The 57,671-nt window shown below is 61.0% G+C and carries 45 protein-coding genes and 1 other RNA gene (1 of these 46 running past the window's edge); 30 read left to right on the top strand and 16 right to left on the bottom strand.

Going from position 1 to position 57,671, the window contains the following annotated elements; genetic code table 11:
• The 3 genes from HMPREF9237_RS06820 to HMPREF9237_RS06810 all read left to right on the top strand — a co-directional run.
• A protein-coding gene (locus HMPREF9237_RS06820; protein WP_016443008.1) for an acyl-CoA carboxylase subunit beta crosses the window boundary here: on the top strand, positions 1 to 211 show its end. It extends 1,394 nt beyond the left edge of the window; the window shows 211 of its 1,605 coding nt (coding positions 1,395–1,605); its start codon lies off the left edge, out of view; it ends in the stop codon at positions 209 to 211.
• 159 nt (positions 212 to 370) lie between these two features.
• The gene (locus HMPREF9237_RS06815) at positions 371 to 9,421 is read left to right on the top strand and encodes a type I polyketide synthase (RefSeq protein ID WP_016443007.1); all 9,051 of its coding nucleotides are present in this window, start codon (positions 371 to 373) and stop codon (positions 9,419 to 9,421) included.
• A gap of 145 nt (positions 9,422 to 9,566) precedes the next feature.
• Complete coding sequence (locus HMPREF9237_RS06810) at positions 9,567 to 10,670, top strand: DNA glycosylase AlkZ-like family protein (RefSeq protein ID WP_016443006.1); 1,104 nt, start codon at positions 9,567 to 9,569, stop codon at positions 10,668 to 10,670.
• Between the two features lie 288 nt (positions 10,671 to 10,958).
• Here HMPREF9237_RS06810 and HMPREF9237_RS06805 read toward each other — a convergent pair whose 3' ends face one another.
• Positions 10,959 to 12,590, bottom strand: coding sequence for a hypothetical protein (locus HMPREF9237_RS06805; protein WP_016443005.1), 1,632 nt, complete (start codon positions 12,588 to 12,590; stop codon positions 10,959 to 10,961).
• Between the two features lie 234 nt (positions 12,591 to 12,824).
• Here HMPREF9237_RS06805 and HMPREF9237_RS06800 point away from each other — a divergent pair, with 234 nt between their 5' ends.
• The gene (locus HMPREF9237_RS06800) at positions 12,825 to 13,772 is read left to right on the top strand and encodes a hypothetical protein (RefSeq protein WP_039898890.1); all 948 of its coding nucleotides are present in this window, start codon (positions 12,825 to 12,827) and stop codon (positions 13,770 to 13,772) included.
• Positions 13,773 to 13,957: 185 nt separating this feature from the next.
• Here the strand turns inward: HMPREF9237_RS06800 and HMPREF9237_RS09510 are convergent, their stop codons facing one another.
• Both HMPREF9237_RS09510 and HMPREF9237_RS06795 read right to left on the bottom strand, forming a co-directional pair.
• Entirely contained in the window at positions 13,958 to 14,611 is a 654-nt protein-coding gene (locus HMPREF9237_RS09510; protein ID WP_155875957.1) for a hypothetical protein, read from the bottom strand.
• A gap of 92 nt (positions 14,612 to 14,703) precedes the next feature.
• Complete coding sequence (locus HMPREF9237_RS06795; RefSeq protein ID WP_016443002.1) at positions 14,704 to 16,137, bottom strand: purine-cytosine permease family protein; 1,434 nt, start codon at positions 16,135 to 16,137, stop codon at positions 14,704 to 14,706.
• Positions 16,138 to 16,328: 191 nt separating this feature from the next.
• Here HMPREF9237_RS06795 and HMPREF9237_RS06790 point away from each other — a divergent pair, with 191 nt between their 5' ends.
• The 9 genes from HMPREF9237_RS06790 (at position 16,329) to HMPREF9237_RS09330 (ending at position 25,512) form a co-directional block, all read left to right on the top strand.
• Positions 16,329 to 16,850 carry a holo-ACP synthase gene (locus HMPREF9237_RS06790; protein ID WP_016443001.1) on the top strand — a complete coding sequence of 174 codons (522 nt, stop codon included), beginning with the start codon at positions 16,329 to 16,331 and terminating at the stop codon, positions 16,848 to 16,850.
• A gap of 343 nt (positions 16,851 to 17,193) precedes the next feature.
• A complete protein-coding gene (locus tag HMPREF9237_RS06785) occupies positions 17,194 to 18,585 on the top strand; it encodes an amino acid permease (protein ID WP_081637335.1) in 1,392 nt (463 codons plus the stop codon).
• Between the two features lie 184 nt (positions 18,586 to 18,769).
• The gene (glyA, locus tag HMPREF9237_RS06780; protein ID WP_016442999.1) at positions 18,770 to 20,080 is read left to right on the top strand and encodes a serine hydroxymethyltransferase; all 1,311 of its coding nucleotides are present in this window, start codon (positions 18,770 to 18,772) and stop codon (positions 20,078 to 20,080) included.
• Positions 20,080 to 21,084, top strand: coding sequence for a bifunctional methylenetetrahydrofolate dehydrogenase/methenyltetrahydrofolate cyclohydrolase (locus HMPREF9237_RS06775; protein ID WP_016442998.1), 1,005 nt, complete (start codon positions 20,080 to 20,082; stop codon positions 21,082 to 21,084). The genes glyA and HMPREF9237_RS06775 overlap by 1 nt, the downstream gene beginning before the upstream one ends.
• 1 nt (position 21,085) lies before the next feature.
• On the top strand, positions 21,086 to 21,916 hold the full coding sequence (locus HMPREF9237_RS06770) for an exodeoxyribonuclease III (RefSeq protein ID WP_016442997.1): 831 nt from the start codon (positions 21,086 to 21,088) through the stop codon (positions 21,914 to 21,916).
• 70 nt (positions 21,917 to 21,986) lie between these two features.
• Positions 21,987 to 23,285, top strand: a complete 1,299-nt coding sequence (locus tag HMPREF9237_RS06765; RefSeq protein ID WP_231366714.1) for a YihY/virulence factor BrkB family protein — start codon at positions 21,987 to 21,989, stop codon at positions 23,283 to 23,285.
• 2 nt (positions 23,286 to 23,287) lie between these two features.
• Complete coding sequence (locus HMPREF9237_RS06760) at positions 23,288 to 24,448, top strand: mannose-1-phosphate guanylyltransferase (protein ID WP_016442995.1); 1,161 nt, start codon at positions 23,288 to 23,290, stop codon at positions 24,446 to 24,448.
• Between the two features lie 58 nt (positions 24,449 to 24,506).
• The gene (locus tag HMPREF9237_RS06755) at positions 24,507 to 25,289 is read left to right on the top strand and encodes a TIGR00730 family Rossman fold protein (RefSeq protein WP_016442994.1); all 783 of its coding nucleotides are present in this window, start codon (positions 24,507 to 24,509) and stop codon (positions 25,287 to 25,289) included.
• Positions 25,290 to 25,344: 55 nt separating this feature from the next.
• The gene (locus tag HMPREF9237_RS09330; RefSeq protein ID WP_016442993.1) at positions 25,345 to 25,512 is read left to right on the top strand and encodes a DUF3117 domain-containing protein; all 168 of its coding nucleotides are present in this window, start codon (positions 25,345 to 25,347) and stop codon (positions 25,510 to 25,512) included.
• A gap of 167 nt (positions 25,513 to 25,679) precedes the next feature.
• On the opposite strand, the gene HMPREF9237_RS06750 is transcribed toward HMPREF9237_RS09330, so the two are convergent.
• Genes HMPREF9237_RS06750 through HMPREF9237_RS06730 form a run of 5 tightly spaced genes read right to left on the bottom strand, consistent with a single transcriptional unit; the run spans position 25,680 to position 30,975 of the window.
• Entirely contained in the window at positions 25,680 to 26,303 is a 624-nt protein-coding gene (locus tag HMPREF9237_RS06750) for an O-methyltransferase (protein WP_016442992.1), read from the bottom strand.
• A 57-nt stretch (positions 26,304 to 26,360) separates the two neighbouring features.
• The gene (locus HMPREF9237_RS06745; RefSeq protein WP_016442991.1) at positions 26,361 to 27,518 is read right to left on the bottom strand and encodes an Mrp/NBP35 family ATP-binding protein; all 1,158 of its coding nucleotides are present in this window, start codon (positions 27,516 to 27,518) and stop codon (positions 26,361 to 26,363) included.
• Positions 27,505 to 28,152, bottom strand: a complete 648-nt coding sequence (locus HMPREF9237_RS06740; RefSeq protein WP_016442990.1) for a DUF1003 domain-containing protein — start codon at positions 28,150 to 28,152, stop codon at positions 27,505 to 27,507. Before HMPREF9237_RS06740 ends, HMPREF9237_RS06745 begins: the two co-directional genes overlap by 14 nt.
• Positions 28,145 to 29,449: a magnesium transporter MgtE N-terminal domain-containing protein gene (locus tag HMPREF9237_RS06735; protein WP_016442989.1), complete on the bottom strand. Its 1,305-nt coding sequence runs from the start codon at positions 29,447 to 29,449 to the stop codon at positions 28,145 to 28,147. Before HMPREF9237_RS06735 ends, HMPREF9237_RS06740 begins: the two co-directional genes overlap by 8 nt.
• Positions 29,449 to 30,975: an aminopeptidase P family protein gene (locus HMPREF9237_RS06730; protein ID WP_016442988.1), complete on the bottom strand. Its 1,527-nt coding sequence runs from the start codon at positions 30,973 to 30,975 to the stop codon at positions 29,449 to 29,451. The genes HMPREF9237_RS06735 and HMPREF9237_RS06730 overlap by 1 nt, the downstream gene beginning before the upstream one ends.
• Before the next feature lie 58 nt (positions 30,976 to 31,033).
• Between HMPREF9237_RS06730 and HMPREF9237_RS06725 the strand changes: the two genes are divergently transcribed.
• Positions 31,034 to 31,873: a PHP domain-containing protein gene (locus HMPREF9237_RS06725; protein ID WP_016442987.1), complete on the top strand. Its 840-nt coding sequence runs from the start codon at positions 31,034 to 31,036 to the stop codon at positions 31,871 to 31,873.
• A 216-nt stretch (positions 31,874 to 32,089) separates the two neighbouring features.
• On the top strand, positions 32,090 to 32,716 hold the full coding sequence (locus tag HMPREF9237_RS06720) for a MarC family protein (RefSeq protein ID WP_016442986.1): 627 nt from the start codon (positions 32,090 to 32,092) through the stop codon (positions 32,714 to 32,716).
• A 96-nt stretch (positions 32,717 to 32,812) separates the two neighbouring features.
• Here the strand turns inward: HMPREF9237_RS06720 and HMPREF9237_RS06715 are convergent, their stop codons facing one another.
• Entirely contained in the window at positions 32,813 to 34,489 is a 1,677-nt protein-coding gene (locus HMPREF9237_RS06715) for a DEAD/DEAH box helicase (protein WP_016442985.1), read from the bottom strand.
• 419 nt (positions 34,490 to 34,908) lie between these two features.
• Complete coding sequence (locus HMPREF9237_RS06710) at positions 34,909 to 35,133, bottom strand: DUF3107 domain-containing protein (protein ID WP_016442984.1); 225 nt, start codon at positions 35,131 to 35,133, stop codon at positions 34,909 to 34,911.
• Positions 35,134 to 35,304: 171 nt separating this feature from the next.
• Between HMPREF9237_RS06710 and HMPREF9237_RS06705 the strand changes: the two genes are divergently transcribed.
• Together HMPREF9237_RS06705 and HMPREF9237_RS06700 are read left to right on the top strand one after the other, a co-directional pair.
• The gene (locus HMPREF9237_RS06705) at positions 35,305 to 38,754 is read left to right on the top strand and encodes an ATP-dependent DNA helicase (RefSeq protein ID WP_016442983.1); all 3,450 of its coding nucleotides are present in this window, start codon (positions 35,305 to 35,307) and stop codon (positions 38,752 to 38,754) included.
• Positions 38,751 to 42,617 carry an ATP-dependent helicase gene (locus tag HMPREF9237_RS06700; RefSeq protein WP_016442982.1) on the top strand — a complete coding sequence of 1,289 codons (3,867 nt, stop codon included), beginning with the start codon at positions 38,751 to 38,753 and terminating at the stop codon, positions 42,615 to 42,617. Before HMPREF9237_RS06705 ends, HMPREF9237_RS06700 begins: the two co-directional genes overlap by 4 nt.
• On the opposite strand, the gene HMPREF9237_RS06695 is transcribed toward HMPREF9237_RS06700, so the two are convergent.
• Positions 42,565 to 43,623 carry a phosphotransferase gene (locus HMPREF9237_RS06695; RefSeq protein WP_016442981.1) on the bottom strand — a complete coding sequence of 353 codons (1,059 nt, stop codon included), beginning with the start codon at positions 43,621 to 43,623 and terminating at the stop codon, positions 42,565 to 42,567. The two genes, HMPREF9237_RS06700 and HMPREF9237_RS06695, sit on opposite strands and share 53 nt — an antisense overlap.
• Before the next feature lie 207 nt (positions 43,624 to 43,830).
• Between HMPREF9237_RS06695 and HMPREF9237_RS06690 the strand changes: the two genes are divergently transcribed.
• The 13 genes from HMPREF9237_RS06690 to smpB all read left to right on the top strand — a co-directional run bounded on the left by HMPREF9237_RS06690 (position 43,831) and on the right by smpB (position 54,339).
• On the top strand, positions 43,831 to 45,048 hold the full coding sequence (locus tag HMPREF9237_RS06690) for a CpaF family protein (RefSeq protein ID WP_016442980.1): 1,218 nt from the start codon (positions 43,831 to 43,833) through the stop codon (positions 45,046 to 45,048).
• Positions 45,039 to 46,145: a type II secretion system F family protein gene (locus HMPREF9237_RS09325; RefSeq protein WP_016442979.1), complete on the top strand. Its 1,107-nt coding sequence runs from the start codon at positions 45,039 to 45,041 to the stop codon at positions 46,143 to 46,145. Before HMPREF9237_RS06690 ends, HMPREF9237_RS09325 begins: the two co-directional genes overlap by 10 nt.
• A 14-nt stretch (positions 46,146 to 46,159) precedes the next feature.
• A complete protein-coding gene (locus tag HMPREF9237_RS06685) occupies positions 46,160 to 47,041 on the top strand; it encodes a type II secretion system F family protein (protein WP_016442978.1) in 882 nt (293 codons plus the stop codon).
• A 34-nt stretch (positions 47,042 to 47,075) separates the two neighbouring features.
• A complete protein-coding gene (locus HMPREF9237_RS06680) occupies positions 47,076 to 47,288 on the top strand; it encodes a hypothetical protein (protein ID WP_016442977.1) in 213 nt (70 codons plus the stop codon).
• Positions 47,285 to 47,704: a hypothetical protein gene (locus HMPREF9237_RS06675; protein ID WP_016442976.1), complete on the top strand. Its 420-nt coding sequence runs from the start codon at positions 47,285 to 47,287 to the stop codon at positions 47,702 to 47,704. The genes HMPREF9237_RS06680 and HMPREF9237_RS06675 overlap by 4 nt, the downstream gene beginning before the upstream one ends.
• A 94-nt stretch (positions 47,705 to 47,798) precedes the next feature.
• Complete coding sequence (locus HMPREF9237_RS06670) at positions 47,799 to 48,245, top strand: hypothetical protein (RefSeq protein ID WP_016442975.1); 447 nt, start codon at positions 47,799 to 47,801, stop codon at positions 48,243 to 48,245.
• Positions 48,242 to 48,655: a hypothetical protein gene (locus tag HMPREF9237_RS06665; RefSeq protein WP_016442974.1), complete on the top strand. Its 414-nt coding sequence runs from the start codon at positions 48,242 to 48,244 to the stop codon at positions 48,653 to 48,655. The genes HMPREF9237_RS06670 and HMPREF9237_RS06665 overlap by 4 nt, the downstream gene beginning before the upstream one ends.
• 9 nt (positions 48,656 to 48,664) lie before the next feature.
• Positions 48,665 to 49,816 (top strand): peptide chain release factor 2, encoded by a 1,152-nt coding sequence (gene prfB / locus HMPREF9237_RS06660; protein ID WP_016442973.1) that lies wholly within the window; start codon positions 48,665 to 48,667, stop codon positions 49,814 to 49,816.
• A gap of 97 nt (positions 49,817 to 49,913) precedes the next feature.
• On the top strand, positions 49,914 to 50,606 hold the full coding sequence (ftsE, locus tag HMPREF9237_RS06655) for a cell division ATP-binding protein FtsE (RefSeq protein ID WP_016442972.1): 693 nt from the start codon (positions 49,914 to 49,916) through the stop codon (positions 50,604 to 50,606).
• Positions 50,606 to 51,520 carry a permease-like cell division protein FtsX gene (ftsX, locus tag HMPREF9237_RS06650; RefSeq protein WP_016442971.1) on the top strand — a complete coding sequence of 305 codons (915 nt, stop codon included), beginning with the start codon at positions 50,606 to 50,608 and terminating at the stop codon, positions 51,518 to 51,520. Before ftsE ends, ftsX begins: the two co-directional genes overlap by 1 nt.
• 86 nt (positions 51,521 to 51,606) lie before the next feature.
• Complete coding sequence (locus HMPREF9237_RS06645) at positions 51,607 to 52,920, top strand: M23 family metallopeptidase (RefSeq protein WP_155875951.1); 1,314 nt, start codon at positions 51,607 to 51,609, stop codon at positions 52,918 to 52,920.
• A 126-nt stretch (positions 52,921 to 53,046) separates the two neighbouring features.
• Positions 53,047 to 53,793 carry a TIGR04086 family membrane protein gene (locus tag HMPREF9237_RS06640; protein WP_016442969.1) on the top strand — a complete coding sequence of 249 codons (747 nt, stop codon included), beginning with the start codon at positions 53,047 to 53,049 and terminating at the stop codon, positions 53,791 to 53,793.
• 15 nt (positions 53,794 to 53,808) lie between these two features.
• Entirely contained in the window at positions 53,809 to 54,339 is a 531-nt protein-coding gene (smpB, locus tag HMPREF9237_RS06635; RefSeq protein WP_016442968.1) for an SsrA-binding protein SmpB, read from the top strand.
• Between the two features lie 84 nt (positions 54,340 to 54,423).
• Here the strand turns inward: smpB and HMPREF9237_RS06630 are convergent, their stop codons facing one another.
• The 5 genes from HMPREF9237_RS06630 to ssrA all read right to left on the bottom strand — a co-directional run bounded on the left by HMPREF9237_RS06630 (position 54,424) and on the right by ssrA (position 57,389).
• On the bottom strand, positions 54,424 to 54,906 hold the full coding sequence (locus HMPREF9237_RS06630) for a hypothetical protein (RefSeq protein WP_039898885.1): 483 nt from the start codon (positions 54,904 to 54,906) through the stop codon (positions 54,424 to 54,426).
• 162 nt (positions 54,907 to 55,068) lie between these two features.
• Entirely contained in the window at positions 55,069 to 55,716 is a 648-nt protein-coding gene (locus HMPREF9237_RS06625) for a PIN domain-containing protein (RefSeq protein WP_016442966.1), read from the bottom strand.
• 5 nt (positions 55,717 to 55,721) lie between these two features.
• On the bottom strand, positions 55,722 to 56,585 hold the full coding sequence (locus HMPREF9237_RS06620) for an ImmA/IrrE family metallo-endopeptidase (protein ID WP_016442965.1): 864 nt from the start codon (positions 56,583 to 56,585) through the stop codon (positions 55,722 to 55,724).
• Positions 56,582 to 56,923: a helix-turn-helix domain-containing protein gene (locus HMPREF9237_RS06615; RefSeq protein WP_016442964.1), complete on the bottom strand. Its 342-nt coding sequence runs from the start codon at positions 56,921 to 56,923 to the stop codon at positions 56,582 to 56,584. Before HMPREF9237_RS06615 ends, HMPREF9237_RS06620 begins: the two co-directional genes overlap by 4 nt.
• Positions 56,924 to 57,014: 91 nt before the next feature.
• Positions 57,015 to 57,389: a transfer-messenger RNA gene (gene ssrA, locus HMPREF9237_RS09320) on the bottom strand.
• Positions 57,390 to 57,671: the final 282 nt, after the last annotated feature.

Below are 57,671 nucleotides of genomic sequence, written 5' to 3'. Positions count from 1 at the left end.
CGGTGAGGATGTGGCCGCGGTGCGCCAGCAGCTCATCGAAGAGTACACCCGCGATAACGTCAATCCTTTTCTCTCCGTGGAACGCGGGGAACTGGACGGCATTATCGCCCCCGAAGATACCCGGCGGGTGCTCATTGAGTCCCTGCGTATCCTCGCCACCAAAGACTGCTCGCATCCGGGCGAGCGCCGGCACGGGAATATTCCCATGTAGCGGCCCGCCCCGGCGCACGAGCGTTCATCCGGAACGTTCCGGCGCCCAGAGACCGGGCTCAAAGACCGGGCCCACAGTCTGGGCCCAAGCCACCTTCGATCTTTCCTTTTTCTCAAGAATTGCCTCGCGGGCCCTCCCGCACTTAGCAGAAAGAACACTATGACCAGCGTGTATGAATCCCTGACGGCCACCCCGCCCGCCAGTCCCTGGATCCTCCAATTCGCCGGCCAGGGAACTCCCTGGCGGAGCGAATTAGATGAGCTGCTCACCTCCGCGCAACTGCGCGCGGACCTGACCGCGGTGGATGCGGCGGCCGAGGAAATCCTCGCCCCGGTACTTCCCGAACTCACCGTGATTTCCGCCGGGCGCCTCGACCTGCTGGGCTTGCGCGGCCCGGCCAGCGCCGGGCGCGCCCCCCACACCTCGGTTCCCGGCATCCTGCTCAGCCAGTACGGGGCCTACCGTGATCTAGCGGTGCGCCCCACCGCCACCATCGGGCACTCCCAGGGCGTGCTGGCCGCCGCCATGGTGGAATCCAGCGAACCGGCCAGTATTTTCGCCCTCGCCCGCCTCATCGGGGCGGCTGCCTCCAAGATCAGCGGGGAACTCGGAATTACCGCGAGCAAGGACGCCAGCCCCATGCTCTCGGTGCGGGGCGTGGGAGCCCCGCTGCTGCGCCGCCTGGCCGCGAAGGTCCCGGATGCAGATGTTGCCATTATTAATTCGCGGGAAGCCTGCGTGGTCTCCGGGCGCCCGGCCGCCCTCACCGCGCTGGTGGCCCTCATCGAACGCGAAGCCGAACGGGAGGCACGCGCCCGCGCCGATAAACTCACCGGCGGGGAAGCCCTCCACCCGGTGTGCGAATTCCTCAACGTGGGAGCCCCCTTCCACTCCCCGCTCCTCGAACCGGCCGTGGCCCTGGTGGATTCCTGGGCGGCTCGCTGCTCCCTCAGCGTGGAACGCAGCGATGAACTGGCCCGCGCCGTGCTAACCGCCAGCCTGGACTGGACCGCGGAATTCGCCGCCGCCCTGAAAGAAGCAGGACAGGGCGGCAGCCCGGCCGGTTTCGTGGTCGACCTGGGCCCGGGCCCGAACCTCAAGACCATCGCCCTGGAAAACCTGGCCGGCACCGGAGTGAGCTACGTGGATGCCTCCACCGCCGCGGCCCGCGATGACCTGGTCACCGGGGTGGCGCGCGTGACCCGCACCCGCGACTGGTCCGAATACGCACCCCAGCTGCGCCAGATCAAGGGCCATACCTACCTGGATACCGCTTTCTCGCGGCTGACCGGGCGCAGCCCGATTATGCTCGGCGGGATGACCCCGACCACCGTGGACGGGGAAATCGTGGCGGCCGCCGCCAACGCCGGCTACTGGACCGAACTCGCCGGGGGCGGGCAGGTCTCCGAAGAAGTCCTGGCTGAGAACCTTTCCACCCTGCGTGAGCACCTGGAACCGGGCCGGGTGGCCCAGTTCAACACCATGTTCCTGGACCGCTACCTCTGGGATCTCCAATTCGGCTCGCGCCGCCTCGTTTCCCGCCAGCGCGCTGCCGGGGCACCCCTGGACGGCGTGGTTATTAGCGCCGGTATTCCCGAAAAGGACGAAGCCCTCGAACTCATCGCGCGCCTGCGCGCCGAAGGTTTCCCCTATATCGCTTTCAAGCCCGGCACCGTGGCCCAGATCCGCCAGCTGGTAGAGATCGCCAAGGCCTGCCCGGGCGCCCCGCTTATCGCGCAGGTGGAAGACGGTCACGCCGGTGGGCACCACTCCTGGGAGAACCTGGAAGACCTGCTCATCGCGACGTACGGTCAGATGCGTGAGGCCGGCCTCATTATTACCGTGGGTGGCGGCTTGGGCATTCCCGAGCGGGCGTCGTCGTTCCTTACCGGAACCTGGGCGCAGGCTTACGGTATGCGGCCCATGCCCGTGGACGGCGTGTTCATCGGGACCGCGGCGATGGCCGCGAAGGAAGCGAAAACGAATCCGGACGTCAAGCAGCTTCTCGTTGATACGCCCGGTGTGAGCCCGGACGATAACGGTGGTTGGGTCGCGGCTGGCTCCACCCGCGGTGGCATTTGCTCCACCCAGTCCTCCCTGCACGCCGATATTTACAACGTGGAAAACGCGGCCGCCCGTGCCGCGCGCCTCCTCGTGGAAGTGGACGGGGACGCCGAAGCGATTGCCGCGCGCCGCGATGAGATCATCACCGCGATCAACGCCACCGCCAAGCCCTACTTCGGGGATATCGCGCACATGACCTACGCCCAGGTGCTGCGCCGCTACGTGGAACTGACCGTTCCCTGGGCCGACGACACCACCCAAACCCGTTTCTGGGAAATGCTTCAGCGTTTCGAAGCGCGCCTGTGCGAAGCGGAAAGCGGGGAGGTCCCCACACTCTTCCCCACCCAGGCTGATGCCGCCGCCGATCCGCAGGCCGCGCTCGAGCGTTTCCTCGCCGCCTACCCGAGCGCGGAAGAACACACCGTGCTCGCCCAGGATGAGGCATGGTTCGTGGCTCTGGCCTCCAAGTACCCCAAGCCGGTGCCCTTCGTACCGGTTATTAACGAGCAGGTGCTGCGTTTCTGGGGTTCGGATTCCCTGTGGCAATCCCATAACCCGCGCTACACCGCGGACCAGGTGCGTATTATTCCCGGACCCACCTCGGTAGCGGCCATCACCAAGGTGGATGAGCCGATTGCCGAGATTCTGGGCCGCTACGAAGAAAATGCCGTGGCCCGGGTGAGTGCGAGCGGAGCGCAGGCCCAGCCGGCCTTCTCCCGCGCGGCACGCGACCGGGAAACCTTCCTGCGGGAAACTCCCTTCATCGTATGGCACGGCCACCTGGCCACCAACCCGGCCCACCTCATTCCGGAAGCGGAAATCCGCGATACTCCGGAGGGCCTGGAAATCTTCGTGCCCCTCGATACCCTCTGGGATGGTACCCAGGCCCACCAGCACGTGGTGCGGCATATGCGCATCCCGCTGCTGCTGCCCGAATCGGTGGCCACCGGCGGGCTGCCCGTGGTGGACGATGCCCGCCTAGAAGGCGCCATGCGCGAGGTGCTCGCCGCGATGTCCGGGGTGGGAACCACAACCCTGGGCGGCACCCCCATCACCGAGCAACCCGAAATGATCGACGGCGTTGCCACCCTGACCTTCGCGGTCTCCCCGGAGATCAACACCCTGCACGCGGGAATTACCGCGCCGGCCGGGCGCACCCCGGCGGCCGTGCCTTCCGCGCTCCTCGGTTCGTGCTGGCCCACTATCTATTCCGCGATGGGCTCGGGCGAAGCCGATGGCTACCCGATTATCGAAGGGCTGCTCTCCGGCGTGCACCTCGACCACCTCGAAAAGGTGAATGTGCCGGTGGAGGACATCCTGGAGGCCGGGCAGCTCACCGCGCGCTCCTGGGTGGCCTCCGTGGCCGAATCTTCCGCCGGCCGGGTGCTGACCATCCGCACGAATGTTGCGCGCGAAGATGGCACCGTGGTGCTGGAATTCCAGGAACGCTTCGCCATGCGCGGGCGCGCCACCACCACGGACCTGCCTTCGGAACCGGCCGCCCGCGGGGGAGTGGATGCCGATATTATCGACACCCCGCGCTCGGTGCTGCGTAAGGTCACCGTGCAGGCCCCCACGGATATGACGGCATTCGCCATTGTTTCCGGTGACTTCAACCCGATTCACGTGTCCCGCAACGCCGCGCTGGTGGCGGGAATGGAGGCTCCGCTGGTGCACGGCATGTGGCTGTGCGCCGCCGCCCAGCACGCGGTTGCCGGTCCGGTGGCCGGGCGTGCCCCCATGCATATCACCGGGTGGACCTACCGCATGTTCGGCATGGTGAACCTCGGTGACGCGGTAGATATCACCGTGGAGCGCGTGGGCCGGGTGCGCGGGGGCGGACTCGCCCTCGACGTGACCGCCCGCTGCGGGGATACCGTGGTTTCCCAGGCATCCTGCACCGTGAGCGCCCCGCGTACCGCCTATGTTTACCCGGGTCAGGGAATCCAGGCCCGCGGCATGACACTCGATGACAGGGCCGCCTCCGCTGCCGTGCGTGAGGTGTGGGAACGCGCCGACCGGCATACCCGCTCCGCGCTCGGGTTCTCCATCCTCGCCGTGGTGCGCGATAACCCGGTGGAGCTGCGGGTGCGCGATGAGATTTTCCGCCACCCGGAAGGCGTCCTCAACCTCACCCAATTCACCCAGGTGGCGCTCGCGACCGTGGCCTTCGCCCAAACCTCGCGCCTGCGTGAACAGGGTTCACTGGTAAGCGGTGCTTACTTCGCCGGGCATTCCCTGGGTGAATACAATGCGCTCTCCGCCTATTCGCAGGTCTTCAGCCTCGAGGACGTGCTGGAAATCGTGTACCGGCGCGGTACCACCATGCATCATCTCGTGGAACGCGATGAGCAGGGCCGCTCGAATTACCGCATGGGTGCCTTGCGTCCCAACCAATTTGGGGTGGGCGACGACGCCGTGCGCGACTACGTCGCGCAGGTGGCTGCCGCTTCCGGGGAATTCCTCGAGATTGTCAATTACAACCTGGCAGGCGCACAGTACGCGGTGGCCGGAACCGTGGCGGGCCTGGAAGCCCTGGAAAAGGACGCCAACGAGCGGGCCCGGCAGGCCGGGGGCAAGCGTCCCTTCATGCTGGTTCCGGGTATTGACGTGCCCTTCCACTCCAGCGTGCTGCGCACCGGCGTGGCCGAATTTGGCGATACCCTGCGCGCCATCGTTCCTGCCGATATCAAGCTCGAAATTCTTGAAGGGCGCTACCTGCCGAATCTGGTGGCCCGCCCCTTCGAGCTGACGGAAGAGTTCTGCGATGCCATCCTCGAGGTGGTTCCCTCCCAGGTGGTGCGCGAGATTCGCGCCGACCTGGCCGCGCGCCTCATGCGCGACCGGGTAGGAACCGCCCGCGAGCTCCTGATCGAGCTGCTGGCCTGGCAATTTGCCTCCCCGGTGCGCTGGATTGAAACCCAGGATTACCTCATTGAGGCCGGGGTGGAAGATATCGTGGAAATCGGCCTGGCCGCTTCGCCAACCCTGGCGAATATGGCCACCCGCACCCTCGCGCTGCCTAAGCACGCCCAGCGCCATGTGAGCGTATACAACGTGCAACGGGACGCCAAGCGGGTTCTGCATGAGGATGTTGCCAGCGCTCCGGTTGCTGAGGACGGATTCGCGGATGGCGCCGTCGCCCCGGCCGCGAACACCGCTGCTGCAACGAGCGAGGATACCGCTGCGGCCTCGGCGCCGGAAGCCACACCCTCGGCCCCCGCAACTCCGGAAACACCGACTCCCGCAGCTGCGGCCGCGCCGGCTCCGGCAGCAACCGCGGCGCCGGCGGGCGATGGCCAGCCGGCTGCGGATCTACCCTTCCGGGCCGGGGATGCCCTGCGCGTCCTGCTGGCCTGGTCCACGAAGATCCGCCTGGATCAGATGGGCGATGCCGACTCGGTCGAAACCCTCACCAACGGGGTCTCCTCCAAGCGCAACCAGATCCTCATGGATATGACCGCCGAATTCGACCTGGCCTCCATGGACGGTGCAGCGGAAGCACCGCTGGCCACCCTGGTCTCCCAGGTGGATCAGGCCGCCCACTCCTATAAGCCTTTCGGCAGCGTGCTGCGCGAAGCTATCGCGGACCGCTTGCGCTCGCTCACGGGTGCGGCCGGCGCGAAACCGGCCCGGGTGGCTCAGCGGGTGCAGGACACCTGGCAGCTCGGCGAAGGCTGGGTGGCCCACGTGACCGCCACCATCCTTCTGGGTACCCGCGAAGGCAAGTCGGTACGCGGCGACGAATTGGCCACCCTCCCGCTGGCCCCCACCTCGGCCGCCCAGCTCGATGAACTCATCGACGCGGCGGTGCGGGCGGTCGGCGCGGCCCACGGGATCAACGTTGCCCTCCCGAGTACCGGGAGCGGGGCGGGCGGCGTCGTCGATTCCGCTGCCCTGGACGCATATGCCGAACGCATGGACGCGATCCTGGCCGGAACCGCGCGCGACCTGCTCGCGCGCCTCGGCCACAACGAGCGCCCCGAGGCACCCGCAACCGTTGATGACCTGGCCCTGCGCGAAGCCATGAGCGCGGAACTGGGTAGCGGTTGGGAAGACTTCGTGACCCCGCGCTTCGACCCGGCCCAGGCAGTGCGCCTGTGCGACCGCTGGGCCACCGCCCGCGAGGACGTGGCCAAGATCGCTTTCGGGCGTGAGGTGAACGCCAATTTCACCGGCGTTGGGGAAGAAGTGGCCCGCCAGGCCGAATGGCAGGCGGCCCGCAATCCCAAGCTCGCCGCGCGTTTGACCAAGATCGCCCGTGCGGCCCGCGATACCACCCCGGGGATTTACGCCGGGAAGGTCGCGGTGGTGACCGGTATGGCAGAAAACTCCATCGCGGGTGCGGTGGTGGCCGGGTTGCTGGCCGGCGGGGCAACCGTCGTCGCCACCTCCTCGCGTATTTCCACCGCGCGCCTGAACTTCGCCAAGAAGCTCTACCGCGAGAACGCCATCAACGGTGCTGAACTGTGGCTCATTCCCGCCAACCTCGCCTCCTTCCGCGACGTTGACGCGATCACCGCGTGGATCGGTGCCGAACAGCGCGAAACGGTGGGTGCCACCTCGAAGCTCATCAAGCCGGCGCTCATTCCGGATCTCCTGGTGCCCTTCGCGGCGCCGCGGGTGAGCGGCTACCTCAGCGATGCCGGCCCCGAAGCGGAAAACCAGGCCCGTGTTCTGCTGTGGAGCGTGGAACGCCTCATCGGCACCCTCGCGAGCCTGGGCACCGATGCCGCCATCGACCATCGCATGCACGTGATTTTGCCGGGCTCCCCGAACCGGGGTTCCTTCGGTGGTGACGGCGCCTATGGCGAGGTCAAGGCCGCGTTGGATGCCGTGGTCAATAAGTGGCGCGTGGAGCCCTGGGGGCAGCGCACCACCATCGCGCACGCGAAGATCGGGTGGGTGCGCGGCACCGGCCTCATGGGCGGGAACGATCCGCTGGTGGAAGCCGTGGAAGCCAAGGGTGTGCATACCTGGTCCACGGCGGAGGCCGGGCGCGAATTGCTCACTCTCTTTACCCCTGAATCTGTGGCGGCCGCCCGTACCGCGCCGGTTATGCACGATATGACCGGTGGCTTGGGTGATATTAACCTGCCCGAACTGGCCGCGAGCATCACGCCGGCCACCCCCGCGCCGGCAGCGGAGGCCGCGCCGAGTGTGCGGGCCCTGCCCAGCCCGGTGAGCATCCACCAGCCGACCATGGACCTGGGTGCTTTCGGGAAGGGCACCGCGAAGCCTGAGGATCTCGTGGTGATCGTGGGCTTGGGCGAAACCGGCCCCTGGGGTAGCTCGCGTACCCGGTGGGAAGCCGAACTCGGGATTCAAAGCGACGGCGATGTGGACCTCACGCCGGCCGGGGTGCTTGAGCTGGCCTGGATGATGGGCCTGCTTACCTGGTTCGATACCCCCAAGCCGGGCTGGTACACCCCCGAAGGGGAACTGGTGCCCGAAGAGGATATCTTCGAGCGCTATCGTGATGAGGTTGTGGCACGTTCCGGAATCCGCGCTTTTGTGGACGACGGGCCGCTGGCTGATATCGGGACCACCGATATCGCCCCGGTCTACCTGGAGAAGGACGTGACCTTCACGGTGGGCAGCGAAGCGGAAGCCCGCGCCCACGCCGAAGCGGATCCGAGCTTCACTAGCTTCTTCGAGGAAGACGGCGAATGGCGGGTGACCCGCAAGGCCGGGGCACTGACCTATATGCCGCGCCGTACCACTCTCACCCGCCGCGTGGGCGGGCAGTTCCCCACCGATTTCGATCCGGCCAAGTGGGGGATTCCGGCATCGCTCGTGGAGGGCGCGGACCGGATGGCTATCTACAATCTCATGACGGCGGTGGATGCCTTCCTCTCGGCCGGGTTTTCCCCGGCGGAGCTGCTCGAATACGTCCATCCGGTGGATGTCTCCTCCACGCAGGGCACCGGCTTTGGCGGAATGACCTCCATGCGCCGCCTGTACGTGGATCGCTTCCTGGGTAAGGATTACCCGCAGGATATCCTCCAGGAAACCCTGCCGAACGTGATCGCCGCGCACACCATGCAGGCCTACGTGGGCGGGTACGGTTCCATGATTCACCCCATCGGCGCTTGCGCGACCGCCGCGGTGTCCGTGGAAGAAGGCGTGGATAAGATCGCCACCGGCAAGGCCCAGTTCGTGGTCTCCGGTGCGATTGATGACGTGCAGGTCGAGTCCCTCATCGGTTTCGGTGATATGAATGCGACGGCGGATTCTGCCGCTATGGCGAAGAAGGGCATTAATCCGCGCTTCTTCTCCCGCGCTGGCGATCTGCGCCGCGGTGGCTTCGTGGAAGCTTGCGGTGGCGGCACGGTGCTGCTGGCTCGCGGAGACGTGGCCGCCCAGATGGGGCTGCCGGTCTACGGGGTGGTGGCCTACATCCGCTCCTTCGCGGACGGTATCCAAACCTCGATTCCCGCACCTGGCCTGGGAGCATTGGCCGCGGGCATGGGCGGAGAGAACTCCGTGCTGGCCACGAACCTGCGTGAGCTCGGCGTGAGTGTGGACGACGTCGCCGTGCTTTCCAAGCACGATACCTCCACCAATGCGAATGATCCGAACGAAGCGGAACTCCATGACCGCCTCTTCACGGCGCTGGGGCGCAGCGAAGGCAACCCGCTCTATGTGGTTTCCCAGAAGACCCTGACCGGGCATTCCAAGGGCGGGGCGGCGCTCTTCCAGATGGCTGGCATCACCCAGATGTTTGCCACCGGGAAGATCCCCGGCAATAAGGCCCTGGACTGCTCCGATCCGGCCTTTGAGGAACGTAGTTACCTAGTGTGGCCGCGTGAAGTCCTCGAGGTGGGAGATATTAAGGCGGCCGTGCTGACCTCGCTCGGCTTCGGGCATGTCTCCGCGCTTATGATGCTCGTGCATCCGGCGGCGTTCGAGGCTGCTATCGCGCGCACCAACGGCGCTAAGGCAGCCCAGCTGTGGCGCGAGAGCGCTGATATGCGCCTGCTGGACGGCGCGCGCCACCTGGTTGCCGGAATGGTCGGTCACGCGCCGCTCTACACCGAAACTTCGGTGGACGAGCGCTTCGCCGGGGATCGCCACGAAGGCGAAGCTGCGTTGCTCCTCGATCCGCGCTACCGCCTGGTGAACGGAAAGTACCAGCTGCGCTAAAGCAGAGCTAAAGCAGGGCGGATCCATCCCATAAGAGCGGGGCGGGGTAGTTCATCACGAACCACCCCGCCCCGTTCTGTGTGTGCGTTGCTTGTGTCTCTGTGGGCGCTTGCTTCTTGGTGGCAGCGGATGTTTCAATACCGTGATGGTGAATCCTGATAGTGAGCCGCGGTATCGCATCGATATTGCAACAGCGCGGAAAATTGCGGTGACGGCGCAGATGCTCGCCCCGGAAGTTCGCAGCGCCGAGCCTTCTATCGCCGATGTTTTCCAGCGCCCCGGCTGCGTCCAGATTGATTCGCTACAGGCCGTACGCAGATCTCAAGAATTGGTTCTGCTGGCCCGCGGGGTCGATAAACAGAGCTTACCGCTGCTGCACGAGAGTTCGACTGGCCTCTTCGAAACTTGGGGCCACGCGCATTCGCTTATGCCCAGGTTAATATGGCCCTTGCTCCATTGGCGTCGTCGCCGTATTAAAGAGCACGGGTTATCCGGTCTCCAGGTCGATGACGATGTGGCGCGGGCCGTGCTGGAACGCATACGCGAGAACGGCCCGATGGTGCACTCGCAGCTCGGGCGAGCGGTGGGGCAGGGCTGGGAGCGCAGCAGCCCGGTTAAAACTGCCTGTGAATGGTTGCTGAGCATTGGTGAACTCGCGGTGATCAGCCGAGACGAGAAGTGGCAAAGAATTTACTGCACGCCCGAGCAAGCGGGTTTGCCGGACGTGGAGCTTCTCGATGCGGATACAAGCCTGAATAAAACCGTTGCGCTAGCCCTGAGGGCACTCGGGATTGCGCGCCTTGACGATGTGGTGGATTATTTCAGGTTCCCGAAAAGCGCGAATATCCGCGAGCATTGTTTTGCGGACGGATATGTAGCGGTTGAGGTGCGCGGGCTGGCCGGAACGTGGCTTGCTCACGAGGCCCTCATGGAGGAACTACATAACGCCCGTTGGGAAACGGGCAGTATGACGCTGCTATCTCCCTTCGATTCGCTTATCTGGACGCGCTCGCGCCAGCGTGAGCTTTTCGGAAAAGACTATCGACTCGAGGCATATAAGCCCGCGCATAAACGGGAGTTTGGATATTTCGGGATGCCGATTCTGTGTGATGAGCAGATTATCGGGCGTGTCGCGGCTCGGGTAAAAGATGGCCACGTGGGAATAGAAAACCTTGAGGTGGATGAGGGCTTCTCACCCGAAAGTATTCGAAGCGAGATAACGACTCTTCTGGAATCCTGGGTGAGCTGAGGGAATCCTGGGTGAACTGAGTTCCTATAGTCGAACTGAGGTCCTATAAGTCAAACCGCAGGAGTCACACCAGCATCTGCGGGGGCGCCAGGTGTTTTCAGCGCTGTACTTCGTATGTACGACATTCGCAGTACACCCCGGAAAACACATACCGGGCCCGGTCCACCGTGCGGCATCGGGCCCGGTCCACCGTGCGGCACCGGGCCCGGTCCGTCGTGCGGCACCGGGCCCGGTTCATGCAGTACTGGACTGGATCCGAGCTAACGGTATGCCGTTATGAGCCCACGTTTACCAGCCGTAATTATCCTTGGAGAAATCCACCGTGATCGCCCCGTCCTTCACTTCGAAGCGCAGGGTGCGGTTCACCCAGATATTGACCGGCCACTCCGATTCTTTCCAGGGATCCTTCTCGCTGTAGCGCTGCTTGTAATTAATAATCGCCTTGCCCTTGACCTTGGCGGTGCCCACATAAGCGCCATTCTCGTAGCGCAGGCTGGAGGCCTCCACCTCGACCTTAGGTTCTTCCTTCCACGAGCGTCGAATCTCCGTCACGGCCTGGAAAAGAGGATCGCTCATATTCAATTCGGGGCAGTCTTGCACCTCGAAGGTATTAGCGGGCATGCACGCCTCGTAGCGGGAATTGACCTGCTTTTGGATTTCCGCGGTTACCTCGGGGGTGAAGCTCGGTTCAATGGATGCCGAGGAACCCGGGCCAATAACCGGAACGGATACACTCTCCGCCTCCCCGAAACTCACGAAGGTATCACCGCCCTGGGCACCCACCGTGTAGGTCCCCGGGAAAGCGGGGAGTGAGTAGTACTCGCTGGCACGCTCGCCCTTCGTGGCCGGGTCCACCGTGGTCGAAAGATCGACGTCGACCCCATTAATAGTCACCCGCGGCGTGGCGGAACGTAGCTCCACGGTCCCCAGTGGCGCATCGGTCACTTGCCATTCGGAGAAGAACAGGAATTTCTTGCCGCGCTCGCTGAGCGTGAGGTCAACCGGATATTTCTTCATATCGATGGTGAATTCGGCGTTCACGTGCACGGTATTTTTCCCGCCCGGCTGCGATTGTTTAAAGGCGGAGATTACCTCAAAATCGGTGGGCCGATTCGTGGCCTTGCTATAAATCTCATCGCTGAGGAATAGGCGCTCCCCGGAACGCACATTCGGGTCGTATACCTCGAGCGCTGCGCTGGCCTTCCCTTCCACAATCGCGGAGAGATATGCCTCGGCAGTTTTCTCCGGCGCGAATTTACTGGCCGTTACCTTAAAACCAATAACGCCCGCCACGACGAGCACCAGCAAAACCGCCAGGCTGATCCACAATTTCTTATGTGATTTCTTCTGATATGGCACCGCGGGCATCGCAGCGGCCGGGTACATTCCTCCCTGCGCCCAAGGTCCTGCCGCGGGACTCGGCGCGGTGCCGTAGCCACTCGGAGGTGCGTAGCTCTGCGGCGAGGTACCGTAGTCCGAGTGCGGCACATAACCGGGAGCGGGTGCGTAGCCAGGAGCCGGTATCGCATCCGGGGCAGCCCCGGCACTGGTCGCACTCGGAATCTCCTCGAGCATGCGCGGAAGTGCGATATGGGTGGGCGCACCCGCATCAGCCTCGGCGGTGAGCCATGCTTCAGGCCCGCTTGGGGGCAGGGGCGACGGCGCCGCTGGCGCGGGCGAATCTGCAGCGGGGGTCTCAGCAGGGAATGCGGCCTCCGGATCGGGCTGCGGGGGAGGCACCGGAACCGCGAGCGGATACGCCGGGGTAGCTTCCGGCTGCGCTGCCGGCACCTCCTCGACGTGCGGAATAGTCCGGGTCAGCTCCGCGTCCTCGGGCGTCGGCGCGGAAGGCGGCGGAGGCGGAGGCGGGGGTGGCGGCACCGGCGTGGACGGTGGGAACTGGTCAGGTCCGTTAGTCATAGAAAGTCCTTCCTCACAGATGGAGTACGGTGACGTGGAAGGTGGAACTCGCGTGATGAGCCCCGCCGTCGTACCTGTAGAGTTTTTCATAAACTCCACGTATCCAGGGTAGCTGGGATACAGTTGCTACAGGAGAAAACTCCGTATGTTAACCATAGAAACTATTAGTAGCTACACGGGTTTTCGTCCGCGTTGTCACGGCACGAAAATTCTATGGGAGAAAGTAGAACGGCTATGATGTACGATCCGCGCACGATGACCCTTGAGAACTTGGCGGACCCGCAGATTACCGCGCGGGATCTTGCTGATATCGCGGCTCAGCGTCCCGACCTCTGGGAGGCTATCGCGGTCCACCCGCAGTGCTATCCGGCGCTGGTCTCCTGGATTCGCGAGCGCCAGGCCGAAGCCCCGGCGCAGCAGGCCCCGCAGGGTGCGCAGGCTCAGCAACCGGCAGTGCAGCCGGAAGAGCAGTCCGCACCTCAGTTCCAGCAGCCCGCCGCGCATGTCTCGCAGCCCCTCACCACCGAACAGTGGCAGGCTCGTTTCCAACTGGATAACGGGCGCGAACCCACGTTGCGGGAATACCAGGAGGCCGTGGCCCAGGGTACCGTGGCAGGGCCGGGCATTCCCGATAATTCCGTGGGGGATATGAAAGAAGGTCTCAAGCAATTCGCCACCGGGGCCAAGGAATTTGTGAACAACCGGGTAGCTCCGGCGGTCGCCCAGCAGGCCGGCGCGATGCGCCAGAGTTTCGCGAATGCTTCCGCAACAGGCGGTATCAACTGGCGTACGATCGTGCCGGCCGTGCTCATTGGTGCTCAGGTACTTGCGATGCTCAGCGTTTTCCTGCCCTTCGCCTCTGCCTTCGGTTTTTCCGCCAGCATGATGACAGGGGATGCCGAATCGGCGTGGATGATCATTCTCTGCTACCTCATTGCGGCTGTTTTCTCCACGCTCGCTCTTGTCATCAAGAAGAAGTGGACCATGGCCACCGCCGGTGGGGTGGGTTTGCTTTTCGGGATTCTGCTCTTCATCGGGAGCATGAACGCGCTGTCGAAGCTTTCTGAATTCTCTGAGGTTGCCAGCGTGGGTATTGGTTTTATTCTCTTTATCCTCGCCACCATCGTGGATATTGCCTTCTCCATCTGGGCTATCGTACTGGTGGTCAAAAAGCAGCAATAAAACTAATAAACATGTAGGTAGTCAGGATGCTGCTATTACTAGCTTGAACTTTTCTAGGGCTAGTGATCGCAGGTCGTGACTAAACGAAAGGGGCGTATCGAGTTGGTTACCGATACGCCCCCACCGTTAAAATGGTCTTCCGAGCACTACAAGTGGTAGAGATCGCTAATCTACTTACAGTAATCTTATTCTTTTATTTCAACTAGATCGAGGCTTGGGTCTTTGACTACGATTGCTCTGCCTCCACCGTAGTCCTCAAAGATAGCCCAACCAAAGTCCGCGTCAAGACTTGTGAATGCTGTCTTCCAGTTCCCTGATTCTCCTTTTAGTAATCCACTCGAACAATTTTGCCCTTCAATCATTCCTGGTTGTTCGACTTCGAGCATTTGGACGCCGTTAATGTCGTATGCGGTGAGATTAAACTTGTAAGGACCATGGCATTCCGACATGATTGCGTCATTTGTTGTGTTTGTCCAGTCGATGTCAAAATACCAAAGGCGCTTGCCTTCAGGTGCAACGAAATCAGGAATGTACTGGGGACTTGAGGAGGGAATTTCTTCCCTTTGTTCAATAGTTTTGACGGTAAACGTTGCCGAAGGCAACGTAATGGTGTCGCCGACATTGAATGTTTTAAGGGAAGGTTTTTGGGGCGTGGGCGTCGGTTTTCGAGGACCTTGGTTAAGCATCCATTGATTGGAGTCATCACCTGACTGAGAGGCTGCGGCTGGAGTCGAGGGTGCAGAGCTCCTCGCTGGTTCTTCTTGTGAACAGCTCGCAAGAGTTGCGATACCAAACCCGAAAACTAAGGGGATCCCCATAATTTTGCGTAGATTAACCATGCAAAAATCGTACCAACGATGCAGTTCCAACAAATGGGACTGGTGTGGGGCGGACAGCATAAAAATGTCCGCCCCACTTGCGTATGCGAGCGCTAAATCATCTCAACTTCCTGGCGCCGCACCCGCGCCCCGCACAGGGCGTAGTAGGCCACGAAGCCGATGATGAGGGCCAGGATCACTCCAATATTGCCCGAACCGAGGGGCCCGTCCACCCCGCCGATGAGGGGGAGGAGGTAGCCCTGCCAATCATTGAAGGGGGCATCGGAGAAGCCGTTGACTACCAGACCCCAGCCGATCACACAGCACACCGCCAAGATGGCCAGTGAGGTCACGTTGTACTTGCCGTAGCGGCCGGTGGGGGAGAAGAGTGCGGCGTCGTCATAATCACGCTTACGCAAAGTAATATCCGCCATCATGATGCCGGTCCACGCGGCAAGCGGTACCCCCAAGGTGACCAGGAAGGACTGGAAGGGGCCGATAAACGTGGGCGAGAAGAAGGTGACGTATACGGTTCCCACGGTGAGAATGACACCGTCGATAAGGGAGGCGAGCGGCCGCGGAATCCGAATCCCCAGGGTCAGGAGCGTGAGCCCGGAAGAATAAATACCGTTAATCGCGCCCGACAGCAGCGAAAGAATTGCGGTGAGAAGGAAGGGGAGAAGGAACCAGGTGGGCAGGATGGTGGCCAGTGCCCCGACCGGGTCAGAGCCGATGGCTTCGGAGAGGGCGTCATCTGAACCGGCCAGCATAAGACCGAAACTAATGAGCACCACCGGGCCGAGGGAACCGCCCAGGGTATTCCAGAAAATAATGTGGCTTCCGCGCGCCTCCCGGCTCTGGTAGCGCGACCAATCCGCCGCGATATTCACCCAGCCCAGGCCCATGCCGGTGAGTACCATGACGAAAGCTCCGAGCATGGCTGCAACTGAGCCGGAAGAGTGGGAGAAGAGCGCGCCGGCGTCGAGATGCGGGAAAACTAAAATAATATAGATAATGGTGGTGATGCCGGTGATCCACGTGAGAACCGCCTGCATTTTCATAATAATGTGGTAGCCGGCCACCGCGCCCAAAACGATGAGGGTGGCAACAATTGCGGCCGCTACCACTTTGACCGTGGTGGAATCTTCCCCGGCCCACCCCAGCCGCGCGAGCACCGTATTGGTGGCCAGAACTGCGGTAATGGCCAGCGAAGTTTCCCAGCCGATGGAGGTCAGCCAGGAAATAATGCCCGGAATTTTCGCGCCGCTGACCCCGAAAGCTGCCCGGGACATGACCATCGTAGGCACCGAGCCGCGTTTGCCGCCCAGCGCGATGACCCCGCAAATAGCAAAGGAAAGAATCACGGCGATGACCGTGATAACCAGCGCCTGCGGGAAAGAAATACCAAATCCAAGCACCCACGCCCCGTAACTCATCCCAAAAACGGAGATATTCGAGGCGAACCACGGCAGGAAAAGATGCCGGGGTTTCGCGGTGCGCTCACTATCGTCGACTATTTCGATACCGGTTGTCTCTATCGATGCCATAGGCACTATCTTTGTCCAGCTCAGCGGCGAATGGAAGAGAGAAAGCGAAAGTCGGGAAGAGCAGACAAGAACCGGTGGTCTCGTTTACCATAAAAGGGAAAAGTTACGTGTGAGCGAAAGTCACAGGGAACGACGGCGCCGCTTTGGCCTGGAGCTGGCCACAGTGATACGTCACCGGGAAGGAGCACGCGGTGATCGCGGGAATTGGAACCGATACCGTCGCCATCGATGCCTTCGCTCAGCAGCTGGATCTACCCGGGTCCCGCTTCCGCAATGTTTTTACCGCGCGGGAAATGCGCTACGCGATTCGCCGGGCCCAACGCCACACCCGCACTGAGGCCGCCGGAGCTTTCGCTACCCCGGCCGCTGAAGATGCCGGCTTTGAAACTGTTATTCCGGCCGCGGAGCTCGCCCCCCACCTGGCGGCGCGGTGGGCGGCCAAGGAGGCTTTTATTAAAGCGTGGTCGGCGGCTCTCTACGGTTCCCAACCGGTACTACCCGAGGGGCATTGGGACGCTATCGAAGTCACCAACGACCGCTGGGGGCGCCCGGCGATTATCCTCGGGGCGCCGATAGCCGGGGCGGTTCATAAAACCCTGGGGAGCGTGAATATTCACGTGTCGATGAGTCACGATGGGAACGTGGCTAGCGCCGTCGTTCTTATTGAATACCAGAACAATAATGCGGCTCACCGGGCCGCATCCACCCGGTAAACCGCGCCCTAAACCGCACTACACCCCGAACCGGCTGCCGCTACACCCCGAACCAGCCGGAAATAGACCCGTGGCTCACGCTCTGAGAAGCGGTGGCGCATCACCGTTGGCGTACACTACCGTGTGCCGGTACGAACGAAGCACTGAGGCGGTGGCGCGGTCACCGCGGGGAGCGGGCTCGCCCACAGGGGCGCCGCGATGAAGGAGCTGAGATAACGTGGCACCAGAGCATGCTGGACAACCTGGGCGAGCTACGCAAGCTGGGCAGGCTGAGCGATCCGAGCAGCCGCAACAATCCGCCGAGCCGCAACTGCAGCGCGGCCTGCACGCCCGCCACCTCACCATGATCGCGGTGGGCGGGGCGATTGGCACCGGGCTTTTCGTGGCCTCGGGAGAAACAATCAGTCAGGCCGGCCCGGGCGGAGCGCTGGTGGCCTACGGGCTTATCGGCATGATGGTCTACCTCCTCATGCAATCCTTAGGGGAAATGGCGGCCTACCTGCCGGTGGCCGGCTCCTTCGAAGAATACGGACGGCGTTTCGTTTCGCCTTCTTTCGGTTTCGCTACCGGCTGGAACTACTGGTACAACTGGGCGATCACCGTGGCCGCCGAGCTGTCCGCCGCGGCGCTCGTCATGAAGTACTGGTATCCGGATACGCCCGGCTGGGTGTGGTCTGCGGTCTTCCTGGCCCTCCTCATTTTGCTCAACGCGCTCTCGGTGCGCACCTACGGCGAAGGTGAATTCTGGTTCGCTCTCATCAAAGTGGTGACGGTTCTCGCCTTTATTGCGGTGGGGCTCCTCATGATCGTCGGTGTTTTCGGTGCCAGCCCGGGACTGGCTCACTGGACGGAAGGTGAGGCACCGTTCGTCAATGGCGGCGCGGGAATCCTCGCGGTCTTCATGGTGGCCGGTTTCTCCTTCCAGGGTACCGAAATGGTGGGGATCGCCGCGGGGGAGGCCCGCGACCCCGCCACCACGGTCCCGCGTGCCACTCGCACAATTTTCTGGCGTATCCTCATTTTCTATATCGGCGCCATCGTGGTGGTGGGTACCCTGGTGGCCTATAGCGATCCGAACCTACTGCGCACCGACATTTCCGATATTGCGGTTTCGCCCTTCACTCTGGTGTTCGAGCGCGCCGGGGTGGCTTTCGCGGCCGCCGTCATGAACGCCGTTATTCTCACCGCGGTGCTCTCCGCTGGTAATTCCGGACTTTATGTGTCCACCCGCATGCTTTTCGCTCTCGCCGAGCAGGGCAGCGCCCCGAAATTCCTGGCGCGCCTGACCCGCCGCGGCGTCCCACTCAACGCCATGATCATCACGATTCTGGTGGCCACCGCCTGCTTCATCTCCTCCTTTATGGGCGACGGCAAAGCTTATGCCTGGCTCGTCAATGCTTCCGGACTGGCCGGTTTTATCACGTGGATGGGTATCGCGTGGAGCCATTACAATTTCCGGCGCGCTTTTATCGCTCAAGGCCGTAGCCTCGACGAACTCCCCTTCAAGGCACGGTTCTACCCGGCCGGTCCCATCGTGGCGCTGGTGATGTGCGCGGTGGTAATCGTGGGGCAGAGCTACCTCATTATTACCTCCGGCGGTGGCGCCCTCGATCTGCTCTCTTCCTATATCGGATTGCCGTTGTTCTTTGGCCTGTGGTGGGGCCACAAACTCATCACGAAGAGCCCCGCCGCGGATCTCTCCCGCGCAGACCTGAGCGCCCCCAAGATTTCCTGAGCGACGCGGTGTTCCGTGCGGCGCGGTGTTTCTGCGCGGAGCGGCTGCATTTTCTACGAGCCTGTGTACGACGACGCCGCAACGGCCCGCGTGGTCCGGAAATCTGCGCCACAATTTTTGTGTCGTAACCCCGCGGTAGACTGTCGACCTAACAGCGAAGGCGTGGAAGGTGTGGAGGAGAGACATGAGTACACCACTGGATGAACCTTTGGCCGTGGCGGACCCGGAAGTTGCCGCGATTCTCACCGGGGAATTACGCCGCCAGCAAGAGGGCTTGGAAATGATCGCTTCGGAAAACTTTGTTTCCCGCGCGGTTTTGCAAGCTCAAGGCTCTGTTCTCACCAATAAGTACGCGGAAGGTTATCCCGGGCGGCGCTATTACGGGGGCTGCGAATGGGTGGATAAGGTCGAAATCCTCGCCATAGAGCGGGCAAAAAGCCTTTTCGGGGCGGATTACGCCAATGTGCAACCGCATTCGGGTGCCTCAGCGAATGCCGCTGTCTACCACGCGATGGTGAAACCGGGGGCGAAAGTACTGGGTATGGCCCTTGATCAGGGCGGGCATCTTACCCACGGCATGAAACTTAATTTCTCCGGGCGCAATTACGATGTGGCTGCCTACCACGTCAACCCGGAAACCTATCTTCTCGATATGGATGAGGTGCGTGAAACCGCCCTGCGCGAACGCCCCGCCATGATTATCGCCGGGTGGTCGGCCTATCCGCGGCATGTGGATTTCGCGGCCTTCCGTTCCATTGCCGATGAAGTCGGTGCCGTGTTGTGGACTGATATGGCCCATTTCGCCGGGCTGGTAGCCGCAGGGCTGCACCCCAATCCCCTCCCGTACTCGGATGTGGTCACCACCACCATCCATAAAACCCTAGGTGGGCCTCGCTCGGGGATGATCCTTTCCGCGCGTGGGGAGGAATACGGCAAGAAGCTTAATTCCGCGGTATTCCCGGGCAACCAGGGAGGCCCGCTCATGCACGTGGTAGCCGCGAAAGCGGTGGCTCTCGGGTACGCTGCCACGGCAGAATTCCGCGAGCGCCAACGCCGCACCCTGGAAGGGGCCCAGATCCTGGCCGCGCGGCTCACGGAAGCTGATGTGGCTCAGGCCGGAATTTCGATTATTTCCGGGGGCACGGATGTCCACCTGGTCCTTGTGGATCTGCGCAATGCCGCGATCAACGGTCGGGAAGGGGAGGACCTGCTCGGTAGTATCGGCATTACCGTCAACCGCAACGGGGTTCCCTATGACCCCCGCCCGCCGTTCGTCACCTCCGGGCTGCGCATCGGCACCCCGGCGCTGGCCACCCGCGGCTTCGGCCCGGAAGAATTCACGGAAGTTGCCGATATTATCGCCCGCGCCCTCATCGGGGGGCACGCGGCACCGGTCGAAGAACTGCGCACCCGGGTACGCGCGCTCACGGACCGCTTCCCGCTCTACGCTGGTCTGGACCAGGTTGGCGCCACCCGGAGCGGGGAAGGTCAGTAATGGCAGCACAACTTCTGGACGGGCGCGCCGTCGCCGCCACTATCAAAGACGAACTGCGGGTGCGGGTGGATGCCCTGCGCGCCCGCGGCTACACTCCCGGGCTTGGAACGGTGCTGGTGGGCGATGATCCGGCTTCCGCGGCGTATGTACGCGGTAAGCACCGTGATTGCGCGGAGGTAGGTATCGCTTCTCTGCAAGTAGAGCTGCCGGCTAGCGCGAGCGCGGCAGAAGTTGCCGCTGCGCTGCATGAGCTCAATGCCAACCCGGCCTGCACCGGATATATTCTCCAACTCCCGCTTCCCGCCGGGATGCCCGAATCCCGCCTCATCGAAGCAATCGCTCCGGATAAAGATGCTGATGGTCTTCACCCGGTTAACCTCGGGCGTCTGGTGGCAGGCGTGAGCGGGCAGCTCACCTCCCCGCTGCCCTGTACCTCGGCCGGCATAGTGGAGCTGATCGAACGCCACGGGCTCAACCTTGCAGGAAAACACGTAGTGGTCCTCGGGCGCGGCATCACGGTGGGGCGAACCATTGGCCTTCTCCTCACCCGGAAGAACATTAACGCCACCGTGACGCTCTGCCATACCGGCACTCCGAATATTCCCGAGCTATGCCGGCACGCGGATGTCATTATCGCCGCGGTAGGCCAGGCTGGTTTCGTTCGTTCGGAATGGGTGGCGCCCGGCGCCGTTGTTGTTGATGTGGGGGTAACCCGGGAGCGCACCGCGGAAGGCACATGGCGCACCCTTGGGGATGTAGACCCGGGCGTGCGTGAACACTCAGCCTGGGTATCACCGAATCCTGGCGGGGTCGGCCCGATGACTCGGGTGATGCTGCTCAGCAACGTTGTCGATATGGCTGAACGCTACCTGGCGGAACAACACGGCACGGCTGGTGAATACGCGGCGGTCCCGTGTGCCGTAGAACAGCAGATCCCAGCAGGATCACCCGCGGCAGCACATATCCTCCCGGAGCATTCCGGGACTGGACACGAAAGGGAATGATATGCGGATCAGCACTGTCAACGTCAACGGGATTCGCGCGGCGGCGCGAAAAGGAATCGCGGCGTGGTTGGAGGCTACCGCGGCGGATATCGTCCTGCTCCAAGAAGTGCGTGCCCCCGCGGATATCACCGCAGAAATTTTCGCGGGCACCGGTTATCAGGTCTACACGGCTGTTTCCGAACTCAAAGGCCGGGCTGGAGTCGCGGTAGCAGTACGCGAAGGCATTGGCGTAGGTGAAGTTCGGGATCACCTGGGCGTGGGAGCCGATGGGGAACCTGTTGGCTCCGAAGCCCCGGTGGATAGCGGGCGCTGGCTTGAAGTGGAACTCCCGGATCTCCAGCTGCGGGTGGTGAGCGCCTACCTGCATTCGGGAGTGGCGGATAATCCGGAAAAAATGGCGGCAAAATACGCGCACCTCGAGCGGGTGAGTGCACGCCTAGCACAATTCGACCCGGCCGCACGCACCCTAGTTGCCGGGGACTTCAATATCGTTCACACCGAAGCTGATATTGAGAACTGGAAGTCCAACCACAATCGCACCTCCGGGGTGCTTGACGATGAAATCGCCTACCTGGATCGGTGGTTCGGTGGCCCCTGGGTGGATGTGCAACGCGCTTTGCTAGAACGCGGCGGGCATGAGGGCAAAGGCCCCTACACCTGGTGGAGCCAACGTGGCAAAGCTTTTGACAACAACGTGGGCTGGCGCATCGACTACCATATGGCCAGCCCGGCACTTGCCGCCACCGCGCAAGCCTTTACTATCGGGCGAGCATCCTCCTACGCGGAGCGCTGGTCCGACCATGCCCCGCTCACGGTGGACTACCAGCTCTAGGCGTACTATTCAGGACCGTTGAGGAATCAAAACGTCTGTTTTTGTCGTAGGCCTCACGTACGATGGCTATGTGACAAAGCGGAATTCAATGATGGACGGTTTCTCTCAAGCTCTCGGCGTGGACCGGCAGGGGCGGCACGCCGCTCGGCGCGGTGCACCCAGCGGAGAACAAGGTGCGGAAAGCGGGATAGTCGGCGTCGTTCGCAAAGGAAAAGCCCTGGCCGAATGGGCGCAAGGCACGCGTATTATGCGGGGCTTGGGTCGCTACGGAAAGGCGCGTGGGGGTCTACTCGCCGGTGGAATCGCCTATTCAGCGCTTTTCGCTATCACCGCGGCTCTCACCATAACCTGGACCGTGTTTATGGCTACTCTCGGAAGAAACGCGCAGCTGCGGGAAACCGTGGTGGATGCCGTCAATGCGGCCCTGCCTGGTATTCTCCAAGATTCCTCCGGGGAAGGCCTCATCAATCCCGATGACCTCATCCTCTCGGGAACCTCCGCGGTGGCTACCATCATCGCTGGCGCGGTGCTGCTGTGGACGGCCATGTCCATTATGGCCGGGCTCTCCACTGCCATCGGTGCCATGTTCGGGGTGAATCAACGAACCGAAAATGGGGTGGTGAGTATCTTCTTCCGCCTCGCTGGATTCGTGGTGCTCGCCCTGGGGATCCTTACCTCCGCGATCATCGGTTCCCTCGTTGGCTCGGTGGGAACCATGCTCCTTACCCATGTTGGAATGGACGGGGCCTTCGTGCAATTCGGAACCAAAATCGCGGTCTTCCTGCTCGCGGCCACCGTGGACGCGCTCGTCATCATGTTCATTATTCGCTTCACCTCCGGGATCCGGGTGCCCCGCCGTGATTTCATCACGGGGGCGGCCCTCGGTGCGTTCCTCCTCTCCATCATTCGGGTAGTGGGGACCTCCGCGGTATCCAACGTGTCCGGAAACCCGCTCCTCGCGCCCTTCGCCGCTATTGCCACCCTGCTGCTGTGGCTCAACCTCGCTTCGCGTATTGTGCTCATGGTCTCCGCGTATATGGCGAACCCGCCAAGGGCTTACGTAGCGCAGGATCCGGAAGAATTGCGGGGGACCACCACGCCCAATTACGTCACCCTCTCCGTTCCGGAAACACTCATGTGGCCCCATGATCCCATCACCGGTTCCCTCCTGCCCGAACCGGATAATGCCACCGGCGAGGAGGAAGAAGAGCTCCCCGAATGGGGAGGTCTGGCCGGTAACCTGGCCCGCCGCCGGGCCGAAAAGCTAGAATCAAAGGCGCGTGAGGCACAGCTTAAAGCTGAGGAAGCTCGCGCACACTACGTGAGCGGACAACGCGAACTTGCGCGCTCGCAGCGAAAGGATAGCTAGGCGTGACATTCCATGCGATTATTCCCGCCGGGGGAGCCGGTTCGCGACTGTGGCCACTCTCGCGGGCCAACCACCCGAAGTTCCTGGTTGATTTCGGTTCGGGGCACACCATGATTCACGATACGGTGACCAGGCTTGCCCCGCTGGCGTCCAGTATTTACACCGTGACGGGCACCGCACATGCCGCGGCTGTGCGCGATCAACTGGCTGGTATTACGATGCCCCTTCACTACGTGGTTGAGCCGAGTCCGCGTGGCACTATGGCCGCTATCGGTATTGCCGCGGCGCTCGCCCATCGCGCAGATCCGGATGCTCTGGTTGGTTCCTTCGCGGCCGATCACCGTATTTCCGATACGGCGGCGTTCACCGCGGCCGTGCGCAAGGCGCTGGAGGCTGCCTCCCGCGGTTATCTTGTTACCCTCGGGATTACTCCAACCGGACCGGCCACCGGATTTGGCTATATCCGTGCGGGTGCGGCACTTCCCGGTCAATCTCCGGCCGGCGGATCGCCCGCTAGCAGAGAGAGCACGGAGAACGCCGGTGGACCGCTGGAGAGCTCCGCCGCCTTGCAGGTAGAACAATTCGTAGAAAAACCGGATGCGGAAACCGCCGCGCGTTATCTCGCGCAGGGCGGCTACTATTGGAACGCCGGGATTTTCGTGGCGCGGGCGGCCACGCTTATGGATATGCTCACCGAATACCGCCCTGATATCGCCGCACCGCTGCGCCAGCTTGCTCAATTGTGGGATCTGGACTCGGTCCGGCAAAATCCGCAGGTAGAAGAAATATGGGCGTCCATCCCGAAGGAAGTCATTGACAGGGCGGTAGCGGAACCGGCAGCCGCTGCGGGCCGGGTGGCCGTGGTACCAGCAGATATGGGCTGGTCCGATGTGGGAGATTACGATTCCCTCGCTGAAGGTATCCCTGCGGGGGAGCTCACCACCCAACGAGTCCCGGGAAGCACGGGGGCCCCGGTGCTCGCCGTTGATGCGCCGGATTCTCTGGTGTACAGCTCGACGAAGCCCGTTGTTGTGGTGGGAGTGCCGGGCGCCGTCGTTATCGATACCGGAAGTGCCCTGCTAGTAACCACCCGCGATAAAGCTCAGGATGTCAAAAAAGCCGTTGATGGCCTGGACGCGGCCGGGCTGGCCGAGCTCAGGTAGTTTTCCGCTCCGCGTAGAGAAGTGGAAGGCGCCTAGGTAGCGAAGGACAATAGAAACCATGAATACACGCGACTATCGGCGCGGGGCACAAACCCGGCGCGGTGCCCAGATCCCGCCCATCACCGCGGATACCAAGCTGTTGTCCAACCGGAGCAACGGGGACTGGACCCTCAGTGACCCGTGGCGAGTGCTGCGCATCCAATCCGAATTCGTGGAAGGATTCGGGGCGCTCGCCCACGTGCCACCCTGCGTCTCGATTTTCGGTTCGGCGCGCATCGGGCGCGAATCCCGTTACTACCGGGTGGCAGAAGAAACAGCCGATATTCTCAGCCAGCAAGGCTTCGGGATTATTACCGGTGGCGGGCCGGGGATTATGGAAGCCGCCAATAAAGGCGCGGCGGCGAATGACGGTCTCTCCATCGGCCTGGGAATTGAACTCCCGCACGAACAGGGGCTCAACGAATACGTCAATCTCGGCATTGAATTCCGGTATTTCTTCGTGCGCAAAACAATGTTTCTCAAGTATTCTCAAGGTTTCGTGGTGCTCCCCGGTGGTTTTGGTACCCTCGATGAACTCTTCGAAGCCCTCACCCTAGTACAAACAGGTAAAGTCGCCGGTTTCCCGGTGGTGCTGGTGGGTAGCGATTTCTGGGGCGGTCTCGTGGAATGGGTCCGCGGGCGCCTCGTGAGCGAAGGTATGATTTCGCCCGCAGATCCGAATATTTTCACCGTGGTGGATACCGCCCATGAGGCTGTCGATGCTCTTATCGCAGGTCAGAGGTCCCTTACTGCGGAACAAGCCACGCGACAAGCTCGCCGCGAACAGGTGGCAGACTTCTAGTAGAATTAGGGGTGACGTTAGTCGCATAGTTGCGGCGAACAGGAAGGAAACCACTATGGCAGCTATGAAGCCACGCACGGGTGATGGACCGTTGGAAGTCGAACGTGAAGCGCGCGGAATCGTGGTCCGCATCCCAGTGGATGGCGGCGGACGCCTCGTCCTGGAACTCAACGATGAAGAATGCGTGAGTCTTAAAGAAGCTCTCGCAAGCGTGGAGAAGTAAGCACCACCGAAGTATCTGCATCGACTACCTATCCGGGGGCCGGCCGGCAGGCGCGGCCCCCGGATAAATGCATGCTTGTAACCGGAGCATTCTGGTGAAAGGGTGAGTGGCTAACTCGTCAGCCACCGGTACCAGATAAAACTCCTTTTAAACGAAGAATGGCCCGGTTAGCGCAGCCGGCAGACTAGTACTCCATCGCCCAGAGGCACCAGGCTAGTATCGAGTTCTTCGGCTTGCATAAGTGCTTTAATGAGATGGCGAATGGCCACCACGGGTTCTTCGCGGCGCGCCGGGTCAGCGACCTTACCGCCCTGGAGGGCGCCAGCCACTACCAATAGACCCCCGGGGCGCAAAATCCGCAAAGCTTCTTCACAGTCACCGGCCGCCTCAAGGGGATCGCCGTCGACAAGAACCATATCGTAGGAGTGGGCCGCTAGTCGCGGCAAAATATCAGCACTGCGCCCGTTAATAATGCGCACTTTTCCAGGGCGGGCCCCGGCTCGAGCGAAGAGGGAACGTGCCACATGTTGGGCTTCGGATTCCACGTCAATCGTGGTCAGGTGAATATCCCCGGCGCGCAGCAGGTAAAGACCGGACACTCCGCTGCCCGTCCCGATCTCCACCGCGTTGGTCACTTTCGCGCAGGCAGCCAGCACCGTGAGGAAGTTGCCGCAGGCCGGACTCACGCACCGGATAGAGAATTCAGCGGCGGTGGCGCGGGCCGCCCGGGTAATATCCCCTTCGATAACGGCATCTTCAGCGTATGTCCACGCCAGGGTCCGATCGGACATAAGCCTCCTCCATAACAGGGATCGTGCGCAGCAGTGTTTCTATCATAGTGCGCGGTGTCATTCCGCGGGAAATGCGCGCCGCGGTAGCTCGTGGATACGTGCCGCGAGGGCGCGCAGCATATCGCGCGCGGGGGAGTCCACCATATCAAGGACGAACGGCGTTCCGGCATCGCAGCCCTCCCGCAGCGCCGGCTCCAGCGGAATCTGGGCGAGAAGCTCAACCGGATACCCGAGCGTTGCGCTGAGGTTCGTAGCGACGAGCTGTCCGCCACCGGAACCAAAAATAGTATTTTTTGTTCCGTCCGGTAGTTCCAGATAGGACATATTTTCGACGACGCCGATAACCGTCTGCTCCGTTTGCTTAGAAACTGCACCGGCCCGTTCAGCCACGTCCGCGGCAGCTGTTTGCGGCGTCGTTACAACGAGGATATCCGCGCGTGGCAGCATCTGTGCCAATGAAATAGCGACGTCGCCCGTCCCGGGCGGCAAATCGAGGAAAACATAATCAAGATCCCCCCAGTACACGTCCGCGAAGAATTGTTCGAGGGCTTTATGGAGCATGGGGCCGCGCCAGACCACCGGGGTATTACCCGGCACAAACATACCGATGGACATGACTTTCACGCCGTGCGCGACCGGGGGAATAATCATGCCGTTGAGCTGTTGGGCGGGAGTATCCACTCCCATCATCCCCGGAATGGAAAAACCGTAAATGTCGGCATCGATGAGGCCCACGCGCTGGCCGGTGGCGGCCAGCGCAACCGCGAGGTTCGCGGCTATCGAGGATTTCCCTACTCCGCCTTTCCCGGAGGCCACCGCGATAACGCGGGTGGGCGAATCGGGGCGCGCGAAAGAAATTTCCCGCGTGGTGCGCCCGCCACGCAGCTTCTGCTGCAAGTGTTGCACCTGGAGCGGGGTCATGGCACCCATCGTGATAGTAATGGTTCCCACGCCTGCTAGCGCGGCGATGGCCTCGCGTACCTCCCGTTCGATCACGTCTTGGCGCGGGCAGTGCACGGTGGTGAGAAGCACCGTCAGGGTGACGGCACCCTCCGGACTCACCCGCAGCCCGTGAATCATATCCAGTTCGGTAATCGGGTGGCGTAATTCCGGGTCGATAACCCCGGAGAGGGCCTCCAGAACCCGATCCTTGGTGAGGGGAGGGGCCGCGGGTGAGTGCGGCACCGAATCGGAAACAGGATCACTCGTGGGCACCGGGCTCCTCCCTAGGGCGGTCAAGGTCGAGTGCGGCGCGGGCGTGGTCGTCTCCCGGATCAACGGGAACATCGCGTGCTTCGCGCTGGGCCTTGACCGCATCGAGTTCTTCTTGCAGTTCGCGGATGCGTTCTTCGCGTTCGGCGGCGCGATCAATATTGCGGTCATCAAGCTCGTGGAGTAAATCGCGCAATTCCGAACGCACAAAGTCACGGGTGGCCATATCGCCGACCGCATCGCGCAAGCCGGCAATTTCACGCATGAGGTATTCGGTATCTGCCAGGTTACGATCAGCGCGCTGGCGGTCCTGTTCGGCGCTCACCTTGTCTCGGGCATCCTGGCGGTTCTGGGCTAGCAGGATGAGGGGCGAGGCGTAAGAGGCCTGTAAGGAGAGCATGAGCGTAAGCGCTGTGAAACCGAATTCGGCTGAATCGAATTGCCATTTTTCGGGGGCCATGGTGTTCCACGCCAGCCACGCCACCACGAAAATAGTCAGGTAAACCAGGAAACTTGCGGTGCCTTGGAAACGGGCGATGCTTTCCGCGGCGCGCCCGGCAGCTTCCGGATCTTTGCGCCGGCGGCGCCGAAACAAGCGGCTACGCCGTTCGAGCGGTTCATTGAAATCATTAGCCACGGTTCACCTCGTTCGTCGTGGATGCGGCGGGGGAGTCTACGGGCCTTTCCTCAGCATCAGCGCCCTCCCAGGAATCATCCATATCACGCCAATCCTCAGGGAGGAGATGGTCGAGCACGTCGTCAACGGAGACTGCCCCGAGGAGGAGTCCCTGATCCACCACCGGGACCGCGGTGAGGTTATAGGTTGCCAATTCGCGGGTGACCGAACCGATGGGGGCTTCCGGATCCACGCCTTCGGTATTCCGATCCAGAATAGAACCGAGCATCGTGGTGGGAGGTTCGCGCAGCGCCCGCTGGATATGTACCGCACCTAAATACCGCCCCGTGGGGGTTTCCAAAGGCGGGCGGCATACGAAAGCCACCGCGGCCAGGGCCGGGGGAATATCCGGGCGGGATGCCGCGGCCAGGGCCTGCGCCACCGTGTCATCCGGACCGAGGATCACCGGGTTGGGGGTCATGAGACCACCGGCGGTGCGCTCATCATAGGTGAGGAGGCGGCGCACATCTTGCGCTTCGCCTTCACTCATGGAGTCGAGGAGGATCGCTGCTGTTTCCGAGGGCAGATCGGCCATGAGGTCGGCCGCGTCGTCGGGCTGCATCACGTCCAAAACGTCACCGGCACGTTCCACATCCAAACCTGCGAGCACCGTCACGCGGTCCTCATCACCGAGTTCTTCCAGGACGTCCGCGAGCTTTTCGTCCGTGAGCTCGCGGGCGACCGATTGCATACGCTCTTCAGGTAAATCACGCAAAATTTCCGCGATATCCCAAGGCTTGAGATCCACCAGCTGGGAGACGATGGAAGCGGCACCCTGGGTGTGGCTCGCCGTGGAGAGACCAGCCACCTCACTCACCTTGAGGATTTCAGAATGGCGGGAATTCGTGCCGATTCCACGCACATACACCTGGGTGAGGCCCCATTCGCGCCCGCGCAGCGGCTCAATGGCCGCATCCACGACGCTCATGCGGGTGCCGGTTTCCCGGACCACCACCTCGCGGTCAATGAGCTGAGCCATGACGAGTGTTTCCGAACTGCGTTGCTGGAAGCGCCGCATATTGAGCACACCCGTGATGATGACCTGGCCGTTGGCGATGGAGGTGACGCGAGTAATGGGCAGAAAGACCCGGCGCCTCCCCACCACATCAATGGTGAGCCCGACCGCGGAAGGTACCCCTTTGACGCGGAACACCACGACGACATCATGGACGGTACCCACCTGGTCGCCAATGGGATCGTAGACGGGGGTACCGGCCAGCCGCCCAATAAAAACGCGAGAATTTTGCGAGGTTTTCATCAGCGCTGCACCCGCGTGAACCATTCTTCGATATCGGCAATGGTCCGCGGTATATCTTCCGAGAGGCGCTCGGCGCCGTTTTCCGTGATGAGAATGTCATCTTCGATGCGCACCCCGATACCGCGGAAACGCTCGGGAACCTTGAGATCATCTTCGCGGAAGTAGAGGCCGGGTTCGATTGTGAAGACCATCCCCGGTTTCAGTTCCGCATCCAGGTACATATCCCGGCGGGCGGCCGCGCAATCATGCACATCCAAGCCGAGGTGATGGGAGGTGCCGTGCGGCATCCAACGCCGGTGATACTGACCTTCGGGAGCCAGGGACTGGGCTGCGGTGCCCGGGAGCATGCCCCACTTTTCTAGGTAAGCGGCAATAACTTCCATGGCGGCGGCATGCACATCCTTGAATTTCACACCGGGAGTACCGGCCACTTCCAAGGCTCGTTCAGCGGCCTCGAGCACAGCGTTATAGACCTCCGCCTGGTTTTCCGTGAAAGTGCCATTGACCGGGAGGGTGCGGGTGATATCCGCAGTGTAGAGAGAATCGAGTTCCACCCCGGCATCCACGAGGATAAGATCGCCATCGCGAACTTCGCCGTCGTTCGTCATCCAATGAAGGGTATTGGCATGGTTACCGGAGGCGGCGATGGTGTCGTACCCCAGGCCGTTACCTTCTTCGCGGGCGCGGGCAAAGAACGCCCCTTCCACCACGCGCTCCCCGCGATGGTGGGCAACCGCACGCGGCAGGTTGCGAATAATCTCATCGAAACCGGAATAGGTAGCCGCCACCGCTTTGCGCATTTCCCGGACCTCGAAATCATCTTTAATGAGGCGAAGTTCGGAGAGGGCCTGGGCCAGCTCCATATCTTGAGCGGCATCTTGGGAGAGCCCGGCCGCGGCACGCAAATCGTTTACTTGCGCGGTGAGCTGCTCCGAAGCTTCTGCGAGAACCCGGAGACTCACCTGGCCTTCCCCGAGATCCTTCGCGAGGGCATCGGGCAGGTTATCGAGAGAATCAGTGGCCAAACCGGTGGCGCGGCTCACTTCCTCCAGGGAAGGACGGGCCCCCACCCAGAATTCTCCGTGGGCCGGATCCGAATAAAACTCCTCCGAGGAACGCGAGGCGCGCGGATAGAAGTACAGGGTGACATCGTGTCCGCCTTCTTCCCGCGGGTTGAACACAAGGACCGCGCCCGGTTCCTGTTCCCCGCCCAGACCCGTCATATGCGAGAAAGCTGAGTGAGCACGGAAGCGGTAATCGGTGTCATTAGCGCGAACTTTTGTTTCCCCGGCGGGGATAACTAGCCGTTCACCCGGGAATAGCGCAGAAAGAGCGGCGTGGCGTGCCGGCAAATAATCTGCCACTTCCGTGCGCGGTGCCGGTTCGGGCCGCGGGCCCCAATCCGAACCCATGAACTCCCGAAATTCGAGGTTACTGGGCTGCTGAGAACGGTTATTTCCGCGGGCGCGCAAGTTTTGCTGCGCAGTATCCTGATCGTGCTGTCCCTTGGTAGTCATACCGTCCATTATCGCACCCTTTGCCGACATAAAAAGCCCTAGTAAAAACCCGACTAAGCTGGAGGGCATGGCTGTTGATACCCACACTCATTCCACCGCCTCCGATTCCACGGTCACTCCACGCGAACTCGTGGAGGAAGCCGGGCGTATCGGTCTGGCCGGAATTGCGCTTACCGACCACGATACGGTGGCCGGATGGGAGGAGGCCGCAGCTGCGGCGGCCTCCTGCGGCGTCGTACTTATCCGCGGCATGGAGCTATCTACCAAATGGGAAGGGATCACCTGCCATATCCTCGGCTATCTTTTCGATCCGGAGGATCGTGCTATTCAGGAACATATCGCGACCACGCGGGCATCTCGGCTGACGCGAACCCGGGCTATCGTGGACAAACTCAGCGCGGATGTCCCCATCACCTGGGATGATGTGGTGGCTCAGACACCTCCGGGGGCTACCGTTGGGCGGCCCCATATTGCCGATGCCCTGGTAGCGGCCGGCGTGGTTCCCACCCGGAGCGCGGCTTTTACCTACTATCTTTCCGTGCGCGGGCCGTATTATGTGTCCCACTATGCGCCGCAGGCATGCGAGGCAATCAGGATGATTACGGCGGCGGGCGGGAAAGCGGTGCTGGCCCACCCGGTGGCGCCGGCGCGTAACAAAGTGGTTCCCGAACGCGCTTTTGATGAGATGGCCGCGGCCGGGCTTTTCGGGGTGGAGCTACGCCACCCGGAAAATGATCCGGAGCTGGTGCCGGGCCTGGAACGGATTGCCGCGCGGTTGCAGCTGCGCGGTTTCGGGGCGAGTGATTATCACGGGAGCGGGAAAACGAATCGGCTCGGGCAGTACACCACGAGCGCGGATATTATCGCCGAGCTGGTCGACGGCACCGCGTTGCCTGTGCTAGGTTAGAACGCGCTTCACTGCCGTAGCGTTCCGGCGGGAGCCGGGTACTCGCGAGCACCATTCCTAACTGGTGCGGGTACGGCCGTGAAAACTCTCAGGATATCTTTTCGATTATCGCGGGGATGTCTTAGGATGGTGTCGTTATAAGTCCGGCTCGGTGTAAAACCGCTCCTGCGGATGTGGAGGACCTGGTCGCCGGGGAGAATCAGGAGGTACTGCCCCGTGGCCGTCTTTGATGTCACGATCTTCTTGTCCACCTTCATGACCCTGTTCGTCATCGCTGACCCGCTGGGCAACCTCCCGGTTTTCATCGCGCTCACCGCGCGGAATACCAATAAGGAACGCAATCGCGCGGCCTGGCAGTCTGTTCTCACCTCCGCGATTGTGCTGGCGATTTTCGCGATTTTCGGTAAATACATTCTGGATTTGCTGGGTATTACCACCGCCGCCATGCAGATTTCGGGCGGTATCTTGCTGTTACTCGTCGCGCTCCAGCTCATGCAGGACGAATCCAATCCGCAAGAAGAAGAGGCGAAGGCTTCCTCGGTGAATATCGCCCTGGTTCCCATGGGGATTCCGCTACTGGCCGGTCCTGGCGCGATCGTCGCCATCATGATTAAAGTGGAGGAATCCGGCGATTCTCTGGGCGGGATCCTCGCGATTATCGCCGCCTTTATTTTGCTGCACATTATTGAATGGGTGGTTTTGCGTTTCGCTTCGCCCATGCACCGCCTCCTGGGCGAAGGCGGCACGGTATTCCTCACCCGTATTGCCGGTATGCTGCTAGCCGCGATCTCGGTGCAGCTCATTATTGCCGGAGCGGTATCCGTGTGGCCGGGCGCCGCCTAGGTTTTCTTTTCCGCACAGGTCTTAAAGCTCGTCTTAAAACTCGGCGGGCGTCTTCCGAATGTTTCCGGAGACGCCCGCCGTGCTTGTTAATCCGCTTTAGTCCAGTTTGCGGGAGAGTTTACGACGCCGCCGCTGCGTTCCTGCCTGCTCGCTAGCCGCGGGAGTTTCGGCCTGCGTGCGCGGGGTTCCGAGCCGCCGCCGGGTGCGTCCCGAAGCGCTGCGCTGCTCTTTTTCTTCGGTACGACGACGCCCGGTACCCGAGCGCTCCTCTGTTTTCGTGGCGGTGGACTTGGCGCGGCGCGATCCACGAGCGGAAGACGAACGCTGCGTCCCACCGCGCGCCCGCTGGCCGCGGTGCGCCGAGTGACGCCGGGAATTACCGCGCCCACCTCGCGAATGGCCAGTTTCACCCAGATCCTCAATTTCTTCGGCATCCAAACCAGCTAGAACACGCTGCGATTCCGGGAGAGTGGGGCCGGCATCGGTGGGAATATCAAGATCGTTGTAGAGGTGATCGGAGGTGTGATACGTTTCCACCGGATCTGCCATTCCGAGATTGAGCTGTTTGCTGATCAGCGACCAGCGGGGCATATCTTCCCAATCCACGAAAGTCACCGCGGTCCCCTTGTTTCCGGCCCGACCGGTACGGCCAATGCGGTGAATATAGATCTTTTCATCTTCGGGGCACTGGTAGTTGATGACATGGGTGACATCGTCTACGTCAATACCGCGGGCGGCCACATCAGTGGCCACCAATACGTCAATCTTGCCTTTACGGAAAGCCCGCAAAGTTTGTTCCCGGGCACCCTGACCCAAATCCCCGTGCAGGGAACCCACCGCGAATCCACGCTCGCGTAAGGTGTCGGCAAGGCGGGCCGCATTGCGTTTGGTACGGCAGAAAATAATGGAGCGATCCCGGCCCCGGGCCTGGAGAATACGCGAAACCACCTCGTCTTTATTGAGAGCGTGGACGCGGTAGGCAACCTGGCGAATATTTTTGACGGTGGCGCTGTCATCACCGGGAGTATGGGCGCGAATATGCGTCGGTTTCGTCATATAACGGCGTGCCATGGTAATGACGGGACCGGGCATGGTCGCGGAGAAGAGCATGGTGTGGCGGGTAGGTGGAACGGCGGAGAGGATTTTTTCGACGTCGTCCAAAAAACCGAGGTCCAGCATCTCATCGGCCTCGTCAAGAACCACGGTACGGACGTGGCTGAGCACGAGAGTGCCGTGTTTCATGAGGTCAATGATACGACCAGGGGTACCCACCACAATTTCCACGCCCTTGGCCAGCGCTTCTTGCTGGGGCTCATAGGCGCGCCCTCCGTAAATATCGACGATACGCAAGCTGCGGTGGGCGGCGGCGTTACGCAGCTCCAAAGCAACCTGTTTGGCCAGTTCACGGGTGGGCAGCACAACGAGTGCCTGGGGTTTACCCTGATCGGCTGGGCGAATAGCCTCCCAGCCTTCTTCCCCCGGCCCCACCGATACCTCGAGGAGCGGGATGCCGAAACCGAGAGTTTTACCGGTGCCGGTTTTTGCCTGCCCGATAATGTCATGACCGGTCAGGGCAACGGGGAGCGTGAGTGCCTGAATCGGGAAAGGATGGGTAATACCGTGCTCTTCCAGGGCACGAACGATGGGTTCGGAAACTCCGAAATCTGCGAAAGACTTGGTTTCAAGGCCTTCACCCGTGCCGGTGATATCGGCAGCGGGGGAGGTGTCGGTTGGTTCATGGGCGCGGGAGGAATCAATCACTCCGGAAGCCATATGCTGTCCTTTCTGCGTGCGCGAATGCGCACGAGCTAGGGGTGGGCGCAGCGATTGCGATACATGCCACATCAGCCGATTACACACTGGCGACCGAGCGCACCACCCGATGTAGCAGCCGGTCGCGACAATCCCCAGCGACCGGGCAGCTACCCATATCAATCACGCCTGGCCGTGCCGCACCTATATCGCGCTTCATGTAGGAAACGTTCCAGCTCATGTAGGAAACACCCGGTTTGAGCTGGAAACGCACTCCCGCCGGAGCGAGAAACAGGTGGCGCAGACGATCACAGGTTCCCGGCTATTCTACGGCACTAACCCCGCCTGAGCGCTGCGACCTCCCGCTCATCACAACTCCGCCCGGTGCCGAGCTGCTCTTTCCCGGAGTTTTCCAGCCAGATGCTCCCGCGACAAACCTCTTAGAGACCGAAGCCCACCCGCCGGGTATCTTGTTCGCGGATTTCCACGAAAGCAATAGCATCGGCGGGGATAGTTACCTCGCGGTTCTTCTTCGCGATGATACGCAAGGGCTTACCTTCTCCACCGAGGCTGGCATCGACAAGCGTGCGCAATTCCTCAACCGAAGCATCCGTTTCCAAAATCAGATCACGGGTAGTTTCGCGAAAACCAATGACGATTTCCATATGTTTCTCCTTAAAATCTAGGGTTGCGGAGCCGGAAGACACCGCCGCGAGCGAGCCGAATAGCTCATCTTCACGATGCCTCCACCGTAGCGGCCCCTTACGACAAAAAATTTTGTCGTAAGCCTCTCGTATGGTTAATCCTAACAACGCACCCGCGGAGAAAGGATCGTGGTGGACAGGATCGTCGAACAACTCGATGCCTCTCAGGAGGCAGCAGTCAGCGCGGCTCTGGCACGGTCCGCGAGCGGATTCGCCCCGGGCACGCTAAGTATTATTGGTGCGCCAGGAACTGGGAAAACCACTGTCCTCGCGCATATCGCGCGCGCGGCTCTCCACGAAGGAAATATCGCGGTGCTTACCCAAGATCGGCGCGCCGCAGCCTACCTCCAACACCTGCTCACCCTAGCGGCCGGGGTGCGGCCCGAAAACCTGGAAGTGCGCACGCTTTCAGCTTTCGCCTACGCCATCGTGCAGCGCTACGCTCAAGCAATGGGGCGGGAAAAGCCCGAATTAGTCTCCGGGCCTGATGAGGACCGTATCGTGCGTGAGATTCTCAGTGATGGGTACTCCGGCATTCATTTCCCTGATTTTGTTACAGAAGATGTGCGTGATCTTCCCGGGCTTCGCCAAGAGCTGCGTAATCTCATCACTCGCGCTCGCGAACTCGGCCTGGAAGCAGGCCAGCTGGAAAGTTGGGCAGCACATAGGAGTGTGCCTGAGCTTCAATCACAGATGTGGCGTCTCGCCGCCGCGCTCATGCGCCGCTACGATGAGGTGCGCACCCTGGGAGATGCGCTGGCAGGTTCGGCCGCTAGCCCCGACCGTCTTGATCACAGCCAACTCGTCGGTGCGGCTACCCATATGCTCTCAGATTGGGAAGAACATCTGGCGGCAGCAGGGCGCACGGTTGCGGTACCGCGCCCGCACTGGGCAATGGTACTTGTCGATGATGCTCATAACGCTCCGCGTTCCATGCTCCCTCTGCTGCGAGTTATGCGGGAACACGGAACTCGGATCATCGTCGCCGGTGATCCCGATAGTGCGGTCCAAGGTTTCCGTGGCGGGGTGCATTCCCTCCCCGGTGATCTTGCCTATCCTGCTCCGCGCGGTTTGAATGCGGATCTTATTTATCTCAATATTAGGCACCGGGGCGGTCCCGTCCTTATTGGCCAAGCTCAACGCATTGAGCAGGCTCTTCCGGTGGGCGGGGGTGTGCAAGCGCACCGCGCTGCCGGGCCGGCATACGCGGAGCAGGGCAAGGGCGCCGGCGGCACGGGGGGCACAGGCGGCACGGGTAGTGCGGGAGATGCGAGAGATGCGGGAGGCACCAGCCCGGGTGCGGGCACGGAAAGCTTGCTCCCATCCGAGCAACAACCTGATACAGGCACCAATCCGTGGAATGATGCACTGCGCGGGGCCAGTTTCGCCAATATGGAAGAAGAAATCGCCTACGTGGCCTCCTACCTGGAAGAAGTGCATCTGCGCACCGGGGCACCTTACGCACGGATGGCAGTTTTCACCCGTGCACGCAGCGATCATGAGGGAATCCGCGATGCCCTCGTGCGCCGGGGAATCCCGGTAGCACCTCTGGCTAGCGATGAACCCCTCCACCGCGAACCTGCAGTCAGCGCACTATTCGATCTCATCCGCGCTGCCTTCACCCGCGGTCCGCATTCTTTCGCTGCCGCTGAGGAAGTTGATATCCCGGCCTTACTTGCCTCACCTATCATCGGCATGGATCCCCTCGATATTAAACGGGTAGGTCGGTGGTTACGGGCCCAAGCCCTCCTATCAGGAGAACACGGCACAGAATCGGAGCTTTTGACCGAGGCGGTGTTGGGGAACACCGGGCCCACCGCAACCGAACTCGAAGCTCTCCGGGCCCTGCTCTCCCACATTCGGGAAGTGGGAGAAAACTGTGCGATGCAGGCGGAAGAGGTTTTATGGGCGGCATGGGAGGGTGCTGGGAAATCCGAAGAATGGCAACAACTAGCCCTCGGGCATGGCCCGGATGCTGATCGGGCGAACCGGAATCTCGATGCGGTTATTTCTCTGTTCCGGGTCGCGCAACGTATGGCTGATCGTGATCCTGCCGTTCCGGTATCGATGCTCGTGGAGGAAGTGAGTTCCCAAGAACTTCCCGAAGATTCCATTGCCAGGAGCGGGGTGGAAACAGATAGCGTCTCCCTCCTCACGCCTGCGGGTGCGCAGGGGCGTGAATGGGATCATATCGTCCTCATGCACGTGGTCGATGGAGTATGGCCCAATCCGCGCCTGCGTGATTCCTTGACGGGCACCGGACTCCTCAGCGAACTTGTAACCGGGAGGCTTGCTGGCGGTGCCAGTGATTCCAACACGAGCGGCTCGGCAGGCGGAATCGCGATCTATCATGATTCCGCAGCGGCGGTTATCGCTGATGAGCTGCGCCAATTACACTTCGCTGTCACGCGGGCCCGGTGCAGCCTCCTCGTAACCACCACGGACAGTATGGGGGATAACCCCTCGCGGTTCTTCCCTCTGCTCGGTTTTGATATCTCAGCGAATTTGACCGGAGGTGGAACAAGTGCAGGAGCGGGTACCGCGGGTTCCTATCTTCCGCGCACCGTGCGCTCGCTGACGGATCCGCGCTGGGGTCTCACCCTTCCCCTCGGGCACCGGCCTCTCGTTGCGCAACCGGTTCCGCCCGCGCTCCTCAGCAGCGAGGAAAGCGTGGGGGTGCTGCGCCGGGCACTGCGCGCCGGCGGAGAATCGAGCGATTTCGCGCGGGCCCAGTTGGAGGATATGCGGCGTGCCGGATTTGGCGCCGCGGATCCGCACAGCTGGATGGATGAGCTTGCCACCTCAACTGAAGAATCCGTACCCGGGCCGGTTTATGTGAGTCCCTCAGCGATAGAATCACTGCTCGCCTGCCCGCTTGACGGTTTCTGTTCCGCGGTGGGACTCCGTTCAGAAGAAGGCACAGAGAGCGCCTCCATCGGTACCCTTATTCACCGCATCGCTGAGGAATTCGCAGCGGAACCGAACCAAGAAGCGATGCACGCCCGCCTGGTAGCTCTCTGGCCCGAAAAGTTATCCGAAAATCCCTCACATTACGACAAACTACTTTTCGACCAGGCCAGCGATATGGTCGATAACCTCTATATCTATCTCGATGCACACCGGGATGACACCCTCATAGGCGTGGAACACCGGATTACCCGTGACCTTTCGGGTACCCCGCCTGTTCGCGTCTCCGGTTCCATTGACCGCCTGGTCAACCGCGGCAGCGGTGCCCGGGTGATCGATCTGAAAACCGGAAAATATAAGCCCACCGCAGCTCAGGCAGATGATCACCCGCAGCTCCAGGTCTACCAATGGGCCCTCAGCGAGAAGCACAACCCGGCCGGTGCGGAACTTGTGTACGTCCACCCCCATAATTTCTTGAAGAAACAGCACAGCCCGTCCGTTCTCAGTCAAGATCCTCTTGATGAAGAGACCGCGGCTCGCGCGGAAGAGCGAGTGCGCAGCGCTGCCCAGATCGCGATCAGTGGCTTCGTACCGGTCTCTCCCAGCTTGGAAGAGCCAAATGACCGGGTTCAATCCATCAGCCCACTCACCCAAGAAGGACGGATTTTCTCATGACACCTACGTCCCATGAATCTCTCAACTTGCGCGGCCCGGCGGAACATAACGCCGCTTTGGAGCGCATCCTAGCCGGTCAAGAACACCCACCCACAGCGGAACAACGCCGAGTGATCACCTCCGTTGCGCCGGCCATCCTCGTGGTTGCCGGTGCGGGATCCGGAAAAACAAAAACCATGGTGGATCGGATTGCTTACCACTTGGCCTGCGGCAATGTAACTCCAGATCAGGTTCTCGGACTCACTTTCACGCGGAAAGCTGCCGGGGAGTTGGCCGAACGGGTGAATACCAGCCTGGAGAAACTCGGCCTCCTCGCGCCGGAAAGAAGCAACGCGGAAAGCGGGATGCGCAGGCCAGTCATCTCCACTTACAACTCTTTTGCCAATGACATTGCCGGGGCATACGGCATGCTGGTCGGAGCCGATCCCACCGCTCGCCTGATAACCGATGCTGAACGCGTCCAGCTCATGGATCAGCTCGTCGGTGCCCTACCCAGCAGTGCACACACCGCGGTACTCGCGGAACGCAGCCGCTCCAGCCTCATCAACGATGCCCTCACTTTCGCCCAGGGGATTCTCACTAATGGCGTGACCTTGGAAGAGGCCCGTGCTTTCCTCACCTCCCAGGATCACGCCTTGGAAACCCTGTGTGCGAACTCAACGCGCATCATGAGCGCACAATGCTGGTACCCGGATGCCTCCAAGAAGTTCGCCACTTTGAAAGCGGGAACGGCAGTCCCCAAACAACAGCAGGTGGTGCTGGGGCTCGTGGAGTCCTATCTACAGCTCAAAAAGGATCTCAACGTTACCGAGTTCGCCGACCAGGTTGCTATCGCCGGTCGCATCATGACTCGATATCCCCAGATTGCTCGTGAAATATCCTCCCGGTATCGCCTGATCTTGCTCGATGAATACCAAGATACCGACGAAAATCAGGCCCAGTTCCTGCTCGGCGCACTCACCGCGAAAAAAGAAGGCTTCCTCTCTATCACGGCGGTGGGAGACCCAAACCAGGCCATCTACGGGTGGCGGGGCGCAAGTGCGGCTGCCCTCACGAATTTCGCACACCACACCACTCGCATTTTTGGGAACGTAGAAAAGCTTCAGCTTTCCACAGCGTTCCGTAATGATCGGGCTGTGCTCGCTGCCGGCAACGCCGTCGCCACTCCCTTGGAACGGGATACGTTCCTCCACGAGGACCGTGACCACCCCAATTTTCCGCCCGAGTTCAGGCCCGCGCCGGCAAGCGCACGATCCGCGGGTGGCATGGGCGCTCACGCGGATATTGCGCCCCTCCGGCTGCGTGAACGTCCCGGGGCAGGGGCCGGGCGTGTCAGCGAAATTCGTACCCTACTTCGGGAAGATTCTTATCGGAGTATTGCGCGGCATATCCTCGCGGTACGCGAGCGGGTAGCAGCGGAAAATGAGGAGCGTCGCGCCCGCGGAGAAGCACCGCGTGGGGCAGAGATCGCGGTTCTGTGCCGCAAACGCTCCTATATCGATAGGATGGCCGCCGCCCTGCGAGAGCTCAACAGCCATTTCACCAGGGAAGATGCCGTACATCCTGGTACCACCTCGCCCCAACCCCTAGCCTTTGAAATCGTAGGTGGGGAATCACTCGTGGCACGTCCGGAAATTATCACCCTCCGGGCCGCTCTCGGTCTAGCCGCAAACCCGGCTCGCAGCGACCTCCTCGCCCGGTTACTTGCCCACTGGAATATTGGGGTGGCCGATATTCGTGCCCTCTCGCGCTGGGCGCGCCGTTACGCGGCCGCGGCGGTAGCCCACCTGGATAGTGAAGTGCGTGCCGGTATCAATAATGGTAACGGTGCACCCGGGGGCGACGACGCACCTGAACAAGAGAGTGCACCGGCCGCTGCACAGCCCCTTCTCAACAGCCGCGATGAGGCAAACCTTGGGGAGTCCCTCCATGCGCTCATGCTCCTCACTAACGGCATCGCCGCCGCGAGCGGAAACTCGGATGCGCATGAGAATGACCAAGCAGAGGGGAATACGCAGCTACCGGCACTAGCGGGGCCGGGCGAAGCTGAGCTCAGGCGAGCTGCCCGCGCCGCCCGGGCAGAATTTTCCGATATCGGATGGGAACGCCTGCGGCGTGTGAATACTACTCTCGCGTCCCTACGTTCAGGTTTGCACAACTCTTTGGGCGATCAAATTGACCGGGCTGTTCACCTCCTCGGATTAGATACCGCGGCCGCTACTCGCAGTGAAGGCGGGCAGCGGGTGCGTACCTCCATCGACCAATTCATTTCCATGGCCCGCGCATATGCGCACGGGGAAAGCCAGCGTGGCATGCGTGAATTCGTGGAATGGCTTGATGTGGTGGAAACGGAAGAACACGGCGGGGAAGAAGAATCCGGGGCGGATATTCCGCGTCTGGACAGCACGGTTGATGTCACACCCGGGGTTATCCAACTCATGACGATCCATGCCGCCAAGGGGCTGGAATGGCGTGACCTCGTCGTCGTTCCTGAACTTGTCAAAGGTGAATTCTCTGAAGTGACCGAAGGAGTGAAAGCCTGGCCGCGCAATACCGGTATTTTCCCCTATCCTTTGCGTACCGACTATCCTTACCTGCCCCAATTTACGCTCGCCGGTGCGCGCAATCTCGATAAGGTCACCGTTGCGAATACCTATGCGCGTTTCCTGGACGAATTGGCATACCATGAAAGCGAAGAGACGCGCCGCCTCGCCTACGTGGCTTTTACTCGTTCCACCCGAGAACTACTCCTGGCTGGCTACTGTTTCCGAGATGAAAGTGATGTGTCCGGCCGGGTACGCAAGGCGGAAAACACCGCAAAGAAAAACACGTCTGAAACCCTAAGCGATAGCGGAGATAACAGGCTGGAAATTGCGGCGCGCCCACCCTCGTATTTCTTGACCGCGGTGCGTGAAGCGGCTGCCCGCGGGGAGCTGGCATTGGCTGCCTCGCCAGCTAGGGTCTCCTCCGTGCAATTGCCGGCCGGATTCCCAGAAATTGCACCGGAAAGCTTGAGCGTGGATGAACTCATCGATATTTTCGGGGAGGATGTTGTATATCCACCAGCCTTAGAACCGGTGCCGCACTATTTCGAGGCACCCGATCTGCTTGCCTGGCCGCGCGACTTGGCCCGCAGCATTCCCATCGAAGCTGAAGCTCTCGATGCTGACCAGCGCGCCGAACTCACCCAGGTGGTGAGCCGACTCATCGCACGCAAACAGCAAGCTGAGACAGCCGAATACATTGAAGCCGGCGGGCATTACACCGCAACAGAGTTGGTATACCGGGCGGAACACCGCGAAGAATACCTGCTCAATAAACGCCGCCCGGTACCCCGCCAGCCCTCGCGGGCGGCTCGTTTGGGCACGATCCTGCACGAAAAGATCGCCGATAGTTACGCACGTGCTGCTGTGCTTGATATTGATAGCGAGGATCCCCTCGAGCACGATCCGGTTCTCAACGCAGAAGAAATCGCGCGCATGTATGAAAACTATGAGGCGTCCGAATGGGCCAGCTATCCGCACCTCGCCATCGAACAGCAAATCGGCGTGGTCGTCGGGGGACACGTGGTCCACTGCGCGCTCGACGCCGTCTTCGATACTTCGCGCGTCCCCGGGCGGGCCCCGGTGACTATTGTGGACTGGAAATCCGGGCGGCGCCCCTACGGGGAAACTAAAGCTGCCCGTGAACTCCAACTCGCCCTCTACCGGCTGGCCTGGTCCCGGGCACACGGCGTCCCCCTCGCGGATATCGACGCATCTTTCGTATACCTGCGGGGAAACAGGGCTGAGGAACTACGAGCAGGAAAGCTCAGCGAGGAGGAAATTCTGCTTCGTGCGGGTCTGCCCAATCAGGAGCCGTAACCGCAGTTTCCCCGGTTAGCTCAGCCTCCCCGCTCGCCTCGGCATCGGAAGAGCTTTCAGTGAAAGCAGGATCCGCTGCCGGGGGAGCGGGCAGCAAATCCGGGGCCTCGCGTACATCCTCGGCCAGCGCGGCGATCATCTGGACGGCGTCGTTCCTAATCTCCATGCTGCCGGTACGAATCCCGTACATGAGCCAGCGAATAATCGCAAACTCCGAGGTGAAAATAATACGGGTGTAATCTGCCTCCGAGAGCTCAACCGAGCGCGCATTCTCATACGAGGTAATAAAACTCGGCCACTGGTCATCATCGAGAACAAGCATCGCGGCTAAATCCCGAGCCGGGTCACCCACGTGTGCCTCACCAAAACCGAGCACGCTCGCAACCGAGCCGTTTGACCACAAGAAATTATCGGAAGCCACATCACCGTGGACAACTGTTTCCTCAAAATCCCACACTGCGTCGCTATCCAGCACATCCATCCAACGCTGGCGCAAAACCGTGGGAAGGGATGTTTCCTGGTCGGCTGCCTCAAGTTCGGCTCGCACCCGCTCGCGCCATTGCGCAGCCGTATAAACAGGCAAGCCGGACCGAGCCACCACATCCCGGTCAATGCTGTGAATCGCGGCAAGGGTGCGGCCCATCTCCCGCACCTCTTCCTCACCGAGGGCTTCGAAAACCAGCGCCCGCCCAAAAGGCTCCGGGTAGACCACCGCGCGGCCCCCGGTATCAGCATCGACAAAACCAGCAGGTCGCATAATATCGAAAGGCAGGCGACCGGCCCGCAATTCTTCCAAAAGCTGGGGGGCTAGGGCCGCCTCGGCTTCTAACGACGTCGCCGCCGTTCCATTTTTAGGAACTTTGACCATCCAGTGACGCCCCTGGGAATCAAGGACACAACCGGAAACAAAATCTTCCGTCTCAACAAACGGTTGGCGCGTGGAGACAATCTCGACGCCGAGAGCCCCGACGGCAAGCGCAGCAAGATAGAGCGGAGAAGTAGTCACCCCCTCAATTTATCCGAAAAATTAGCCACGTGCTTGCCCACACCCCGGCCACACCCCGGCCACAGCTTGCCCGCTGCTTCTATCCACACGATCACGAAACGCATCGCTCATCCACACCGGGCGAAGCAGGGGTAATTCTTGGGCGTAGGAAACTCTAGAGTGGGAGCACCTCACCACGATCACACCCGAATATCCAGAGGAGGTGCCATGCGTGAAGCGACGTATCCGGCTTCTACGGGCCTCGCCCCGGCTCGCCCAACGCGCCTAACTGGCCGCACCCATCACCCTGCCTCCACCAGCCGGCAAGGCATTGAAGAACGGGTGCGGGAAACGATCCGGCACCGCGGAATTGATCCGCGCCGGGACACAGCATTCCTGGAAAATCTTGTGGGAGAAACCCTCACAACGTTTAATGACGAATCGGTGCGCGGAGAGCACGCAGCACTGGCGGACACAGAAAGCGTACGCTCCCACCTCATCTCCCAGTTGAGCGGATACGGGCCGCTACAAGAATTCTTCGATGACCCGCAGGTGGAAGAAATCTGGATCAATGCCCCCGATAAGATCTTTGTGGCCCGCGCCGGGGTATCCGCCCGTGTTGATCTCACCATGGCAGAACAGGATATTCACACCCTGGTCGAGCGGATGCTCTATGCCTCCGGGCGGCGCCTAGATCTTTCTACGCCTTTCGTTGATGCCCAGCTGCCTAGCGGAGAACGCCTCCACGTGACTATCCCGGATATCACCGCACGGTACTGGGCAATCAATATCAGAAAATATACAGTGCGGGCCCGCACTGTCAGCGATCTAGTCGATGTGCATATGCTGGAAACGCGGCAGGCAGCTTACCTGAGCGCAGCTATGGAAGCAGGGCGCAATATTTTGGTATCCGGATCGACCGGGGCGGGCAAAACTACTCTCTTACGTGCTCTGCTCGGCGCGGTACCGCCAACCGAACGTCTCATTAGCGCCGAGGAAGTGTTTGAGCTGGGTATCGACCTCCCCGACGTCGTCGCGATGCAGACGCGCCCGCCATCCCTGGAAGGGCGCGGCGCGGTAACTTTGCGGGACCTCGTGCGCGAAAGCCTACGTATGCGTCCGGACCGAATCGTCATCGGAGAAGTGCGCGGGGCCGAAGCATTCGATCTGCTTATCGCCCTCAATGCGGGCATTCCCGGAGCGTGCACCATTCACGCCAATAGTGCGCGGGAAGCCCTCACCAAACTGGAGATTCTGCCACTTCTCGCGGGAGAGAACATCACCCCGAACTTCGTGACGCCCACCGTTGCCGCAACCATCAACCTCGTTGTGCACGTGAGGCGGGAATCCCACGGGCAGCGCCGTGTTTCCCAGATCTTGGAAGTCGCAGGTCTCGGTCCGGACGGTAGCATCCTCACTCGAGAAGCGGGGCGATCATGGGACTAATCGTTGGAGCTGTGATTGCCACCGGAGTCCTCACAGTTATTCAAGCGCTGGTCACGTCGAATCGCTCGGGTCGGCGGGATCGCTCGGGTCGGCGGGATCGCTCGGGTCGGCGGGATCGCTCGGGTCAGCGGGATCGCTCGGGCTGGCCGAGGCGTCAAAGAAAGCCTCGCATCACGATTCCCACACGCAGGCTCGGGATGAGTGTGTGCTGCGGTCTTGGTCTGGCTCTAGGCGTCTTGCTCACCACCGGTCATCCTTTCCTTGCTGCGGCCGGAGGGACGGTGGGAACCTGGTTACCGTTCTGGCATACACGTCACGCTGGAAGAAAAGCACGGGATGCCCAGCGCCTTGCCTGGCCCGACCGCATCGATCAGCTGCTCTCCTCCCTGCGCGCCGGCCGCACCGTGCCCGAAGCTCTCCTCTATCTGGCCACCCGGCCAGATGCCTCTCCGACGCTGCGATTCTTTGCCACCCACCTGGAAACAACAGGTAGCTTCGAAACTTCCCTAACCCGCCTAAAAGATGCCTTCCGGGATCCGGTAACAGACCGGGTACTCGAAATTCTCCGACTGGCGGTGCGCTACGGTGGCCATGATCTGCCCCGCGTCCTCGAATCACTTGCGTTGTCCTTGCGCGCAGAAAACCGAGCTCGGGGAGAACTCCTGGCCCGCCAATCGTGGACCGTCAACGGGGCACGGGTGGCCGCTCTTGCCCCGTGGCTCGTTCTCCTCCTGCTCTCGACCCGGCCCGGTACTAGGGAGGCTTTCACCTCACCAACCGGGACCCTCATCCTGCTGGCTGGCTTAGGCACCACGCTTGTTGCCTACGCACTTATGACACACCTGGGTCGTCTCCCCGAAGAACACCGCGTTTTAGCCGCTGCGCCTGCACCCCGGGGAGTCTCCCCAAGGTTGTCTCCACCAGCCGGTCTCGACGCGGCATCGCCGGCGCACGCAGCAGCTAAGCCACCGTCCGCCTCGCTTATCTCATCCATATCGACTACTTCGAGTACTTCGACGATTTCGACTACCTCAACTGCCGCGAGCACGTTGCCTGCTCCGCGGTGTCCCGGTCGCGGTCGGCGCGCCGCAGGGTAGAAGGGAGCATTTTCGTGGATTTCCCCCTTCCCGCACTCACCGGTAGCATCCTCGCGGCAGGTCTCCTGCTGCTAGCCTGGTGGTGGGCTTGGCCGGGCCCACCCCTGCTCTCACGCATCACACCATATTTAGGTAGTGCTCGCCCGCGCTTGCCTCATCGCATCATCAGAATTGCCTTGCGTGGCGCGGAAAAATTTGGTTCCACTCACGCGTCGGTTGCTCGCCGCCTCCATTGTTTAGGGGAGGGCGACGTCGCAGACTTCCGCTTTGCCCAGCTACGCGCGGGAGTGCTCGCGGCAGTAGCCGGGATCGCGTTAGGGCTAGCGTGCTTAGCGCGCGGACTACCCGCGGCGCTCGCGGCCGCCTGTCCTATATTCTTCCTGCTCGGTGCGATCCTCGCCACGGACTCCCACCTCACCGCGCGCCTGCGCCAGCGCGACAACGCTATTACCGCAGAACTACCCGATATCGCCCAGCTCCTAAGCATCGCGGTAGGGGCGGGCGCCAGCATCGTGGGTGCTCTCGAATATGTTGCGAGCTTTGCCGGCGGAGCCCTGGCAAAAGAACTGCGTCGCACCTTAGGGGATGTTTATGCCGGAGATCCGCTCACTACGGCGGTACGCCACTTGAGCGACCGCGTGCACAACCCGGCGCTACACAACCTCTGCGACGCGTTGCTAGCCACCCTCGCCCACGGATCTGCACTCACCGATACCCTGCGTGTGCAAGCAGAAGAAGCACGGAACTATGCCCGCCGCCAGCTCCTTGAACGCGGAGGCCGGCGCGAAATCCTCATGATGATTCCCGTTGTTTTCCTTATCTTGCCGTTCGTCGTGGTTATCGCCCTTTATCCGGGGCTGACCCGACTCACTTTCCTTCCCCTCACCTCACCGTAAACCGGAAATACTCAGCTCATGAAAGGAACCACTCATGCCCATGCCAACCCACAGCGCGCTTATCCACCCTGATATATCACCGGCAACATGGGCCGGTCCGGATCCCCGCGAACGCGGGGACGTGCCCGGCTGGGTGCTCGTCACCCTCATGACCGTTGGCCTAGTTCTCGCTATCTGGGCGGTAGCCGGGCCTGCCCTCACGAACCTCTTCTCGACCGCCATCGAACGCATATCGAGTTTTTCATGAGGAAGATACGCGATGCCGCACATTCCCCTGCCGAACGCGGGGCCGCGGTCGTGGATTTCTGCCTCTTAGCTGGGATAGTGGCCCTTGCTGCCCTGGCGCTCGCAGTTCTCGGATCCCGCCTCTTCGCCATCGAACAGATACGTGATTGTGCGGCGCGAGCCGCACGCACGGGAGCGGTGCGCCACCTGAACTTGTCAGAGGTGGCACGGCAGGCCGAGTCAGACATCGGCGCCCGCCTGCCCGGGTGCCAGTGCACGGCCAACGCGAGCACGATCCGCATCGGGAGCGAAGAATTCCTCCGGGTAGAGATCAGCGGAAACTATTCCTCAATCCTGGGAACCAGCCGGGTTCGGCTACACGCCCATGCGCACGTGCTCGACACAGATGCCACCACCCCGCGGCGGGCCAGCCCGTAACTCGCTACCTGACGCAACTAGCCAGCTGTCACGACTCGCCACCTGTCGCAATCCGCGACTTGTCGCAACCCACCACCCGAAAAGGAGCACCGGTATGAAGCACCCTCGCCTTCCTCTCCCGCTGATCGACAGCGAAGAAGGAAACGGCACCTTGGAAGCCCTCGCGGTACTCGTCATGCTAGTTTTGCCACTCCTCATCTTCACCGTGGAAAGTGCCGGGATTCCCCGCGCGCGGGCAGTAGCCGCCCGGGCGGCTCAGGAGGCAGCTCGCAGTTTCGCAACCGCGGATAGTACAGCGGCCGGAACCGCCCGCGCTCGGGCGGTTGCCCACGCAGTTGTGAGCGACGCCGCCATAAGCGACGCCGCAGCGAACACCTCACCACCGCAGATCTCCTGCTCCGCGCACCCGTGCCTGACCCCGGGAGCACGCATCACCGCCACCGTGGAAGTATCCGTGCCGCTTGTTTATATCGGGCGGGCCGTCCTCATCGAGCAAAGTGCTTCCACAACCGTTGATCGTTTTCGAGAGGCGCGGCCGTGACCGCCCCGGCGAAAGCTCCCACACCTCGCGAACGCGGCAATATCCTCATCCTGGGCCTAGGAGTCTGGGCGGTCAGCGCCATCCTGTGCCTGGGGTTCATCTACCTCACCACCGTCCTCACCGCTCGGCATACACTCCAGGGACAGGCCGATTCTGCCGCGCTCGCGATCAGCCAAGAGATCGCACAGGAGTGTTACTTCAGTGCTGCATCCCTAGCCGATTGCCATCCCAGCACCGCCACCGTGCGCCAGCTCGCCGCCGCAATATTTCCTGCTGATCACGTGCTGCCAGATACCGGCGCGGATAGCGCCGGCGTCGTCGTCGCTATAGAAAAAACCGTGCGGTTGCCGGTAGTGGACTTGCCCGTTTCGATACGCGCGCAGGCCCGGGCGCGCCTTGACCTGAGGTAGCCTTATGCCGTGAGTGATTTTTCCGAACGTCTTGACCATCTGCGTAGTGTTTTTCACCAAATCGAAGCGGTGACCGATGTGGAGGGCCTCACCGCGCGCATCGCCGCGCTGACGGAAGAATCCTCTGCGCCCGGGCTCTGGGATGATACTGCTCGCGCTCAAGAAGTCACCTCGAAACTCTCCCACGCCCAAAGTGAACTGGAGAAACTCGAGACCATGCGCGCGCGTATCGAGGATGCCGGTGCACTCCTCGAAATCGCCCAGGAAGAAGAGGTTTCGGATCCGGCTTCGGCTCGGGAAGTCTACGAAGCGCTCGGTGAAGAAATGACAGGCACTGAAAAAGCGCTGGAAGAACTCCATATCCGCACTCTGCTCGCCGGCAAATACGATGAGCGTGATGCCGTGGTGACCATTCGTTCCGGGGCCGGGGGAGTGGACGCGGCCGATTTCGCGCAGATGCTCCAGCGCATGTACCTGCGGTGGGCCGAACGCAGCGGTTACGCCACCAAAGTGCTCGATACCTCCTATGCCGAAGAAGCCGGATTGAAATCCACTACCTTTGAGGTGAGCGCGCCCTATGCCTACGGCACTCTTTCGGTGGAAGCGGGAACCCATCGGCTGGTGCGTATCTCGCCTTTTGATAATCAGGGCCGGCGCCAAACTTCTTTCGCTGCCGTCGAGGTTATTCCGCTTATCGAACAAACCGACCATATCGATATTCCCGATACCGATATTCGCATTGATGTGTTCCGTTCCTCGGGGCCGGGCGGCCAGTCCGTTAACACCACTGATTCGGCGGTGCGCATCACCCATCTGCCCACCGGCATCGTGGTATCGATGCAGGATGAAAAATCGCAGATCCAAAACCGGGCCGCGGCGATGCGGGTCTTGCAATCGCGCCTACTCCTTCTCAAACAGGAAGAGGAAGCGCGCGAAAAGAAAGAACTGCGCGGAGATATTAAAGCCTCGTGGGGGGACCAGATGCGGTCCTACGTGCTCCAGCCCTATCAGATGGTCAAGGATCTGCGCACGGGGTACGAATCGGGGAATACTGACGCTATTTTCGATGGCGATATTGACGGCTTCATCGACGCCGGTATCCGCTGGCGCGCTACCGGTGAGAAAGCGGGAGAAAAGGCGGGCGATAACGTGGGGGAGTGAACCGCGGGAGTTTCGCGGATCGTGCGGCGCGTCCCGCGCGATTTCGCGGCCTGTTCCGTAGGGTAAAGCACGATAGTAGTAATCTAAGGGCAAGTTTATGATCACATTTACCAAGGTGACGAAGCTCTACCAGAAGGGCGCGAAACCTGCGCTGGACTCGGTGAGCGCGGATATTGACCGCGGCGAATTCGTTTTCCTCGTGGGCCCCTCCGGTTCGGGAAAATCAACGATGCTTTCGCTCATCAACGTTGCCGAACGGCCAACATCCGGAAAAATTGAGGTGCTCGGTAAGGATCTCGCCACTGTTTCCCAGCGGCGCGTTCCTTTCCTGCGGCGCCGTATCGGTACGGTGTTCCAAGATTTCCGGCTCCTTCCCGATAAGAACGTGCACGATAACGTGGCACTCGCGCTTCAGGTCATCGGGGCTCCGCGCCACCGCATCCGCACCGAAGTTCCGGAAGTGCTGGAAATGGTGGGCCTGGACGGCAAGGAACGCCGCCGCATGAACGAACTTTCCGGTGGGGAACAGCAGCGCGTGGCTATTGCCCGCGCCATGGTCAATCGCCCGGAAATCCTCCTCGCCGACGAACCGACCGGCAACCTGGATCAAAATACCGGGCTGTCGATTATGCGCCTCCTGGACCGTATCAACCGCTCGGGCACCACGGTGGTTATGGCCACGCACGATGCCAGCGTCGTCAACCAGATGCGTAAACGCGTGATTGAGCTGGCCAACGGCGTGATCGTTCGCGATCAGGATCGCGGCCAGTACGGAGGAGGGCAACACTAATGCGCAGTCGTTTCGTCCTGTCCCAAACATTCAAGGGACTTATCAATAACAAGGCGATGGCTGCCTCGGTTTCCCTCGTCACCTTCGTTTCCCTCCTTTTTGTGGGCGCGGCAGCGCTACTCCAAACCCAGATCAGCCACCTGCGTGCCGATTGGTACAGCCAGGTGGAAGTCTCGGTGTTCATGTGCGCGGCAAATGACGCCACCGAACCATGCGCAGGTAACGAAGCCACCGAGGAACAAATCAAAGCTATCGATACCGCCCTGACCACCGAACCGCTCGCGTCCCAGGTGGAGCGCTACGAATTCGAAACTAAAGAAGAAGCCTTCGCCAATTACCGCGAACAAATGGGCGATTCGGTCTGGCGTGACACCGTCACCGCCGACCAAATGCAAGTTTCCTTCCGCGTCAAACTCCACGACCCGGAAAAGTACCAGGTGCTCGTGGAAGACCTCGGCAACCGCCCCGGGGTGCAGAGTGTGTACGACCAGCGTGAACAAATAGAACCGGTTTTCGCCACCCTTAATCGCTTCACCGCGATTGCCGGCGGGCTGGCCGCGGTCATGATCCTCACCGCGCTTCTCCTCATCCCCACCACGATCCGGCTCTCGGCAATGTCGCGGCGTAACGAAACGGGGATTATGCGCTACGTGGGCGCCTCGAATTTCTTCATCGAACTGCCCTTCATCCTCGAAGGAATTATTGCCTCGCTTGTCGGCGCTATTTTTGCGGTCGGTGGGCTGTGGCTGGCAGCGAAATTCCTGCTCGAGGATTGGATTTCCCAGTCGCTGCCGTGGATTCGGGTGATCGGCGTGAGCGAGGCCCTCCAGGTGGCACCCTGGCTGCTCATTGGTTCAGTGCTGGTGTCCGGCTTGGCGTCCTGGATCGCTTTGCGCAGGTACGCACGCGTATAACGGAGGTGGGGCGACGGCGCCGCGGCGTCGTCGCCAAGCCTAACGGTACGGTCGCTAAAAGAGATACATATAGGAAAGGTGAACCGGTGAGAATCGGGAGCAGACGATGGTTGGGGGCGCTGGCTGCGGGGGCGCTGGGCGTTGCCGGGTTGGCGACGCCGGCGCGTGCCGATGACCGCGACGACCTCGTCCGCCAGCAAGAACAGCAGGAAGCCGAAATTGAGAATCTGCGTTCTTCCCTCGAGGGAGTGGACGTGGATCTGCAAAACGTTTACCTCAAGCTGCAAGAAACGCAGGCGCAGGTTCCCGGGGCGCAGGCCGCGTTATTGCAGGCGCAGAACGACGCCGCAGCAGCCCAGCGCGAACAAGAAAAAATCGGGGCGCGCCTGGATGCGGCCAAGGGCGAGCTTGATTCCATCACCACCTCGATTGCGCAAGGTGAGAAGAAACTGAGTGAAACTCGCGATAACCTCGGCGAGATTGCGCGTTCCGAATATCGCGGTGATAACCGGGTTTCCACCGTGGAGCTTCTGATCGGCGCAAAATCAAGCGCGGATTTCTTCAACGCGCTATCCGCGAACCAGGCGATTACCCGGGTGCAATCCCAAACTCTCACCGACGTGACCCAAACAACGGCGGCGAACCGGACCCGTGCCCAGCGGCAAAAGGCAGTACAAGGGGAGATTTCCCAGCTCAAGAGCCAGGCGGATGCCGCGGTAGCGGAAAAGAAATCGAAAGAGGCAGCCGCCGCGGCCCGCACCAAGGAACTCGCGGACCTGGAAGCTTCTGTCACCCAGCAATCCCAAGCTCTGGAAGCTCGGCGCGGGGAATTCCAGAACTCGCTGTCGGCCATGAACGCGGCCCGCGATGATACCGCCGCGCAGATCGCCCGTATTGACGAAGAAAACCGGCGGCGCGCCGCGGAAGCAGCAGCCCAGGGCGGCGGGGGAGGTGCCCCGGCAGCGCCCCCGGCAGCTTCGGGTGCTCTCATTCCGCCAGTGCCGGCCCCGCTGTACGTGACCTCGCCCTTCGGGATGCGTGTCTACCCCTTCGATGGCGGCTGGTGGATGCACGAAGGCGTGGACTTGCGTTCAGCCTGCGGTAATCCGCAATATGCGGCGGCTGCTGGCGTGGTCGCGGCGGTACGCCCCGCCTCGGGTAACGGCACACACGGCAACCAGGTCATCCTCAACCTCGGCTATATTAACGGCTCGTCCTACGTGGTGGTTTACAATCACCTTTCCGGCTTCAATGTATCCGTGGGGCAAAGCGTGGGCCAGGGCGATGTGATCGGTTGGACCGGCATGACGGGCATGGTCACCGGTTGCCACGTACACTTTGAAGTGTGGCAGGACGGCGTGGTTATCGACCCGATGTCCCTGCCTGGATTCTACGAATAGCGTGCGAGGCAGCCCGGCTTAGGGCGGCTAGCCCGACGCCCCGGCATTTGGCCATCCTGGCACGTTGGCTATCCCGGTGCGCTGGCGTAGCCAAGCGCGCAACCACGAATCGACGAAGAGGATGTCATGACACAAGCACACGGCTCGACCGATCCCGCTCCCACCACCGACGCAGCCTCAACCGCACGTGACACCGCGCCGGGCGTTTCTAGTACGACGACGCCGCAACGGCCAAGCAGCTTGTCTAGTGCGGAGAAGCCGGCCGGGGAAGCTGCTCAGCCCGGAGTGGACGGGTCCGCTACCCAGCCGGGTGCCGCTACCCAGCACGGGGACACCGAGAAGGTAGTTCCAGCTGGTGAGCGCGCAGATGATTCGACCTCCGCGGAAGCATCCGCGCCGGCGAAGAAGAAGCAGAAAACTGATGTGAGCGAGTATTCGCGCCGGCAATTGGAGAAGCGCTACGCGCGCGGGCAGCGCAAGGCAACCGCCTACGAGGTGCTCACCGGTGTTTTGGGATTGGTGCTTGCCTGGTTTGTGTGGGATCGGGCTGCTCTCACCGATTCTCCTTACGCGGTGGGAACGCTGCTTTTCGCGGTCGGTTTCGCGGCGCTCATTGTGTTGGCGATGGTACGCCGCATGATTAATACGATTTCCACGCGGCGGGGGATCGCGGTAGCCGGGGTAGCTACCGGCGTGACTACTTTTGTTATTGGATTGATTATCACCTTGACGGTGAATACCGATGCGGCAGCTGCGCCGTCGTTCTTCACCGATCATCTGCTGGACGTGAGCGCGCCAGCGGTGGTACTGCTGGCCGGAACCCTTGTTTTTGTGTGGTTCCTCATCACTGACCGGCGTGAGCTCAAGGATTAGAACGGAGAAGCCCGAGTGGCGAAGAAAAAACAAGGAAAGCTGAGCGCGGCCCAGCAGGCGAAAGCGGCGGCCGATGCGCATCAGGTGATCGCGCGCAATAAGAAGGCGCGCCATGATTATTTCATTGAGGATACCTTCGAGGCAGGGATGTCGCTGTCTGGAACCGAGGTGAAGGCGCTGCGCATGGGCCGGGCCTCGCTGGTGGACGGCTGGATTGAGGTGGATCGCGGGCAGGTGTACGCGCACGGGATCAATATTCCGATTTACGCGATGGGGACGTGGACGAATCACGCGCCCACCCGCAAGCGGCGCCTGCTGTTGCACAAATCGGAGATCGAGAAGCTGGCGCGGGCTGTCGAGGCGAAGGGCTATACAATTGTTCCCCTCGAGCTATATTTCGTGCGCGGGCTGGCTAAGCTGGAAATCGCGGTGGCTAAGGGCAAGCAGGAATGGGATAAGCGCGAGACGATTCGCCGGCGCGAGGCGGATCGGGAGGCGCAGCGGGCGATGTCTGCCGCCCGGCGCCGCGAAGGGTTGGTACGGTAGCGTTTCCGCGCAATGAGTGGCAAGGCTTGAGTCCGTATATCGCGAGACTGGTGAAGTCGCCCCGTGACGGTGCCGCCTCTTGGACTACCGCAAACCGTTCACCGAGATGACCAGTCGGACGGTACGGTCCGCATGCATTGCTTTCATGAAGGTTTTACTTGGCGTGATGTAGTCGACGAACCACGCATCACCATTGTTCCAGCTTTTCGCGGGCAGGGTGAGGATTGGCGAATATGCGCAGAAGTTATCTCGAAGTTCGCCGAGAGTTCCCGCTGGGGCACTGCCGAAGGCAATTACGTTATTCCGATTTGTATCACTTTGCTTGTATACGCCGATATCGACATTCTCGAGCAGAGTGCAAGTGCCGTCCCCATTATTTTTTGAGTTTCCAAAAGGTGTTTTATCGATGATGCTCACCTCAAGGCTTTTACCCTTGTATTTATTGAATGTGGCCGTTGTTGTGGGAGTCGGGGTTGCCGTTGGTGCTGATTCTTTGGACTTACTAGTGGTGCCGCACGCGGTGAGAGCGAGGGCGGCGATCATGGTTAAGATAATCTGCCGTTTCACACCCTAATTTTAGTTGTGGTTCCCTGAGCTGGGCGGTGCTACAGGTCCCGCAATATTCCTCCTTGGTACGGTGCACTTATTCTTTTGGCCACATAGACAGAAATCTCGAGCGCTTAAGGAGTGATCGGCCGTCACTAACAGAGCTCGCCGCGAAGCTGCCACCTACTGCGGATCATCCGAGTGTGATTCTCCCGGCCAGGGTGGCGATTTGGTGAGACCGGTAGCTTTGATGTCTTTCGGTAGCGCTTCATCTAAAGACGCCATCGCATGGTATTTTTTGATGAATTCGGCACGATTCTTAAACCCGCCCCGTTCGATTGCCCACTGCAGAAGAGTGAGAGTGGTGGCATGTGCTATCGCACCGCCGGGCACATGGAGCCCCCGCTGATGCTGGATCATGAGCAAACGAGCCTGTTTCTTGATCAGGGCAGTTCCATTTTCCTCATCGCAAACGATGACAACTCTTTCCCCGGATCTCGCTAGAAGAACACCGTGCAAGATGGCCATATTCTCGCCCCTATCCTTCGTAAGGGAGTACATATCGTCAAACTCAACTCCCAGAACATCGCGACAACATTGCTGCAAATCCTCTGTTGGAGCATCCGAGATAATGCGTTTGAACCGTCCCGGAAATCTTGGCCATGTCTCAGCAGCTCGTATAAATTGAGAACGACGTTTCGGAGTGTCGTAGATTTCAAATTCCACAGCTGCCGGTATGTGCACAGGGTTACCACCCAGTGCTTTCACGAGCTGTGGTACACAATCTGTGGCGAAGAATTTAAAGATCGGCCCCGTGTCGAGAATATACATCGCAGCTATCCGCCCGTTGAGATCGCCAGCTCCCGGGTGGTGCGGCCTGATTCACCTGTCAAAAGGGCCAATTCCTCAGCACTTAGTTCCGCACCGGTATCGTGAGGGGCAGTAGCCGTAATATCCGGCGTCTCAACTGGAATGATTCCAGCTGCTCGCAACTCTTTGAGCAGAACGTGGTAATCATTTCTTCCTGTCAGGCGCGCTATAGCGGCTGGGCCAATGGCACCCCATCGATAGCCTTCAATCGCCCGAGCAAGAAGTTTCTGAGGGGCGCGCGGTTGTTGTGCCAGTGCAGCGAGGAGCTTGTATTCGGTCAACCATCCAAATTGCGCGGCAAGTGAAGATGCGGGAATATCACTCCATTCTTCACATGTACTCTGGTCGATAACACCATTCTCACGAAGCTGAACGGCAGCGTCCGCCGGCGAAACCAGGTAGCTGTGAACAAGATCCGATAACACAGCTAGAGTGGGTTCGTTTCTCTGCGTGATATCAGCTACAGTTTCTGCTGGCATAAGGAAATGCCGAGCGAAAGCATCTGCCTGATGCTCCCGCGGAGTACCTGTACCCCATTCCCGCGAAGCGCTCATGTGGCGGTCAAGATGCCCTAGCCGCAGATGGCCAAGTTCATGAGCAAGCGTAGAACGTAGCTGCATGGGCTGATCCGTACAACCCACCGCAACAAGCCGCTTATTTTCCCAGTCCACCACCATCCCGTGCCCAGGTGCGGCACCAGCAACAAACGCGACACCAACGTTCATAACGCGTTCAAGTAGCTGGGTCACGCTGAGAATCGGGGCGGATCCTAAATCGTGTTCCTTGCGGAATTGCGCAGCGGCTTTCCGGGCGATTTCTTCGTTGCTCATGCCGCCTCCGGAATCCCAATATCGTCAAGGCGCCGGGCAAGACCAAGAGCGTAGACAAGGTAATCATAGAGACCCTCAGCGCCCGCGGTGTCCGTACGGCCGGCATAACAGACCTCACTCTGAATGGAGTCCGTACCTCGTAGATGATCAACCAGAACTCCGCAGGCGTCAGCAATAAGGGAAAGCTCAATGAGAGTTGCCGGACGCTCGCCCGCTTCTATCCGGTGGATTGTGGATTGGGACAGGCTCGAACTTGCAGCTAAATCGCGCTGCGACATTCCCACGCACGCACGCGCGGCAGCGATGCGCTGGCCGATCCTAGTTTCACTAGCACTCATACTGAATCACTCTCCCCACAATTTGATTCTACAAGAACTTCCGTGCAAAAGTAAGCACCCGCGCCGAAAAATCGGAGCGGGTGCTCATCATAAGTGGAGATGCCGGGAATCGAACCCGGGTCCGACGATAGCCAAAGGAGTATTCTCCGGGCGCAGTTCGTTGATAGTTATTTTCGGCTCCAGGGTTCCACACGAACCAGGCCCTGACGAACCTATCTATGTTGGTGTCGCGAGCACGCCCGTAGCAAACGTACTCACCAGTGGCTTTCTCAACGATGCTGAGGTCTAGGCGGAAAGCACACCTAGTTCAGCAGATTTCGCAGGTCGCTTAGCTTAGGCAGCGAGGGCGAAATCGGTGCTCTTGTTCTTGGCACCTATTGGTTTGCAGAGAGCGTTATCGAGGTGACTCTACATCCTCGGCCCGCTTCCCTCCGACTAACTACCGCCGTCGAAACCGATCATCCCCGTATGCTGTTATCAAACAGTTCCACCCGCTCGGCATTCAACGCCGGTAACGCGGTGGATTCACTAGTCTACAACGCGACCGCCGCGCGCGCTATTCCCGCCGCTATGTAAAGAGGTACGAATTCTATTTCGGAGTATGAATCTGTACCTATTTTTGAATTCTTCACGTCGATGTATTGGAGAGGGGAGGGTCAAGTCCTGGTTAGTGGTGTATCTGTGTTCTCGAATCATGATTGTCATTCTCTGGTTTCGATACTAATAAGGACTGGATATCAGACACAGG

Source organism: Actinotignum schaalii FB123-CNA-2 (assembly GCF_000411135.1).
GTDB lineage: Bacteria > Actinomycetota > Actinomycetes > Actinomycetales > Actinomycetaceae > Actinotignum > Actinotignum schaalii_A.
This window is presented reverse-complemented; position numbering and strand designations above follow the sequence as displayed.

What these genes read in the sequence shown, in the direction of transcription:
- HMPREF9237_RS09330 (WP_016442993.1), top strand. Translation starts at nt 25,345, where the DNA reads ATGGCAGCTATGAAGCCACGCACGGGTGATGGACCGTTGGAAGTCGAA.
- HMPREF9237_RS09510 (WP_155875957.1), bottom strand. Translation starts at nt 14,611, where the DNA reads ATGGTTAATCTACGCAAAATTATGGGGATCCCCTTAGTTTTCGGGTTT.
- HMPREF9237_RS06715 (WP_016442985.1), bottom strand. Translation starts at nt 34,489, where the DNA reads ATGGCTTCCGGAGTGATTGATTCCTCCCGCGCCCATGAACCAACCGAC.
- HMPREF9237_RS06800 (WP_039898890.1), top strand. Translation starts at nt 12,825, where the DNA reads ATGATGTACGATCCGCGCACGATGACCCTTGAGAACTTGGCGGACCCG.
- HMPREF9237_RS06735 (WP_016442989.1), bottom strand. Translation starts at nt 29,449, where the DNA reads ATGAAAACCTCGCAAAATTCTCGCGTTTTTATTGGGCGGCTGGCCGGT.
- glyA (WP_016442999.1), top strand. Translation starts at nt 18,770, where the DNA reads ATGAGTACACCACTGGATGAACCTTTGGCCGTGGCGGACCCGGAAGTT.
- HMPREF9237_RS06795 (WP_016443002.1), bottom strand. Translation starts at nt 16,137, where the DNA reads ATGGCATCGATAGAGACAACCGGTATCGAAATAGTCGACGATAGTGAG.
- HMPREF9237_RS06775 (WP_016442998.1), top strand. Translation starts at nt 20,080, where the DNA reads ATGGCAGCACAACTTCTGGACGGGCGCGCCGTCGCCGCCACTATCAAA.
- HMPREF9237_RS06625 (WP_016442966.1), bottom strand. Translation starts at nt 55,716, where the DNA reads ATGTATATTCTCGACACGGGGCCGATCTTTAAATTCTTCGCCACAGAT.
- HMPREF9237_RS09325 (WP_016442979.1), top strand. Translation starts at nt 45,039, where the DNA reads ATGGGACTAATCGTTGGAGCTGTGATTGCCACCGGAGTCCTCACAGTT.
- ftsX (WP_016442971.1), top strand. Translation starts at nt 50,606, where the DNA reads ATGCGCAGTCGTTTCGTCCTGTCCCAAACATTCAAGGGACTTATCAAT.
- HMPREF9237_RS06620 (WP_016442965.1), bottom strand. Translation starts at nt 56,585, where the DNA reads ATGAGCAACGAAGAAATCGCCCGGAAAGCCGCTGCGCAATTCCGCAAG.
- HMPREF9237_RS06785 (WP_081637335.1), top strand. Translation starts at nt 17,194, where the DNA reads ATGATCGCGGTGGGCGGGGCGATTGGCACCGGGCTTTTCGTGGCCTCG.
- HMPREF9237_RS06710 (WP_016442984.1), bottom strand. Translation starts at nt 35,133, where the DNA reads ATGGAAATCGTCATTGGTTTTCGCGAAACTACCCGTGATCTGATTTTG.
- HMPREF9237_RS06810 (WP_016443006.1), top strand. Translation starts at nt 9,567, where the DNA reads ATGGTGAATCCTGATAGTGAGCCGCGGTATCGCATCGATATTGCAACA.
- ftsE (WP_016442972.1), top strand. Translation starts at nt 49,914, where the DNA reads ATGATCACATTTACCAAGGTGACGAAGCTCTACCAGAAGGGCGCGAAA.
- HMPREF9237_RS06690 (WP_016442980.1), top strand. Translation starts at nt 43,831, where the DNA reads ATGCGTGAAGCGACGTATCCGGCTTCTACGGGCCTCGCCCCGGCTCGC.
- HMPREF9237_RS06640 (WP_016442969.1), top strand. Translation starts at nt 53,047, where the DNA reads ATGACACAAGCACACGGCTCGACCGATCCCGCTCCCACCACCGACGCA.
- HMPREF9237_RS06805 (WP_016443005.1), bottom strand. Translation starts at nt 12,590, where the DNA reads ATGACTAACGGACCTGACCAGTTCCCACCGTCCACGCCGGTGCCGCCA.
- HMPREF9237_RS06675 (WP_016442976.1), top strand. Translation starts at nt 47,285, where the DNA reads ATGAGGAAGATACGCGATGCCGCACATTCCCCTGCCGAACGCGGGGCC.
- HMPREF9237_RS06730 (WP_016442988.1), bottom strand. Translation starts at nt 30,975, where the DNA reads ATGGACGGTATGACTACCAAGGGACAGCACGATCAGGATACTGCGCAG.
- HMPREF9237_RS06815 (WP_016443007.1), top strand. Translation starts at nt 371, where the DNA reads ATGACCAGCGTGTATGAATCCCTGACGGCCACCCCGCCCGCCAGTCCC.
- HMPREF9237_RS06670 (WP_016442975.1), top strand. Translation starts at nt 47,799, where the DNA reads ATGAAGCACCCTCGCCTTCCTCTCCCGCTGATCGACAGCGAAGAAGGA.
- HMPREF9237_RS06725 (WP_016442987.1), top strand. Translation starts at nt 31,034, where the DNA reads ATGGCTGTTGATACCCACACTCATTCCACCGCCTCCGATTCCACGGTC.
- HMPREF9237_RS06615 (WP_016442964.1), bottom strand. Translation starts at nt 56,923, where the DNA reads ATGAGTGCTAGTGAAACTAGGATCGGCCAGCGCATCGCTGCCGCGCGT.
- HMPREF9237_RS06770 (WP_016442997.1), top strand. Translation starts at nt 21,086, where the DNA reads ATGCGGATCAGCACTGTCAACGTCAACGGGATTCGCGCGGCGGCGCGA.
- HMPREF9237_RS06750 (WP_016442992.1), bottom strand. Translation starts at nt 26,303, where the DNA reads ATGTCCGATCGGACCCTGGCGTGGACATACGCTGAAGATGCCGTTATC.
- HMPREF9237_RS06680 (WP_016442977.1), top strand. Translation starts at nt 47,076, where the DNA reads ATGCCCATGCCAACCCACAGCGCGCTTATCCACCCTGATATATCACCG.
- HMPREF9237_RS06755 (WP_016442994.1), top strand. Translation starts at nt 24,507, where the DNA reads ATGAATACACGCGACTATCGGCGCGGGGCACAAACCCGGCGCGGTGCC.
- HMPREF9237_RS06700 (WP_016442982.1), top strand. Translation starts at nt 38,751, where the DNA reads ATGACACCTACGTCCCATGAATCTCTCAACTTGCGCGGCCCGGCGGAA.